The following is a 44,164-nucleotide window of genomic DNA, read 5'->3' as shown; positions in this document are numbered from 1 at the left end:
GGGGATCTGGGCTTCGAGGAAAAATGGGGGGGCTGAGTTTGTTAGAAAGGACGACTTCACGGATTTTCAGGCGGAGTGGCGGGGCTTTGATGCGGCGGCGGGGATGAACTTTGATCCAAGGCGTGTGAGCCAGTTCGGCGTGCATGGTCGTGGGGCGCGGGAGGTGGCGCAGGGATTCGAGCGCCTCTTACAGATGGCCTCGAAGCGGGGGTGGCCAACGGAGGCGGTGGATTTTTCCTCGAAGCGTGAAGGTGTGGGACATGCGATGTTGGCGGGTTTCAGTGATCGGCTGGGGGTGAAGGTCGGGGAGGCAACTTTGGCATGTCGGCTGGTGGGGAAACGTCGCGGGAAGCTCGATGATCAGAGTGCTGCAAAGCGGTCGGCTGCCTTTGTAGCGGCGGAGATCACCGAGGTGGACGGTCGCGAGGTGGTGACTTACTTGAAGCGAGCCACGGCGGTGGAGTTGGATTGGTTGAGAGAGACTTTTCCAGAGGACTTCAAGGAGGTTGATGGTGCGGCTTGGGACGAGGCACGGCGTCGGGTGGTGGCGCGTCGGGAGCTGCGTTTCCGGGATCTGGTGCTGGAGTCGAAGGACAGCGATCAGGGGGTGAATCTGGATGCGGCGGCGGAGGAGCTGGCAAGGCGGGTGTTAGATGGCGAGTTGGTTCTGAAGAAGTGGGACGCGGCGGTGGAGCAGTGGTGCGCGAGGTTGGCTTGCCTCAGCGAGTGGATGCCGGAGATGGAGATGCCGGGCTGGTCGGACGATGATAAGGCGGCGGCGGTGGCGCAGATTTGCCATGGCGCGACGAGCTACAAGGAGATTAAGGACGCGGCGGTTTGGCCGGTTTTGAAGGAGTGGCTGAGCATGCCGCAACAGGCGGTCTTGGAGAGCTATGCGCCGGAGAGGTTGGACCTGGTGAATGGTCGATCGGCGAAGGTGACTTACGAGTATGGCAAGGACCCGTGGATCGGCTTGCGCGTGAGGGATTTGTTTGGGGTTTGGGAAACGCCGAAGATTGCGGGTGGGAAAGTGCCGGTGCTGGTGCACGTGCAAGCACCGAATCAGCGGGCGTGGCAGATGACGAAGGATCTGGAGAGCTTTTGGCGAAGTGGCTACACGCAGATGCGAAAGGATCTGGCGGGAAGATACCCGAAGCATCCTTGGCCGGAGGATCCCAGGAAGGCCTGAAGCGGGGGGGCGACGGACTGAGCGAGGGAAGATTCACGAGGGTCTCTAGCACGTCGCTTTCCGTCGCGGGATTCAAGGCTACGACTTCCGGATCAAGATACTAAGGTCTTGATTGGGCGGCTTTTGAGTTTGGAGTCATCCAGAAAGGGTGGACCAGGAAAGGCGAACAGCCCCCTTCCGACGAGCTTGATTGGCAGCAGATACTAGTGAGGTGGTTCCCTTCCCGGAGCCAGAAAATCGAGCTGGCTGTTGTCCAACTGGTCGTAGATAGCGGTCGTGGATGGTGGCAGGCCAGTGATCATGCGGTCACGGGACGGGCCACAGAGTGCGGTCTGGCAGTGCGCATTGGTGAAAACGACGCCACACTCGGCGAGGCGATCGATGTTCGGAGTCTTCGTGCCTTGATGAGTTTGGTGACAGCCCAGCCAGTCGTTGAGGTCATCGACCGCGATAAAGAGGACGTTGGCCTTCTCGTTTGCAGCGAACAAGCTGAGTGAAGCGAGGAAGGTAACAAACAAGATTATCATTGTGGTCTGAGATAACAGCTTAGCTCCCGGGCTAGGAATCCCGAAGATCGGAGAGAGAAGTGATAGGAATAGATCTGCGAATTCGCCAAGATGGGGGTTCTTGGCTTGGCGCAAGGGCTTGTCTTGGCAACTCTGGTGCCTTGTGAGGAATGCAATCGTCTATCTACTGTGTGCCACTCTGGTATCTTGTGCTTCGCCCGCCAGTTGGGAGGGGCGCGTGGCTTTGGTAGAAGAGAAGCCCGCAGGGGCCGTCTACGCCGGTAGGGTTTCGGTGACGATCGATGGCGCGGGAACCTTGCTTCTCCGGCAAACGTACCGAAAGGCGGTGGATGGGGCAATGAACCAAGCGGCATCATTGGGGGCAACCCACGTGGTTCTGGATAAATGGTACCGCGAGCCCCGGTTCTGGGGTTCCGATCAGAGTGTCAAAGGGAACGCCTACCGGGTGGGAGCGCATTGAATTCCCCCGGCGCAGTCAGCCGAGGCCGAGCCGAAGTGAGCAAGCATCCAGGTTCTTCCAGGAAGCTTGCGATCCCGTCTTCTGAGCGAGGGTGCTTCGGGTCCAAGCTTGACCCCATAGTCTTCCGAGCGTTTCCTGCTGACTCCGTGGATCGCATCGATATTCCCAAGAAGGCCATTTACAGGCTTTCCATCTATCACCGCTGCTTGCAACGGTTGGTGGAGAATGAGCAACAGACCGTGAGTTCGACGGCGCTGGCGAAGGCTGCGGGAGTGAAACCGGCCCAGTTACGAAAGGATCTCGCCTACTTCGGGCAGTTCGGGACCCGGGGTCTCGGGTATCCTGTGGAGACACTGGCGACGATGATTCGAGATGTCCTTGGACGTGAGAAACTTCAGCCGGTGGTGCTCATTGGCGCGGGTAATTTGGGATCGGCCCTGCTGCGCTATCAAGGCTTTCAGAAGGAAGGCTTCGAGGTCGTGGCCGCTTTTGATGTGGATCCGGAGGGTGTGAGGGCCCGAGGAATCAACGTTCCGGTGTTCTCGGAGAAGGAACTGGAGACACGAATCGCCCAGGAACAGGTGAGGCTGGCCATACTCTGTGTTCCCGTGAATATCGCCCAGTCCTTGGCAAATCGTCTGGTTGGTGCCGGCGTGCAGGGAATTCTCAACTTTTCGCCGGTGATGCTGGATGTGCCTGCCGAGGTCGTCGTCAATAACGTCGACCTGGCGCTGGAACTGGAGCACCTCAGCTTTTTCGTCCGCTAGAGAAAACTCCGATGACGACTCCGGGAGAAAATCCCAAAGAAAGCGGCGAGGAGCCCGTTTCCAAGGGGAGTGCGCCGTCCGAGGGCGCGAAGGCCCAAAGCGAGGGTATGGCTGAGACGCGTGAGCAATTTATCGAGCAAGCATTGGCTGACTATGAGTCGCCTCTGGTGGGCTACGCTCAAAGTTTTGTTCATGATCTCGACCGGGCTCGGGACGTCGTTCAGGATACCTTTATTCGCCTATGTCGTCAGGACATTGAAAAGGTCCGTGGCGGTCTGAAGAGTTGGTTGTTCACCGTCTGCCGGAACCGCGCGCTCGATATTCTACGCAAGGAATCGCGAATGAGTCGCTTGGAGGACGATCAACATCAGCGAACGCTTTCAGACGAGGCCGCACCCGACAGTGCCGTGGATTTCAACGAGCGAATCGAGCAGGTGCTCGGTTATATGGATCGACTGCCGGAGAACCAGCGTGAGGTCATCCTGATGAAGTTTCGAGATGGAATGAGTTATAAGGAAATCAGTGAAGCGACAGGCCTGACCGGTGGGAATGTCGGCTTCCTGATCCACACTGGTATCAAGCGTCTGAGGCAACTGCTTCCGACAGATCTAATGGACGGAAAATGATGAAAGTAACACCCAATGACCCAAGGCTGAGTGCCTATTTGTTCGGTGAGTTGTCAGCGGACGAAGCGGCAGTGATCGAGCGGGCGGCCGCCGCTGATCCGGCGATCAGGATGAGCCTCCGCGACTTGGAGAAGATGACGGGCTTCCTGTTCAACACCTTCAATCAAGGGGCAGGGGCGGAGCTCCTTCCTGCGCAGCGTGAGGCCATCCGCAAAGCAGGGCGCGATGCCGCGGCCCTTGGACGGGTTGTGAAACTGGAGTCGCCTGCGCGGAGTTGGAAGCGCTGGCTCGGTGGTTTTGGAGCGGCCGCAGCGGTCGCGTTTGCAGCCCTTTTGATGAGCCGGGTGGAACCTCCCGGGAAATCCGCAGATTCCTCCGGATCAGGGATGGTGACGGATGAAATTGCGCTGCTGCCACTGCCGGGTCCGACGGTCGGAGAGGGGGCGACCCAGGTCGCGGGGATCAGTGGTCCGGCGACGGAACAGACCCGGAGTTTGGAGAGTCGGCCGGGCGAGTTTTTGAGAGATGTGGCACGCCACCTCGACCGCGGGCCCTTGCCTGACGCCCGGAAGCTTCCAGCCACCAGCAAGCTTGGGAGCTTCAGTCAAGTAGCGGGAACCAGGCTTCCCATCGTCATTGGTGACTCGAGTCTGCGGTGGGTGTCGGGGTGGGTACTCGAGAAGCAGGAGTTGCCTCCTCGAAATGCCGTGCGGGTCGAGGAACTCATCAATGCCTCATCTCTACCGGTCGGTGAGGCCATTGGAGGTCTCGGCTTCACCATGGAGACCATGAGGTCACCTTGGAATGCCGACGCCATTTTGCTGGCGATTCAGGTCAAGGCTGGTGATGAAGCGGTGCGTGATCTCAAGCTGGTCTGCCAGTCAGGAAGCAGGCACCGATTGCTGGGTTCCTTTGCGATTCACGATGATGGAATGCTCTCTTCGGTGCTACCTGCAGGTCGCAGCACGCTGGTGATGCTCGAGTTGCTGGAGAGCGGCGAATCGCTTGGCGAGATCGAGGTGATTCAGGGTTCTCAAGTCTTTCTCAGGAAAATTCCTGTTCCTTCGAATGAAGTCACGGCCGGCATGAGGCACGCCGTGCTGCTGGGAGCCTTCGGGATGTGGCTGAGAGATGAGGGCGTCGGGCAGGCACAGCTCACGGGTCTGTTGGAATCCTCGGCTGGTGACCATGATCCGGTACGTGCGGAAGCGCGGCGCATGGTGACGGAGGCCCTCCATCTTCGAGACTCGAAGCGTTGACGTTTTGGCGGGAGAGGGCTTCAGTCCTTGTGTGTCCCGAGTATCGATTCCCGAGTATGCGATGGCGCTCGCCCATGTGGCTTCCTTGCGTTCCGAGGATCCCTACCGCAAGGTGGGAGCCGCTGCGCTCGACTTTGACAACCGTGTGATCGGAACCGCCTATAATGGTCTGGCACCCGGTTTCGATCCTCCTGCGGGGTTCTGGGATGATCGCGAAGCTCGGCAAAAATTCATGCTCCACGCTGAGGTGAATCTCTGCAGCTTGTTCCGCAGAGGCGAGGTGAAGCTGGTGGCGTGCACGACGATGCCCTGCACTTCATGCATGCAGACCCTTTGTGCCTACGGCGTTAAAGAGATCTATTTTCGCGACACATACGACGCTTCTGATGCCCAACAGATCGCCCATCTCTACGGTGTCCACCTTGAGCAGGTGAACGAGTATCCGCTGAGAGAGGGTTCGTGATACCGGTGGAATTACTCTTCCTCAGGAAGATCTCCACCGAAGAAGCTCTTCATGTAACCATACTCCATCATGGTGTCCTGCCATGGGGAAATCGCGGCAGGGTTTTGGAAGATACGACCGGCCCGAGCCATGGCTGCCTCGGCGGTGACCTCGTCGCCATTTTCGTAGGCCAAGGCTGCTTCGGCGTAGTAGACGTAGGGTGAGTCGTCGAGGTGGTCGTAGAGCACCGCCATCTCCTCGGCTTCCTCCATTTTACCGAGCTTGATCTTGGTCAGCATCAGCTTGAACTCAACCAGACGGTCTAACATGAGGTTTCTGCTTTCGGCATCATCCGCTTTGCTTTGCTCAACCAGTTCAGAAAAAGCGGCCTCAGCCTGCTCCCACTGCTTGGAAACGAAATAGACCTCAGCGATGTTGAACTTGATGCTCGGAGTATCGGGCTGAAGCTCATCCGCCCGTTTGAAGTGTTTCATGGCACTTTCAAAGGAACGAAATTCGATTTGGCAGGCCCCCATGAGGTTTTCGACATCAGGAGAGTCCGCAAAGATCGCCCTTGCCTCTTCCAACTCCTCGATGCATTCGAAGATCCGCTTCTGTCCAAATAGTTCGCGGCTCTTGGCGAGATGACCGGAAAATTCCCTGCGACTTTCTTCGGGGAGATTGGAAAATTCCTTCTGCCAGGCCATCATCTCAGGAGCTGGTGCCTCGGTCTCGGTTTGGCCGAAGAGGGGACTAAGGCAGAAGCCGGCGGTGAGAAGGATCAGAAGATGGGGTTTCATGGGATGAGAAGTGGAGTGTTGGAGATGATTCTAGGCGGCGAATGGGTCGGCTGCAAGCCGTCGTTCAGGCTGTATAAAGGCGATGCTCGATGATGTAGGAGTAGACGGAGGGGGGGAGCCAGTCGCTTGGCGGGCGATCGGAATGGATCGACTCGCGAATCTTACTGGATGAGGCAGGGTGCTCGGCCTGGAGAGGATGGAGCCGCCATCCCTCCCGAGCTTGCGGTTCGCTCCCTCTCGTGAAGACAATGAACTCCACCCCTGCAGCAAGTGCGTCCGGCCTCCGCCATCGAGGCAGTGCCTCCCACTGATCGCAGCCCATCAGCCAGAAAATGCGGGCCTGCGGGAATTGACGCCGAGTCGCGGCGACCGTCAGATACGAGTAGGAAGGCTCGGGTGCCTTCAAATCAAAATCATCGATGACGGCCCATGGAAGATCGCGGATCGCGAGTTGAATCATGGCGAGTCGATGTTCGGGAGATGTCGGGGGCAGGTGAGTTTTGTGAGGCGACAAACGGCAGGGAAGGAAGCGGACTTGATCGAGATTCAAAGCATTTACCGCCTCATTCGCAATCAGCAGATGACCATTGTGAATGGGATCAAAAGTGCCACCGAAGAGAGCAATGGATTGAGGTGGATTCATTGGGGATACTTAGAAGGCAACAAATGGGTGCATTTAATTGAACGAGGAAGTGTCGCGATGATACGCCGATGAGGTCGATGAGGTCGATGTGTAAAGAAGTCCTACAGTATGGCCCGAAATCGTCCCAAATTTCCTCAAATTTGGGGACGGAAATCGAATTTCTGGAGCATCGGTTGTTGCCCGTTGGTTAAGATTCGTCATACTCGCCGCGCCTCGCTCCGGTGTGGCTTTGGGTGATCTGGGGGGAGAGCCCGAGGTCCCCGGGGCGGGGTCTCTAGCTAAAAGGGAGCGTGATTTTTGAGCCATGAGGGGCTTGGAATCAATTGTCTCTTGCCTGCGCCGGACTGTCTGCACAGTATCCGCCGCAATCCCAAGGCGGCTTGGCGGAATTGGTAGACGCGCTCGACTCAAAATCGAGTTCTTCGGAGTGTGGGTTCGAGTCCCACAGCCGCTATTTTGAATCTCTGAACGAGGCATGGAGGACACGAGGACGATCGGCATTATCGCGGGCAAGGGGGTCTATCCCGAAACATTCATCCGAGCGGCTCGCTCGAAGTCTCCCGGCATTCGCTTGGTCGTCGCTGCCGTGGAAGGAGATGCCGATCGCGATCTGGAAGAGCTGGCGGACGAGATCGCCTGGCTCCGAGTTGGCCAACTGGGAAAGGTCATCAAATTCTTCAAATCCCATGGGGCGACCGAGGCGATCATGGTGGGGCAAGTCGCACCAAAGAATCTCTTCGATATCCGCCCGGACCTTCGGACCTTGGTGCTCCTTGCCAAAATCAAGGAGCGGAATGCCGAGTCGCTTTTCGGCGCGGTTGCAGGAGAGTTGGAGAGGGAATCAATCCTCTTGCTCCCCGCGACAACGTTTTTGGAAGATCTTCTACCTTCCGCGGGGCCGGTGTTTGGCCCGCCATTGAAAAAGCGACAGCTCGAAGACGCCGCTTTTGGCTTCCGTATTGCCAAGGAAACGAGCCGACTTGATATCGGTCAGACGGTTGTGGTCCGGCATGGAACGGTGCTCGCCGTGGAAGCCTTCGAGGGAACGAATAACTGCGTTCGGCGCGGCGGAGAGCTCGGGCAGGGCAAGGAAATCATGCTGGTCAAGGTTTCGAAGCCGAATCAGGACTTCCGCTTCGATGTCCCGGTCATCGGTCCGCAGACCATTGAAGTCTGCGCCTCAGCCGGCGTTCAGGCGATCGTCGTAGAGGCGGGACGCACCCTCCTTTTGGAGCAGAACCGGATTCAGGCACTGTGTGAGGAACTCGAGGTCACGCTTCATGCTGTTGAGGCAGACTGAAATCACCTCAATCTTCAAGGTCGCGCCCCCTTACAGCGGAGCGGCGTCATCAATGGCCTCGAGGGTATCCTGATCCAGAGGCTCCAACTTGAGGACGTCGAGCGAGTCATCGAGTTGGGCGACATTACGGGCGCCGATGAGGGCGGAGGTGACTCCCGGTTGATCGAGAACCCAACGCAAGGCCAGGTGATGGAGCGGCATGCCGGCGTCTTTCGCGATACGATTCAAGGCCTGGAGTGTTTCCAACTGCTCATCGATCTGTTCTTTCTGGAGGAAACCTTCGGAGCGCGCCGCGCGGGATCCTTCAGGGATGCCATCAAGATACTTCGGCGTGAGCATGCCTTGGGCAAGGGGACTGTAGGGAATCGAGCCCACACCATTGGCCTCGAGCCATGGATGAATCTTCGCCTCGGGTTTGCGGTTCAAGATGGAATAGGATGGCTGATAGATAAGGCAGGGGACACCCATCCCCTGAAGCATGCGGACGGCTTGTTTGAGCCTCTTGTACGGGTAGTTGGAAAGCCCGACATAGAGCGCCTTGCCCTGCTGGACTGCCGTGGCCAGGGCCGACATGCTTTCCTCAAGCGGTGTCTCGGGATCTGGTCGGTGGTGGTAAAAAATGTCGACGTAGTCGAGCCGCAGACGGCGGAGAGATTGATCGAGCGAGGACAGCATCTGCTTGCGTGATCCCCATTCGCCATAGGGACCGTCCCACATCAGGTATCCGGATTTGGTCGAAATGATCAATTCGTCACGATGACAGGCGAAGTCTTCGGCGAGCAGACGTCCGACATTTTCTTCGGCACTTCCAGGAGGTGGACCGTAGTTGTTGGCGAGATCGAAATGAGTGACTCCCTGATCAAACGCACGCCTGAGAATGGCGCGGGCTTCGTTCTGGTCATCGACATGGCCGAAATTGTGCCAGCATCCAAGAGAGATGGCGGGGAGTTTCAGTCCGGACTCGCCGCATCGGCGATAGGGCATGCGGCCGTCGTAGCGTTGGCAATCTGGGGAAAACATGGTCGTTGAGTGTTGTTTTTTCCTGTTAGGGATTGCTCCGTGCGCGCAGGGCAGAGAGACGTTCAAGCATCGGAGGGTGGGAGTAATCGAGCAGCACCCGGATCGGGTGGGGCGTCAGGTTCGAAAGGTTCTTGGCCGACAGCTTCTTCAAAGCCGTGATCAGGTGTTCGGATGTTCCCATGGCATTGGCGGCGTAGGCATCGGCTTCGAATTCGTGACGACGGGACCAGGCATTGGAGAAGATCCCGAGGATCCGGCTCGCCGGGCTGAACAGAATAGCGAAGAGCACCAGGCCGACTTGGGGTGAAATGGTCTCTACACCGAATGCGTTGAAGAGCATTCGGGCAAAGGCACCGTTCTGATCAATGACCAGACCCAGCAGAAAGAAGAGGGCTGCGCTCTGAGCAATCGCCACTCCGAGCCGTTGAATGATGTGCTTGCATTTGAAGTGCCCGATCTCGTGAGCCAGCACGGCGACAAGTTCGTCGTCACTCTGCTCCTCGACCAAGGTATCATAGAGCGCGATCTTCTTGGTTTTTCCAAAACCGGTGAAGTAGGCATTGGCCTTGGTCGAGCGTTTGGAACCATCCATCACCGAGATCTCCGCCAGGGGAAACTCACACTTCGCCGCCATCTTTTCAATCGATTCACGCAGGGGCCCCTCCTTCATCGGCTCGAACTTGTTGAACAGCGGTAGGATGACCGCAGGCGCGAGCCACATCAGCAGCAGCTGAACTACCGTGAAAAGAACCCATGCCCAGAGCCAGGCGTGGGGGACGTTTCCAAAGATCCAGATCAGGCCAGCAGCGAGAGGCAGGCCGAGCAGTGCACTTAGAAGAAGCGACTTTACCTGGTCACTAACAAAAGTTCCCGGTGTGGTCTTGTTGAACCCGAATTTTTCCTCAATCACGAAGGTCGAATAGAGGGAAAGGGGCAGGCTGATCAGGTAGTGGCCGAGATAGAGCAGGGAGAGGAAATAGAGACCGGCAAGCAGCTCGTTGGAAGTCCACGAGCGGGTCAGAGCATCCAGCCATCCAAATCCGCCACCAAGCCAGAACCCCAGCAGGACGAAAAGGGAGACGACCGATTCAATGATGCCGAAACGGGCCGACTCGCGGGTGTATTGCTGGGACTTCGCATAGCGCTCGGCATCGAAGACGTCGGAAAACTCTTCGGGAAGCTCGGGCGACAGCGCTTTGAGATTCAGAAGAGTCGCGACGAAATCGAGATTCCACAGCAACAGCAGTGCGATGAGGATCGTAAGTCCGACGGCATTCCATTCCATGTCGAAGGAGAAGATGCACCGTCAGGCGGGCAGGGCAAGGATGGCTTCCGGGGATGCAGCAAAACGCTAGATGCGGGCAGAACGATGACGCCCTGCGAACAAGCGCCCCGTGTCACCGCACCCCAAGGGGTGAGGAGCCAGTCAATTGCGAAATGCAGACCCCAGACCCGGAAAGCGAGGCGTTGGCTTCGAAGATCTGTGTAATCCACGCCCAGAAGACAACGACGAGTCAAAAGCTTTTGACGTACAGTGCAACAGGATGAAGTGGAATTTGAATGTCAAATAGTTTTGACTGAACCTTATTTACTCACCGCAGGCCAGCAGCTCGCGTGACAGCATGCCAGCGGGGGCTTTTGCCGCAGCACGGAGCCTGACCGACTTCTACTGGAGGCGCCGAAAACACCCCACCGATTGCAAGATTTATCACCTGAACACTTCTTCTGCTACCGCAATCCACTTCTTCTGAAAGTCAGGAGTTCGCGATCAGGGCGTTTGGATGCGTTCAGAGAACCACGCGACAGGTAGCGGTGTCGGGTTTCCGCAATCTACCAACCGGAGTTCGTCGTTCTCGATCCACCAAATGGCGCGTTGGCGGAATTGGCGGGCAATGAGCAATGCCTCTTCGAGAGGGCAGTTGATTGCCCAACCGGGTTCCTCGTGGGACCGGTCCGGCGAAGTGCCTGTCACACGCACCGGTTCATGGCCAGCTGATCTCAAGGCGGACTCGAGAAGAGCATCGGCCGCGGTATTGGCCTCCGGGGACGTCACTTCGTCCATCGGATAGAAAGCTGTGAGAATCGCGAAGACTGGGGGCAAGGAGGAAGGTTCGCCCTCAATCTGGAAGCGGGTCTCGAAGTAGGCTCTTGGTAGACTTGTGGTCATTCTTCGAAGGCATCAAGCCGGTGCGCCGTTCGGAGTCGGCTTTTTGGCGGTCGACTGAATGCGCAAGTCGCGAAGCTGCTTTGGATCGACTTCGGCCGGGGAAAGCGACATCAGATCGCTTCCCTTGTTGTTCTTCGGGAAGGCGATGACCTCGCGGATGCTCTCTTCGCCGCAAATCAGCATCACGAGACGATCGAGTCCGAGGGCGAGGCCACCGTGAGGTGGGGCACCGAACTTGAAGGCATCGAGAATGTGGCTGAACTCCTCCTGCGCCTGTTCCTCGGAGATGCCAAGAGCAGTGAACATCGCGGACTGAAGCGGCGCTTCGTGAATCCGAATGGAGCCACCACCGAGTTCGTTGCCGTTGAGCACGACGTCATACGCCTGAGCGCGGAGATCGGTGGAAAGTTCGCCCTTGAGGAGCTTTTCTTCGTCCTCCTTGAGCGGACGGGTGAAAGGGTGGTGGACGGCGACGTAGCGGCCTTCTTCTTCATCAAAAGCAAGCAATGGGAACTCGGTGACCCAGAGGAAATCGAGCTCGGTGTTGCCTTCTAACAGATTCTGCATTTCCGCGCAGGCGAGTCGGACGCGGCCGAGGACATCACAAGCAGGTTCCCATTGATCGGCGGCGAAAAGAATGAGGTCACCCGCTTCGATGTTGAGTTTATTGCGCAGCGCTTCGACTTCGGTGTCGGTCATGCGCTTGACGAAAGGTGAACGCCAGGTATCGCGCTCTTCGCCACGCGCCTGAATGTAGGCGAGGCCCTTTGCACCGGCGGCTTGGGCGAGCTTGGTAAGCTTGTCGATCTGGCCGGTCGAGATGTCAGCGAAGCCTTTGGCGTTGATCGCCTTGACGATGCCGCCGGAGGCAACGGCACCGGAGAAGACACGGAATTCGCAGTCCTTGAGCTCTTCGGTGAGGTCGACGAAGTTGAGCCCGAAGCGACGGTCAGGTTTGTCCGAACCGTATTGGTCCATCGCATCTTTCCAAGTGATGCGCTCGAAGGAGGCGGGAATCTCGGTGTCGCGAGCTTCCTTGAAGATGCGGCCAAGCAGTCCTTCGACGAGGCCGATCACGTCGTCTTGATTGACGAACGAGGCTTCGATGTCGATCTGGGTGAATTCCGGTTGACGATCGGCGCGGAGGTCTTCGTCGCGGAAGCACTTGGCGATCTGGAAATACTTCTCGATGCCGCCGACCATGAGCAGTTGTTTGTACTGTTGCGGTGCCTGTGGCAGGGCGTAAAAGTGACCGCTTTGGAGGCGTGATGGGACGAGGAAGTCGCGTGCGCCTTCTGGCGTGGACTTGGAGAGGATCGGCGTTTCGATTTCGCAGAAGCCCTGTTCGTCGAGAAAATCTCGGGCCGACTTGGTGACACGATGGCGCGTGCGCAAGTTGCGGGTCATCCGCGGGCGGCGGATGTCGAGGTAGCGGTATTTCATCCGCAGGTCCTCGTTGGAGAGTTCCTTGTCGAGTTGGAAGGGGAGCACCTCGGCCTTGTTGACGATGGTGACGCTGGCAACGACGATTTCGACCTGGCCGGTTTCGAGGTTGTCGTTGGTGGTGTCGACGCCTTCGGCCTTGAGGCGTTCGCGGACGATGCCCTTGACCTGAATGACGTCCTCGCTGCGGAGCTTGTGGGAGATCTCAGCGGCCTCGGCGCTTTCCTCCGGACGGAAGACGCACTGGGTGATGCCCTCGCGGTCGCGGAGGTCGACAAAGATGACTCCGCCCTGGTCGCGGACGGTATTGATCCAGCCGATCAGCGTGGCCTTTTGGCCGATGTGTGACGGGCGGATTTCGTTGCAGTGGTGAGTGCGCATGGCTTTCTTGAAAAAGGGGACCAGGATGGATGGTCAGTTGGTGGAAGATTGTTTCAACCGCAGATGAACGGGATGAACGCAGATGGAAAAGATGGGATCAGGATTGATGGCCGGGAGCTTCAGGCTTGGTGAGGGTCACTCTTCGAAACTGCAGCTTGGCGTGTTTGAAGTTAATAATGAGTCCAACCTGTAGGCCAGTGGCACGAAGGTAGTTGAGCATTCGTCCGATTTCGTGATCGGTGATCCGCTCAATGGTTTTGGCATCCACGACGACTTTTCCAAAGGCTATGAGATCTGGAATGTATTCACCAACAGGTTCGTTCCTATAAGTTAGAGGATAGCGTGGCTGTTGGGCGTATTCAATGTCACGATAGCGAAACTCGACCACAAGAGCATTCTCGTAAGGCTTTTCATGGAAGCCGTGTCCCATGTCGTTCAGGACAGCAAAGGCGCAGCCAATAATGGCTTCGGTTTCCTTTGTATGTAGTCCATCTGCGTTCATCCCGTTAATCTGTGGTTAGAAAAATCAGGCAAGCAAAGGTCCATCAGGTTGTTGGAGGCGGTCGGTGAGCCAGTCGGCGAGGCCGAGGACATGGCAGGTTTCCTCAGTGCGGGAGGCGAGGACCTTGAGCTGGAGTTCGGGGAGCTCGGAGCCGACGACCAGGGCGAAGCGTGCGCCGGATTGCTCGGCGCGCTTGAGTTGCTTGCCGAGCTTGGCCTGTCCGAAAGGAAGGTCGCAGGCGATGCCGGCTTCGCGGAGTTCGGAGAGGATCGCGAGGGCGTCGGGGCGTTTGGTTTCATCGGCGATGACGAGGAAGACATCACAGGCGGCCCCGGAACGTTGAAGCCAGACTTCCATCTGCATCAGGGCGTCGGTGGTTTCCTCGATGAGATTGCGGATGACGTAGTCGCCCATCGCGAAGCCGGTGGCGGGCATGTCGCAGGCTCCATCGGAGATGGTTGCGATCAAGGTGTCGTAGCGGCCTCCACCTGCGACGGCGCGCATGGACTTCTTCGAGTCGAAGACTTCGAAGACGATGCCCGTGTAGTAGGCGAGTCCGCGGACGATCGAGAGATCGAGTTCGAGGAAGGGTGCCATGCCCCGGGCTTCGAGATCTTCGTAGATCGCTTCGTAGGCGAAGGAGGCGTTTTCCGGATTCTCGATGAAGCTGGTGACATCTTCCGTGGTGAGTCCGAAAGTGATGAGCTTCTGTTCGGTGACGTCGGGCTTTTCCCGTTCAAGCTTGTCGATGATCTGGAGAAACTCGGGGATGCGATCTTCTTCGATGTCACGCTCGGAGGCGAAGTCGATCCATGCCTGGCGGTCGGACACGCGAACGACGAAGTCGCCTTCTTCGAAGCCGAAGGCGCGCATGGTGTCGATCGAGAGTGCGATCAACTCGGCATCGGCGGCCGGGCCGGGTTCGCCGAGGATGTCGACATTGAACTGATGAAATTCGCGGCCGCGACCTTTCTGAGGCTTTTCGTAGCGGAAGCACTGGCCGATTTCGAACCACTTGAGGGGTTTCGGGAAATCGCGCTGATGTTGGGCGACGATCCGGGCGAGCGAGGCGGTGACTTCCGGGCGGAGGCAGACGTCGCGGCCGCCCTGGTCCTCGAATCGGAAGAGCTGGGAGGAGAGTTCACCTCCCGATTTCTTCAAGTAAAGTGCGGTGTCTTCGAGGACGGGGGTTTCGTATTCGACGAAGCCGTAGGTCCGGGCGACCGAGCGCCAGGTTTCGAAGAGGTAATTGCGCACGGCGCATTCGCGCGGCGTGAAGTCGCGAAATCCGGGAAGAGCTTGGAATTTAGGGCCTGCCATGGTCCGGGGCGGGTGGTTTGACCCGAGCGGGCGGGGAGGATGCACGGAGGGGGGCGGAGTTCAAGGCGGGATTCAAAGCTTGAGATCAGTGCCGGTGGGGTTAGGTTTCTGGTCGTGAATCGGAAAAAAACAGCAGTCAGGCGGCCGGGACGGAAGTTCCAGCGGTGAAGGTGCTGCGTCCGATTCGATTGACGCCTTCCTCGACCGACTACGCGACCGCTGCCGAACTCACGGCACGGGTGCTGAAGCTGACCGGACCCGCCGCATTGAAGCGCAAGCCGTCGAAGCGCTTGCTTGCGCTCGCGAATTGGGATGCCTGATCGATTCGTCAAAGTGACAAAGCCTCTGGGGTTTGGTCTTATGCCAGCGATTCGGCTCATCGAGGCGAAATTGGCTGACCCGACGGAGACCGCTCCCTCGAGAAAGGCTCTGGAATTCTTCCCCGCGACACCCATCGAGTATCTTGAACGCTGGCAGGCATCCAACGAGCTATTCGGCGACGATGTTCATTTGGCCTCCGTGGTGAAGTGGAAGGATGGTGCCGTGTCATTTGTGGTCACCCAGCCGCAGTATCATGGAGAGCCTGCCGAGGAGCGGGAGATTGTCCGGCATTTTGGCGAGGCTGGATGGGAACAACTCAAGGACCCGTCGGGACATCTGGTGCTCTATAACTACGCTTTTGGAAGGATCGCCGTCGATGCCGCGCCGAGGAATTGCTATATCAATGAGGGCGGCTTGCAGCCCTTTGATGTGATCCTTTGTTGGCCGAATCGAGAGCTGGCAGAGTATCTGGGAATTTGAGAGGGGCATGGTGGTGAATATGGAGACGGACTTTGAAAGTCCGGTGTGCGGTGGGTTGAGTTACAAATATGGAAAAGTGGACATGCGGAAGGTTGGTGGTCTTCAGATGAGGCGAAAGGAGTTGCAAACTCCTTCTCCATATTGGGAGCCTTCAATCAACGTTGATCACTCGGATCTCTCCAGTTCCGGCGACATGGGCGCCGGGCGGGATTCTGATAGGATCAGTCGCGATGGTGAAGACGTCGGATTCATCCATTTTGAAGACAACTTCACTGTTGTCGGCTTTCCAGTGAATGGAGCCGTTTTCGCCGAACTGGTCGTTCGATGGAGACGAGTTATCACTCCACTTGGGAAGGCTTTTGACCGAGATTTCCCATGCTCGGTTTTCGCCGCTCCTTTGGTCCACGATTTCAAATCGGTAACAAAATTCGTCTGAACGAAAAATCCACCTCCGGTGCCAGGTGCTGGCTTCGACTTTGAAAGCCCCGCCAGTTGATTGTGAGGCCATGACATTTCCGACGGGCTTGGGGCGCTGGATATACATGACGAAACCGAAAACGATCAAAAGAACTGCCAAGACACCGAGAGTGAGCCCATTCAGTCGCCTGCGAAAACCTGCGAGGATTGGTTCGCCCTTGGTCACTCCAAAATAGAGAGATTGCGAAAACTTGTAGCCTAGGATCAGACCTGTCGCCAGGATCGGAGTAGCAAAGAGAATTGCATGGCTCCTATCGAAAACTTGATTCAAGGATAGGAATGTGAGGGCTAGAAAACTGACCACAAATGGCAGGAGGAATACTGCAAGGATGGGAAAAAACAGGGCGGCAAAGGCGGCGAAGCGCATGCCGTAGAGTTTGCCCTCCGATCGCCGGATGCGACCGGCGGCGACCCAACCCATGATGACACCGGGGATGGTGATCAGGATCATGAGGAAAATGAGGATCGCAAAAAATGAGAGGCCGTTGGGGTTCATGCTATCAGGTAGTTGGGGATTCTGGTATTACCTGATGTTTCCAATGATGATCAGCAGGATGATGCCGATTGGAAGGAAGAGCTGGAGTGCGAAGGCGGCGACCGCGAGAACTGAAAGCTGGGGCCTTGGCTCGGAGGAGGTCGGGGATGGTTGACTCGGTAGTTGGGTTGAGTCTTTCTCCATGACCCAAACGATGATGGCGCCAATTCCAATAAGGAGTCCTCCAGGCCACCAATTGGGAGTTACGCAAGCGGCGATGGCACCGGCTATAGCCCACTTGCGGGAAGTGCCGAGATACATATGGCGGCCGCCAGCAATACAGAGGGTGGAGACGGTGAGGTTGAAGAGGATGCTGAAAGCGATGACGATTCCGATCATCCATCCCGGAGATCCTTGAAACGGCGTCATACCCGGATCTGAAAAGTAGGGTGCAAGGAACCGGTTCATTTCCAAGCTCGCGGTTCTTCGAGCGAAGGGAAGAATAAACAAGGTGTATAGCGTTGCGAAGCCATTCAGGGCACCGCCAGCGATGATGATGATACCGAGAATTTGGGCGAAGCGGGGATCTATGGCGGGCGATGGCTTGATGATCGGTCCTTTCGTCGCTTGATCGGATGCGGCCTTTTGCGGAGTGACATTTTCGACGACCGTTCGAAACTCATTTGCAGTTCGGTAGCGTCGTTCGGGTTCCTTGCTGAGGGCGCGCAGGACGATGTCGTCGATTCGGATGTCGAGTTGGACTTTTTGGGAAGGGAGGTCGAGTGGGCTTTCGGGGCGCTCGCCGGTGAGCATTTCGTAAAGGACCGCGCCGAGGGCGTAGATGTCGGCGCGGTGATCGACTTGGGAATGCGCACCTTGTTCGGGTGCCATGTAAGGAGGGGTGCCGGATTTTTCGTTGGTGTCCCCGACGAGTGAGGCGATGCCGAAGTCGGCGATCTTGACCCGTCCATCGCGGTCGATGAGGAGGTTTTCCGGCTTGATGTCGCGGTGGACGATGCCCTTGTCGTGGGCGTATTGAAGGGCTTCGCAAATCGGGGGGATGATGGTCAGCGCTTGGGCGGATTCCATTTTTTCTTCACGGAGCAGATCGCGGAGGTTCACGCCATCGACGAACTCCATGACGATGTAGAAGAGGCCGTCGGTTTCACCGTGGTCGAAGACGGTGACGATGTTGGGATGGTTGAGTTGGGCGAGAGTGTGGGCTTCGCGGGTGAAACGTTCGGCGAACTTTTCGTCGTGGATCTTTTCCGGGGCGAGGATCTTGATCGCGACCCAGCGGTTGAGCGATTTCTGGCGAGCCTTGTAGACCACGCCCATGCCGCCCCGGCCGAGGCATTCAGTGATTTCGAATTGCGGGAACTTGTCGGCGATCTCCTCGGGAGATGGAGGGGGCGATGAAGCGGCGGTCGCATCGCTCTCGACGGTGCGCGAGGCCATGGCCTGGGCCATCAAGCAGGCGGGGCAAATCTGATGCTGGCTGTCGGTGGGAACCGGCTTGCCGCATTCAGCGCAGGTGGGTGGGTTGGAGGAAGTCATTCTAAGTTGCCCTTACGCGTCTGAAGAATCGCGTTACAGGGATTATTCAGAAAGTGCGGCGAAAAGGGAACTCATCTCCTCGTCGACGGATTCGCTGTCGCTCAGGGTCCGGCTGATCTCGTCTCTGAGGTGCTGGCGGTAGCGCTTTCGCAGGCGATGGACGGCGACTCGGGCGGCTCCTTCGGTCATCCCGAATGCCTCGGCGATCTCTGCATAGGCCAGCTTGCCGCTGCTGATGCTGAGGAAAGGTTTCCAGCGATCGAAATCTTGGCCGTGATCTGATTTGGACAAGTCATCGAGGACTTTGTCGAGCAGGGCCATCGCCCAGTCGCGGTCGAACAAGCGATCGGGAGTGGCGGGGTCAGCAGGTTCGATGCTGAGTCCGGTCTCGCCGTCTTTCCAATCAATCGAGAGGTGGGGCGAGAAGCCGCCGCGCTTCAGACGATGGTCGTGCTGCCACTGCTTGGCCATGTGGTTCTTGAGACTGCCTAACAGAAAGCTTCTGAAGCTCCCGCGATCTTTGTCGGCGAGGCGCAGGCCGTCGGTGCTGAGGAGTTGGGTGAAGAAGCCTTGAATGAGATCCTCGGCATCCTGTTGGGATTTTCCGGAACGGCGAACGTAGCGGTAGAGCGGCTGCCAGTAGGTTTCGAAGAGTTGGCTCAGGGCTTCGGTGGCCTCGGTGTCGCCCCCCTTTGCGGCATCTCTGACCAAGGTCCACCGGGTGGTGAAGAAGAGGGTTTGCTTGTTGGGTGGGGAAGGCATGCGGTCTTTCGCGGTCACTCTTGATCCTCGAGCCAGTCGCCCAATATCTTGGGAAGCAATTCGTTCGAACGGATGTCGTTGACCTCGATGATTCTCCACTCCTTGCTGTCTGGCCGTATTCCGAGGATCATGAAAATGCTGTGATCGTCGCCCTTGGGTGGGGCGACGCGGCAGATGGCATAGCCGCCCATGCGGTGCCATTCGAGGACGGTGGTGAGGAGACCGAGGTCCTCTTTGTAGGCTGTTTTCATCTCCTGAAAGTCCGTGAGCATCTGGCTCCGCCTCTGTTTGGTGAGTTCGGATTCGAGGAAGCGGAGAGAGTGGGCGGTTTCAGGGTCCATGGCTTTGATGGCGCGAAGGAAGGCCTGAGCAACATCCTTGTACTGCGTGGTGTCGCGTGGTGCCCTTTCCAATCGGCGGAGTTCTTCCTGTACCAGGATCTCTTGTTCGTGAATGGCTTGAGTCTGTGCGCGTTGTTGATGTTTTTGCACCGATGAGGCCTTGTTTTGGTAAAAAAGGAACATGCCGAGGAAGGTGATGAGGCCGAGGGCCGAACCGACCAGCAGCAGGACCAGGATGAGGAGCCTCCAGCGGGTGAAGAGGCCGAAGATCAAGCCGAGTCCGAGGGCGACGGCTCCAAAGACGAGAACCAGTTCGTCCTGATGGGTAAACGGGAGCATGGCGACGGTGCCGAGGATCCCCAGTAGGATGAGGCCCAAGGCGAGTCGACCGAAAGTCCGGTCCCGCTCCTTCTGGCGTTGAGACGCTTCTGCGGTGGACGCTCTGTGGGGGATGAATCGATGGAGAAAAGCGGCAAGCATCCATGCAAGGAGCGGGGAAAGGAGCAAGCCAATCGGAACGGATAGAATGAGGCCAAGCCGCAGCTTCGGTTCGATATGATACGTACGGCCGATGCTTGCCCGCTCTATGACCCAAACCGAAAGACCGATGGACTTGCTTCGTTCCGCATAGGCGGAGGCGATGGTATTGGCGATCTCGGGGGCAAATTGCCGTTCCCTGGAGCGGACGGTGATATCAAGGAGATCGGTGCCCCTGCGTTGGTGGACGGAGGTGTTTTCGCCGAGGCGGGTGATGGTTTCCGCTTCGTTCAGCATCCAGCGTTGCGAGAGATCCAACTCCTCACTAACTTTCTGGAATGTCGCCTGCGAGGTGATGCCGGCGATGTAGGTCGGGAACCGGTTGGTGCTGAGTTGGGCGGCCGGTTCGGATTCCTGGATGAGAATGAGGGTGCTCGCTTCGAAATCCCGGGGCATCAGGTAGGCGAAGAGTAGGAAAGCGGCAGCGGCTGCAAGAGGAGTCAGGATACCGAAAATGAGGAAGATCCACCACCAGCGGCGGAAGAGGCCCTTCTTGACCGGGGCCTGCGGGGTGGCTTGTGGGGGCGTTTGGGCTTGGGAGGTCTCCTGGGTTGGCGCGGTTGTGGATGGCGGGGCCAGTTGATCCACGACGGTTTCCACGACGGACTGGAACTCGCCGGCGGTTCGGTAGCGGCGTTCGGGTTCCTTGCTCAGGGCACGGAGGACGATGTCGTCGATTCGGATGTCGAGTTGGACTTTCTGGGAGGGGAGATCGAGCGGTGAGGCGGGTCGATCGCCGGTGAGCATTTCGTAGAGGACGGCACCGAGGGCGTAGATGTCGGCGCGGTGGTCGACGTTTCCATGGTTGCCCTGCTCGGGTGCCATGTAGGGTGGGGTGCCGGATTTTTCATCGGTGTCTCCGACGAGCGAGGCGATGCCGAAGTCGGCGATCTTGACCCGTCCATCGCGGTCGATGAGGAGGTTTTCCGGTTTGATGTCGCGGTGGACGATGCCCTTGTCGTGAGCGTATTGGAGGGCTTCGCAAATTGGTGGGATGATGGTCAGCGCCTGAGCGGATTCCATTTTTCCTTCACGGATTAGATCACGGAGATTCACGCCGTCGACGAACTCCATGACGATGTAGAAGAGGCCGTCGGTTTCGCCGTAGTCGTGGACGGTGACGATGTTCGGGTGGTTGAGCAGGGCGAGGGTTTGAGCTTCGCGGGTGAAACGTTCGGCGAACTTCTCGTCGTGAATCTTTTCCGGGGCGAGGATCTTGATCGCGACCCAGCGGTTGAGGGATTTCTGGCGGGCCTTGTAAACCACGCCCATGCCGCCACGGCCGAGGCATTCGGTGATTTCGAATTGCGGGAATTTGTCGGCGATTTCCTCGGGTGTGGGAGGGGGGCTCGCGGGTTCGGTGGGCGCATCGACGGTGCGGGACGCGAAGGCCTGCTTCAGAAGGCAGGAGGGGCAGAGCTGCTGTGGGGAGTCCACAGGGAGAAGGGTGCCGCAGTCGGGGCAGGTGAGTGGATCGTTGGTGGTCACGCTATGCTCTAGGACGTCGGTGGGAGATTGTTTCGGGTTTTTTCGGGGATGATAAGCGAGCTAAAGCTCGCGATCCAATTTTAGGCTGATAAGGCGGCGAAGAGGGCTTTCATTTCGTCTTCGACGGAATCGGGGGAGGCGAGGGTGCGGGTGATTTCGGCGGTGAGGAGGGTGCGGTAGCGCTTGCGGAGGCGATGGACGGCGACACGCAGGGCGCCTTCGGTGACGCCGAGCTCGCTGGCGATCTGGGCGTAGGGGATTTTCCGGGAGTCGGCGGTGAGACAGGACTTGAGACGCTCGAACTGCTCGATGGAGCCCTCGGCACGGGAGGCGGCTTCGAGGTCGTCGAGGACTTTGGCGAGGAGGGCGAGGGCCCATTCGCGGTCGAAGTGGTGATCGGGGCTCCGTTCGTCGGGCGGATCGAGGCGCAGGCCGGTTTCGGCGCTTTGCCAATCGAAGGAGAGGACGGTCTGGCCACCGCCGCGCTTTTGGCGGGTGGCGTGACGCCATTCGTTGGTCATCCAGTGGTTGAAGCAGGCGAGGAGGAACGCGCGGAAGCGGCCCTTGTCGCGGTCGGCGCTGTCGAGTGAGCGGGCCTCGATGAGGTGAAGCATGAAGCCTTGGACGAGGTCCTCGGCGTCCTCCTTGGATTTTCCTTTGCGGCGGGCGTAGCGGTAGAGGGGTTGCCAGTAGGTGCGGACGAGTTCGCCCAAGGCATCGACGGCTGCCGTTTCCGCACCGCGGGCCGCGTCGATGACGAGCGTCCAGCGGGTGGTGGCGAAGAGGGTGGGTGGAGGATCGGACGGAGGCATGGGCTCTTCTCGGTGCTACCACAAAAGGGGAGGCATGTTACATGGGTTTGGCGAGGTTGTTAGAGGCTCTTTCGTGGCGGGAGGAGAGCGTTGGAAAACAACAGACCGGCGGTAAGGGAGATGAGTGCCATCAGTGCCTTTCCGCCACTTTCGTAGGGAAGCATGATTTCACCGGAAACCCATTGGTTGAGTAGCGAGTAGATTTTACTGCCGGGAACCAGCAGGATGATACCGTAGATCATGAGAATGGATCCGGGGCCACGGGTGATTCGGGCAAAGAGGTTGCTGAAAAGGCCGACGGCAAGGGCTCCGACGAAGACACCGACCGGGATGCCAAAATAGCTCTGTGCAATGCTGGCTGAAACAAAGGCCATGATCGCCGCGAGCAGGCCCCATGGCATCTTTTTCCAAGGGATGTCGAAGGCGATTCCGAGGCCAAGGGAAAGGACGACGACTGCGACCCAGGTTCTCCATTCTGGAAGATCGGGCAGTGACCAGGCGAGGTTGGGTGAGCTTTGAAGCAGGAACGAACTGATCGCGACACCGCTGATGGCGCCGAAGAAGAGCTTGAGCAAGGTCATCGCGCCATCGACGAGACGCGAGCTTCCGGAAATCAGGTGACCGGTGGAGATCTCGGTGAGGGCCACGGTGAAGGCGAGGCCGGGAATGAAAATGATGATGGATGAGAGAATGACGAATGGCGGATTGATCGGAACTCCCAATGAAGCGATCGCTCCGGCGGTCAGTCCGGCGATCAATGCTGCCAGGATCGGTGTCACTGGTTTCCAGCGTGGGGTGAGTGAACTCCAGTGAACGCCTGCGAAGAGGAGAAGCGAGGCGATGGCTGCGGCGATGCCATCGAGTGGATTCGGCGAAAGGAGTGCGGCAAATCCCGCTCCGGTGAGCGCCATGGCGAAGGCGTTCATCGCAGGAGAAAATGTTGGCGGCGCTGCGGTCAGTTCCTTGAGCTTCTCGATGCCCGTCGCGAAGTCCATCTTGTCATCTTCGATGGCTTCGACCATGCGATCGATTTCCCAAAGCTTGCCGAGTTTGTAGCTGGCGGGTTCGGTCCGCTCGATGTGGACGAATTGGTCGAGTTCGTCTTCTTCCCAGAAGGCGCAGGTGAAGGTGGTGGGACTGATCAGGAAGCTGCCGTGCAGACCAAGCATCCTGGTGACGTTGGTAAGGTGGAGTTCGATGCGTTCGCTTGAGGCACCGCAGTCATGAAGCGCCCGGCCGAGCTTAACGACGAAGCGGGTTCTTTTTCTGAATTCCTCGGGTGCGAATGCCACGGTGGAGAGCCTTGGTCGCTGGCTTTTTGGAAAGCAAGATTCAATCCGATGACTTCAGGATGTCGGATATCAGTCGGTGCTTGAAGATCAGCTCGGGATGGCGGGTAGTGGGGCCGGATGATTCGGTCGCTGAGGGTGGTGGATTTTCGATGCTTTGAGTCGCTGGCCCTGTCGGTGCCGGAGGGCGGCGGCGTGTTTACGGGGAGCAACGCGCAGGGGAAGACATCGATCCTTGAAGCGGTGTGTCTCTTGGTGCGACTGCATTCGCCGAGGTCGCATCGGATGTCGACGATGTCCCGGGTGGCCGGGCCGGGTGGTTTCGGGATCGCCGGCGAGGCGTGGGGGATGGAGCGAAGGATTCGCTGGGCAAGGCGGACGGGAATGGACTTTGCGGTCGATGCCGAGGAGCGGCCGAGTCATGGCGACTATCTCGCCGATGGCGGTTTACTGGTTTGGATGGGGAATGAAGATCTGGAGTTGGTGCGCGGATCGGGCGAGGTGCGGCGGCGTTATTTGGATTTCATGGGGTCGCAGTTTGAAGCGGGATACCGTCGGGCGCTATCGAGGTACCGCCGGGCAGTGAAGGCGAAGAACTTATTGCTGAAGGATTCAAGGAACCGGGACGCGGAAATTGAATCTTATGAAGCGGTGATGCTGGAGTCGGCCAAGGTTCTAACAGCGACACGAGCGAGATTGGTTTCACTGTTGGTGCCCGCGGCGGCGGAGTTCCAGCGCGAGATTGCCGGGCGGGAGGAGAAGGTGGTGTTGGAGTATCGGCCAGCGGGTGGCGAAGATCTTGTCGCTGCCCTTGAACAGGCACGGGATAAGGAACGTCGACAGCGGCAGAGTCTGGTCGGGCCCCATCGGGATGATCTGGTTCTGTCCTTGAATGGTCTGGCGGCGGGGGATTTCGCCAGCGAAGGCCAGCAGCGGACTTTGGCGCTGGCCTTGAAGTTGGCTCAAGGTCGGGTGCTGGCGGAGTGTCGCGGGCAGCAACCGGTGTGGCTGATCGATGATATTTTCGGAGAGCTTGATGTGAACCGTCGAAACGCGGTGCTGCGAGTGTTGCCGGAGGATGCCCAAAAGTGGATCACCACGACCCACCTCGATTGGCTGGATGCGGCCAAAGGACTGGGGAGAATGGGGAAGTTCGAAGTATCTGGCGGAGTTTGCCGGGAGGAGTGACTTTCAGGGGAAGTGGCGAGCCATCAGGATTCATGCCTCGGTTCACTGTTCACGCGAGACGTACCCGATCGAGACGCAGCGTGCGGGTCGAGCCGCGAAGCATGCAGTGGCCGCTGGCGATGATCGGTCCACCTGGGGTGTGGCGGTAGAGTTCGGTCGGCCGAAAACGGCGCAGAATCCCAGGTGAGGATCCGCCGTGATAGTAGAGTGAGAGCGTTTCGTGGTCGCGAATGGCGTCCAGAAAACGCGAGCTAGTCGGGTCGGAGGACTCCTGCACTGGATAGGTCGGAGCGAGGGGGAGGCGCTTGATTACCAGTGCAGGAGCGATCTGGGGAGTGAGGCAAAGTCCGCCGAGGAGGCGGCCGAAGGAGCGGCGGGTTACTTTCATGGGGGAACCATATCGAGGGGGGTGGGACATCGGTGGGGGGTGCTTTTGATTGGCTTGGAAAGCTGGAGTTTGATTGGATCTTTCCATGGCAAAGGCAGACGAGCTGGGTGGAGGGCGAGAGCGACGAAAGCCGACGAAATTCACCCGTCGGCCGATGGAGCGGATTCACAAGATCCACACGGCGATCAAGGACGGGCGTTTTCCCAACTGTTCGACGCTTGCCAAGGAATTGGAGGTGACGACCAAGACCGTGCAGCGCGACATCAATTTCATGCGTGATAGTCTCAAGGTGCCGCTTTGTTATGACGACAAGGCTCATGGTTATTTTTATGAGGACTCGGTGAAAGACTTTCCCGAGTTTGAAGTCGGTGCCGAGGAGATGGCGGCCTTGTTTCTTGCGCGGTCGGCTTTGGACTCCATTCGGGGAACGGAGCTGGCGGACAAGCTTCGGGATGCGTTTGGAAAGCTGACGCGTTCGATGAGCGAGCGGGTGGCGCTGAACTGGAGTGATCTTGACGAAGCGTTCTCCCGCAAGGTGCCCGAAATGAAGGGGCGCGATGTGAAGCTCTTCGGTCAGATGGCAGAGGCGGTTGTGCAGCAGTTGGAGATTGTTTTTCACTACCGCAAGCTTGGCGCCGACAAGGCGGTGGCTCGCCGGGTTCAGCCGCTTCATCTGGGTGAGGTCGATGGTGGCTACTACCTGATTGGAATGGACAAGGAACGGGAGGCGTTGAGGACATTTGCGCTGCCACGGATGAGTCGCCTCACGGTATCCGAGATCCGATTTGAGAGGCCCGAGGGTTTCGATGGGCGGGAGCACTTGCGGCGGAGCTTCGGGGTCTGGTCCGTTGATGGTGACCATAAGCCATTCCTGGTCAGGGTCCGATTGAAGGGCTATGCGGCTCGACTGGCGCAGGAACGCCGCTGGCATCCGACGCAGGAAGTCATCGTGTTGAATGGCAAGGGGACCAAGGTGGATGTCTGCTTCGAGGCGGGAGCGCTCGAAGAAGTGCTACGGTGGGTACTGAGTTTTGGCAGCAAGGCGAAAGTCATCGAGCCATCGGAACTTAAGAGCATGGTCGCGGAGGAATTGGCGCTGATGTCGAAATGACCCCAGAGTTGATCGGAGGCGGCGGCTGGGTGGGTAGGGAGTCGGCTTGAGCTGAGGGGTAGATCGTTCGTGTCGGGGATTGCACGGACCGAAGCGGGTCGTTAGAAGTCGGGAGTGGCAGCGCAAAGTGATGTCAGGGCGGTTCTTCAATACGTTCCCCAGTTCAAGGGGAAGACCTTTGTCGTGCTTATTGAAGCCGGTCTCCTGCCGGAGCCGGCGGTGGCCGAAACCTTGCTGGATCTGGCGACGCTGGAGAATGTCGGAGTGAAGCTGGTGCTTGGAGTGCTGGGAGGTGACTTGGAGGACCTCTATGACTGGACACTGGAGTGCGAGATCAAGGCCGCACGGCTTTTGATGCCACTCGGTGATCCGGGGGCGGTGAAGGAAGCCAAGGCGATCCTGGCGCGAGGGCAGACGGTGGTGGCGGACGCCTCTTCAAATGATCCGCTGGATCCCCAGGTGGTTGATTTCGCGATTGGGATGGGAGCGGTGAAGTTGATTGCCCTGCTTGAGGAGGCCATCCTGATCGACGGAGAGGCGGTTCCCGCGGTGGCGGCGGTCAATGCCGTGAGTCTTGCCGACTCGGGAACCGTAACCGGTGGCAATCTGTTGAAGTCCGCAGCGGAAGCCTGTCGTCGCGGGGTGCCCCGGGTTCACGTGCTGAATGGCCGACGCCAGGGAGTCCTGGTGGATGAGCTGTTCTCCAACGAAGGGGTGGGAACGATGGTGCACGCGGATGCCTATCAGGAAATTCGTGAACTGCGGGAAGAGGATATCCCGGAGTTGTTAGGGATGATCGGGCGGTCTGTTAGGCGGACGAAACTCGTTCCTCGGAGCTATGAGGACATTCTCGCAAAAGTCGGTGACTACCACGTGATGACAATCGATGACAACGTCGTGGGCTGCGTGGCTTTGCATGAATATGGGGAACAGGAGACTGCAGAGGTCGCTTGCCTTTACGTGAAACTGTCCCACGAGTCGCGTGGCTACGGTGCGGACCTGGTTCGCTACGCCGAGAGGGTCGCCGTCTCGAAAATGATCCGTAGGGTTTTTGCCCTGACGAATCGGTCGGCGGAGTTTTTCCGTGATCGGATGGGCTACACTGAGAAGGGAAAGGAAGTGCTGCCGGATCAGCGCCGAAAGCAGCTTGAGGAGAGCGGAAGGGGATCACTGGTGTTTGAGAAGATTCTGCGTTGATGTCGTGATGCCGCTGACGCTCCCGCCGCGGGAACTCGTTTCTGGGTTGCGTTGAGCAGGGATCGGCCGAGTATCGGAACAAACAAAACCCATGAAACTGAAATTCTGCGGTGCCGCTGGCACAACGACTGGTTCCCAGCATTTGCTGGAGGTGAACGGAAAGAAGATCCTGCTTGATTGCGGACTCTATCAGGGCCGGCGCCAGGATGCCTATCAGGTCAACTGCTGTTTTCCCCACTTTGACCCGCAGGATATCGATGTGGTGGTGCTTTCCCATGCACATATTGATCACAGTGGCAACCTGCCGAATCTCACCAAAAGTGGTTTCGCCGGGAACATTCATGCGACCTTCGCAACGCGGGACCTGTGCACGATCATGCTGGCGGACAGCGCTCATATTCAGGAATACGATGTTCAATGGTTGAACAAGAAACTGGCGAAAGAGAGCAAGCCACCGGTTGAGCCGCTCTATCGGAAAGAAGATGCGGAGCGGTGTCTGAGGCAGTTTGTTTCAATGGGCTACGGGCGCCCGATGCTGATCTCCGACGGGGTCACTCTGACATTTTTCGACGCAGGCCACATTCTTGGCGCCGCGCAGGTGCTTTTGGAGATCGAGGACAGGGAGGATGGAGGGAAGAAAAAACGTTTTCTGTTCTCTGGTGATGTGGGGCGCGGTGATAATGAAATTTTACACGATCCGGTGGCAGTGGAGAACATCGATTTCGTCCTGATGGAATCGACTTATGGTGGTCGCGAACACGAGCTGCCGACCGGTGCTCTGGATGAGGTCGCGGAAGTTCTTGAGCGTTCCCTGAAGCGTGGCGGCAAGGTGCTGATTCCCGCCTTTGCGGTCGAGAGAACCCAGCAGATGCTTTATGTCTTGAATCGTTTGTTCGAGGAGGGTCGTTTGGAGAAGGTTCCGGTCTATGTGGATAGCCCGCTGGCGGTCGGCGCGACCGAGATTTTCCGGCTACATCCGGAATGCTTCAATGAGGAGGTCTACAGCTTTCTCTTCGAGGACAAGAAGGACCCCTTTGTATTCGAAGGGTTGCGGCTTGTTAGAGCTGTCAATGAGTCGAAGAAGCTCAATGAGAAGGATGAGAAGTGCATTATCATCTCGGCCTCAGGTATGTGTGAGGCGGGCCGGATTCGGCACCATTTGAAAAATGGGATCGGAAATCCGAGGAATACGGTTTTCTTCGTCGGTTACTGTGCTGACAACACGCTTGGTCGATTCATTCGCGATGGCAAGGAGGAGGTGAATATCTTTGGCAAGCCGTTCAAAGTGAAGGCAGCCGTTGAGATAGTGGATTCGTTTTCCGGGCATGCGGATCACTCCGAGTTGCTGGATTATTTTGAAGCGATGACCGGTCCGAAGAAGAAGGTCTGGCTGGTGCATGGGGAGTCATCACGGTCGGAGGCACTTTGCGATGCTTTGAGGGAGATCCATGACGGGGAGGTGGAGGTGGCTGAGTTGGGGAAAACGGTGGAGTTTTGAGGGGCCGTGCGGTTGGACAGCCTCCTTGCCCATCTATGGCGCTCGGAAGAGCGCCACTCCGGGCTTGCATGGGGGGCGGGATTTGCCTAATCCCTTCGCCCCGCCATATGGCAAAAGCGCGGTTAGCTCAGTGGTAGAGCACATCGTTCACACCGATGGGGTCACTGGTTCGAACCCAGTACCGCGCACCATTGCTTCGGGTAGCAAGGCTTTCAGGAGCGGGTGGTCGCTCAAATGGCTAGGCCTTGTCCGACGATTATTGAGGCGAGGTAAGGGATGCCTTCTCAGGTGCCGCAAAAGGTGGCGGGGACGATTTGGTCGGGTTCAGGGGTTTGTTCGAACGCTTCGGCGCCAGCTTGCTCGGTGAAGGGTTTCTGAAGGATGGCGTGGAGTTGGTGGAAGGGTTCGAAGTCGTTCTTTTTTCCCGCTACGATGACTTCTTCGATGCGATGGTTGCGGGGGATGAAGATCGGGTTGCTGCGCTGCATCAGGTCGATGTCGATGTCGCCGGAGCCGCGCCACTTGCTCAGCCAGGCTTTGACAGGTTCGGGGTCCTTGAACTGGGTGAGCAGGTTTTCCTCAGGGCCGCTGAGATGGCGGAAGACGAGGGTGAAGTCGGTTTGTTGTTCGGCCATGAGGATGAGGAGCGATTCGATGAGGGCGGGCTCACATCGACCAGGGAGTCCGAGCTTGTTAGAGAACCTTTGCTGGTAGCTGTTTTCAAAGAGTGGGCCGAATTTGTCGAGGGCACCCTTGGCAATCTCGACGGCGGTATCGGTGTTTTCGTGAAGAAGCGGGAGCAGGGCTTCGGCGAGACGGGTGAGATTCCAACGGCCGATGGAAGCTTGGTTGTGGTAGGCGTAGCGGCCGTTCTGATCGATGTATGAGAATTTTTTGGCAGGATCGAATCGGTCCATGAAGGCGCAGGGACCGTAATCGATGGTTTCGCCGGAGAGGCTCATGTTGTCGGTATTCATGACGCCGTGGATGAATCCGAGGGACATCCAGTGGGCGATGAGGGAGGCTTGTCTGGCGATGACGTTTTCGAGGAGTTCGAGGGCGGTCTTTGATTCGGGATAGTGACGGGCGAGGGTGTAGTTGACGAGCGCTTCGAGGCTCTCGTGGTCCTGGCGCGCGGCGAAGTACTGGACGGTGCCGATGCGGAGGTGGGAACTGGCGACGCGGGTAAAGATGCCGCCGGGTTCGATTTCCTCGCGGACGACATTTTCGCCACTGAGGACGGCGGCGAGGGCGCGGGTCGTGGGGACGCCGAGGGCGGCCATGGCTTCGGAAACGAGGTACTCGCGGAGCACGGGTCCGAGCGCGGAGCGGCCATCACCGCGGCGCGAGAAGGGGGTGAGTCCGGAGCCTTTGAGCTGGATGTCCTTGCCGGCGACTTCGCCGAGGAGGATCGCGCGGCCGTCGCCGAGCTGGGGGGAGAAGCCGCCGAACTGGTGGCCGGAGTAGGCCATGGCGAGGGGTTCGGCTCCGGTGGGGACTTCGTTGCCTGAGAGGATTTCCAGAGTGAGCTCGGCGGGATCGATGCCCATTTGTGAGGCGAGCTGGCTGTTGAGCGCGATCAGTTGCGGGGCTCGAACCGGAGTGGGATCGACTTTCTCGAAGAAGGTCCCAGGGAGCCTGGCGTAGGTGTTTTGGAAAGGGATCGGCATCAGTTTGGAGCGGAGGCTAAGGACGCTGCGGATGATGTCAAAGAAGCGTCGATGGGAAGTTCGGCGTGTGGACAGCGTCAGCAGGCTGCACGCAGTCCACGGCCTGCGGCTTCCCCATCAAAGGGTCGCAGCGATCTCCTTGGCTGCGCCGAGGAAGGAGGGATGGCGTGGCGTCCAGCCGCTTTGGCGGAGTTTGGAATTGTCGACCTGTTTGTGGGTCCAGCCACGTTTGCGATTGAGGTCGCGGGGGGCGGAGGGTGGCATGGGTTTGGCGAACATTTCCGCGAGGCCGGCGTAGGTGTCGAGCTGGCTGGTGGGATGCGAGTCACTGACGTTCCAGATACCTGGTCCGCAGTAGCCGAGGGCAGCTTGAAGGACGGCGCGTGCGGCGTCGTCGCGGTGGATCTGATTGAGGATGCGCTGACCGTCTTCTTCGAGGGTGGCGTCGCCAGCGAGGAACTTCCTGAGGATCACGCTACGATGGGGACCGTAGATGCCGGATAGCCGGAAGACGATGCCTTCGTGGTTGAGCACGACCTTTTCGGCGGCGCGGAGTATCCTGCCGGTTTCGCGGTCGGGTTCGGCGGGGCTTTCCTCGGTGACAGCGGCGCCATCGGTCTGGGGGTAGACGGAGGTGGAGGAGGTGAAGAGCATCGGGACGCCGTGGAAGACGTCGATGAGGTGGCTGCAGCCATCGAGATAGACCGCGCGGTAGGCCTCTTCGCCGCCGCGGCCCGAAGCGGCGCAGTGGACGATGAAGTCGGGAGCGGTCACGGATTTTTCGAGAGCTGCCACGGAGTCCTGCGAGGAAAGATCGCAGGCCTGATCGGCGCCTTCGCCCGACTTTGAAAGGGTGGTGACTTTCCAGCCTGCGTCGAGGAACTCGCGGGAGATGGCTTGGCCGAGGTAGCCGTGGCCGCAAAGGAGAAGATGCATGAAGTGCCGAGTGATCAGTTAGCAGTGCTCAGTGAAAGTCAAAAATGCATGGGATGACGCCAGCAAGGTCATTTAGGGATCTCGTTGAGCGTGTAGTAGGCGGTCGGATGCCAGAGCTGCTCGCCGGTGGAGGATCTGACGCTTTTGGCATCGAGTTGGTGGACGTGACCTTGAACCATTCCTTCGATGGTCAGACGGACCCGGGTCTTGTCGGGAGAGACGACGGCGGCCGTGACTTTCGGGGTCGTCTTGTCGACTTCGGGCGAACCGTAGCCGCTCTGATAGATGTAGGTCCAGGAGGCCATCGAGTAGGAGTCGGGATCGCTGGCGGTGTCTGGATCGACTGGCTCGGTAAAGGTGAGCTCGAAGCCATCGGGTCGTGCGGTGATGGTGTGGATTTCAAAGGGAACGGTGCCGGTCCAGCGGACGCGTTCGAAGGTGAATGTCTTGGATCCGCGCGATGCCCAGCCCCGGTTGGTGCCACCGGCGAAGAGGGTGCCGTCGTCGGCAAGTCGAATCGGAACGAGGCCGGATTCGAAGTCTTCGAGGAAGAGGAAGACGGCGCCTTGATAGATGCCGTTGACTTGTTCGAGGCAGACGCGCTGGACCTGGGAGTGGGTCTGCTCCCCGACGAAAACCTGGCCGGCGAAGGGGCCGAATTTGCCCTTCGTCTGATCGGTGATGATTCCGGTGGGCGACTGCCCCACCTTGCCGTGGGGGAAGACGACGGCTGGCGGGATCAGTTCGGGAAACTTCTTCCGCTCGGTCAGGATCCTTGAGCCGCTTTCCGGATTGGGTGGTTCGGGGAGGTCGGCAAGTTTGTGGTATTTGTTTCCGGTCGGGTTGCCTTGGAATGATCCGGGCTTGAGCCACTTGAGGGACGATGATCCATTCCAGAGTCCTTGGTTGTCCGTATAGAAGGCGTCCCCTTGCGCGTTGAAGCCGATGCCACCTGGCGAACGGATGCCTGAGCAGGTGGGGATGGTTTTTCCCTCCGGAGTGATGCGCATGCTCCATCCACGCCAGTCGGCTTTGGCGTTTGCGGAACCCGTCAGGCACAGGACGTTCCAGACGTTGCCATCCTTGTCGGGGTCGGAGCCGAAGTTGTATTCGTGGTAATCGCCACTGAGGCCCCAGCCTGAGCTGATGGTTTCGAACTGGTCGCCCCGGCCATCGCCATCGGTATCGGTGATGCGGGTGAACTCAGGGCGCTGATGAACCCACAGCGAGTCATCCTTCCAGAACATGCCGAGCGGTTCGTGGAGGTTTTCGGCGAACTTGCTCCAGGTCACTCTGGAGAGGTCATCGGCATAGGCGCCTTCGCAGATCCAGAGGTCGCCCCGGCGGGTGGTGACGGCAACTTTTTGATCGGGCATGAGGGCGATGGAGCCGATTTCCATGACTTCGTTCTCAGGAAGCGGGATCTCTTCGCGGAGGTAGTAGTCGGATTGCTGCCCGGCTTGAGCGGAGCTGGCGATGGCAATGAGGAGGAAACCGCGAATGGACGCGAACGGACGCGAATATTTCATGCGGAAATGGGCTCCGGGTTGAGATGCATTGCCTGGTGATTTGAGCTTCATTTCCAGGTGTAGGTGAGGGTGGTGGGCGCGCCGGGAGTGAGTTTGAGATAGGTCTTCCCGTCACGGGTCTCGATGGTGGCATGCTCGGTGGTGAGCGTCATCGATGGGCCGAATTGATAGATTTGGTCGTCGATGAGTTGGATCGCCTGCTGATCTGAGATGAGAATTTCGATGGGCTGGCCTTGTCCTGAAGCGCTGAGGACGCGGATCAGTTCGTCATCGCCGGCTTGGAAGTGGTCGCTTACTGTTAGATCCGCGATGGTGACAAGGAATGTGGGGTTTCCCTGCGGATCGAGGCGGTATCCCCGGAAGCTGGCGGCCTGGGGAAAGGCCGGGCTCTTGCTTGTATTGACGAGTTGGTTTCCTGCGGGTTTTTGGGCACCTTGGCCACGATTGATCCAATGGCGCGCCCCGTCCATGAACTTCCCGGTCCAGAGGAGTTCGGGGGCGAGATGATCGGCGCTGTAGGCGAAATTGATGCCGCCGGGTAGGCCGATCCCGATGGCGCGAGGTGTGGTGCCGGCGATGAAGTTGCGGTAGATGGTGGCGCGGTCTTTGGTCGGAGCGATCGGGATCGAGACCTCTTCCGGCGTCTTTTTGCTGAGTGAAACATCGGAAAGTTCGTTCCATGCGTCGCTTGCCGCTTCCTTCCAGGAAATGGCGATCCCTTCTTCGCCGGTAAATTCGTAGTATTCGATCCGGATCGGGTGAGGTCCTTTCTTCAGGCGGAGTTTGGCTGCCTGAGTGCGACCGCCACCGATCGGCCCGGTGCCGTGGACTTCCAGCATGATTTTGCCGTCGAGGAGCAGGCGTCCGCCATCGTCGCAGGCGAAGCGAAAGATGTAGTCGCTGGTCTTGGGTGCGATGAAGTCGGCTTCCCAGACGATGCCGAAATGGTCTTTCCGCTCGGTCTTGCGGAGGCTGATGATGCCGTCGTGTTCTTCCTCGACGGCCACCGGTTCAAGCTTCGAGAAGTCGGGCAGTTTTTTCCAAGTGCCGTGGTAGTGGGTGGAGATCAGGTTTTTGAGAACGCTCTGGGCTTTGGGTAGGGGATGCAGCTTGAGGAGTTCCTTTTGGGTCCACATTTCACTGCGCTCGGCGGTAGCGGTGCGGATCGCTTTGACTTGTTCAGGGGTCACTTTGGCAGCGTCGTTCCCCCACGAACTGCGAACGAAGCTGAGAATCGCGGCGATCTGATCGTCCGGCAGCACGGTGCCTTGGGGAGGCATCACCAAATTGTAAGGCTTGCCGGCGACATCGATCGGACCCTGGAGGCCATGAAGCACGATCTTGATGGCGCGGTCGGGTGGACCAGCGACCCACTCACTTCCTGCTAGAGGCGGGAACAGACCACCGGTTGCGCCTTTTCCATCGGTCGCATGGCAGGCGGAACAGTAGGTCGCGTAGAGCTGGCCACCGTCCTGGGCGTGGATCCCGCCCGCGAGGCAAGTTACGAAAAACAAGGTCGCTCGCAAAAGGCGAAAGGGAGGCTGCGTGGGTTTCATACGATGGGCAGTGGCGATCCATGACGCCGAATAATGTCATTTGGTCTGACGAAATACGTCGATCATCTGGCTCGTTCTTTCCGATAATAGTCTTCAAGGCCCGCCGCCACGGCCACGGCATACTCTTGGAAGATCGATGAGCGCTTCTTTCCTGCCACCTCCCGAAGGCCTTCGTAGTCTCCTGCCTGAATGCGGGCGTGATCCTCGACCGAGTTCATGACGTAGGGTTCGAGAAACACCACCGGGCAGCGATAGAGCCTATTGGCGAGGAGGTTGCGCGCCCAAAGGTAGGGGTTGCCGGCGATGTTGACGGCGCGCGACGAGTTCGATTCGTAGAGATAGGGGGGGAGTTGGGTTTGCTCGACGAAGGCGCTGGCGATGCTTTCAGCGAGGGCGGCTTCCTCCGGATGGATGCGCTCGACGATCTTGCGCAAAATTTCGAGGCGTTGATCTGCGAGTTCGACTTCTCCTCGTGTGTAGGCACCATTGAGAAGGAGGTGGAAATGGTTGCCTGGCACGAGTCGAGGGACCGTCGGGTCGCCCCACGACTCGGCATTGAAGTGGAGGCAAAGGACGAGATCGGGCTTGAGCTCTTGGTTGACCTTGTCGGCGCGGGCGCGAATCTCGGCGGTGCGGTAAAAAAGGCGCTCTGCCAGTCGTTGCGGCGATTCGGGATTGCTGGCACGTGCCTCATCCAGCAATGACTCCGGGCGATAAGCGGTGACTGGTTCGTTTTCCGTACGCAGCAGGGAAACCTCAGCGCCCAACTTCTCCAGCTTGGGCTTGAGTAACTCGGCAACCTGCAGCGTCATGTTGCCTTCTCTAACAGGTTCGCCGTCACCCACCTGAAACCAGCGTTCTTCGACCTTCGCCCAGCGACCTCCAATGTGGCCGGGATCGATGGCGATCCTCAATCCCTTGAGGGGTTGGTCGGCTGGAGCAGGTTCCAATTCGGAGGCGGGGCGCCAATAGCGCGGCCCGATCATCGCTTCGCGAGTATTGGCAAAACGGAGCCGGTAGGGATTGTCAGGATCGCCGGTCTTCACCTCGACCGAGTCCTCGCCGACGATGAACCAGTCGCGCCAATCAGCTGAAACGGTGAAAACCGAATCCATCATGGTGATGAACTCCTCACGGCTGACGGTTTCCTGCCATGGGTCGAGATCGGACCAATCGGGCAGCGGTGCGAGGTCCGAGAGTCTCGGTGCCGGGGCCAAGGGAGCTTGCTCAGTCTGAGGGGGTGGGTCTTCTATTGTCTGAGGCTGGCTTCGCCACAAGTAGAAGGCTGCCAAACCCACGAGAAGGGCGATCGATAGCGGAATGGTGGTGCGTGGGTTCATCGCTGAGAATTTTGCTTGGCGGCGCGGACGCTGGCGGTTGCGATGGTGAAGCGAACTACTATGGAATCTTTGCGTATCATGTTTCTCGGAGACGTCGTCGGTGAACCGGGACGTAAGGCGGTGATTGGGCAGTTGGCGAGCCTACGCAAGGAACTCAAGCTGGATTTCATCATCGTCAATGGCGAGAACGCCGCCGGCGGGCGTGGCATTACGCCGAAGATCACGATCGATCTGCTGCGGGCAGGTGCCGCAGTGGTGACGACGGGGGATCACGTCTGGGACCAGCAGGATATCGTCGACTATTTTCCAACTGAACCTCGTTTGCTTCGTCCGATCAACTATCCGGAGGGAACGCCCGGAGAAGGCTGGGTGGTGCTCGAAACCGCGAAGGGAAAGATCGCGGTCATGCAGGCGCAGGGTCGCTCCTTCATCCAACCACCATTGGAGAACCCATTTATCATCGTCGAAGCGCAGATTGAAAAGCTGCGGAGCGAGGGCATCCGGATGATCTTTCTGGATTTCCACGCCGAAACTACCAGTGAGAAGATTGCGATGGGCTGGGCTCTTGATGGCAAGGCCTCCATGGTGGTTGGAACCCATACCCACGTTCAGACTGCTGATGAGAGGATCCTGCCGCAGGGAACGGGCTGCCTCACGGATGCCGGGATGTGTGGGCCGGAGCACTCGGTGCTTGGTCGAACACCCGAGTCGGTGGTTTGGCGTTTTCGGACAGGGATGCCGACCCGCTTTCCCGTCGCCAGGGGAGTCGTCCGTCTTTGCGGGGTGGTGGCGGATCTCGACCCGGAAAGCGGACGCTGCCTGTCGATCGAGCGAGTGAATCGGTTGATCGAGCCGCAGGACGGGGCGGAAGGGGGCTCCGAAGGGGTTTCCTGAGTCCGCGCAACCCCTGATTTCCCTAGGAAAATCAAGGGCTGTCGAGAAATCTTCTTTCCTTTCAGATTTTTTTTGACAGGGTGGGCGGCTTTGTTAAGTTCCGCCCGCTTTTCCCGGGGGCTTTCCGAGATTTCGCATCGATTTTCCGATTCTCGGCAGGTGGTGTGTTTCTCCAACGGTTCTCGGGAATGGTGTCTATAGCCGTCTCGCTTGTGTAGCTCAGGGGTAGAGCACACCCTTGGTAAGGGTGAGGTCGGGGGTTCAATTCCCCCCACAAGCTCCAGCGGAAATAGTCACCGAAGCGAACCAGTCCAAAGCGAACAATCAATCAATCATGGCCAAAGAAGCATTCCAGCGGAACAAACCCCACGTAAACGTCGGCACAATCGGCCACGTTGACCACGGCAAGACCACTCTCACAGCAGCAATCACCAACACCCTCGCAGAGACGGGTGGTGCGGTGGCCAAAGCATACGCAGACATCGACGCCGCTCCCGAGGAGCGTGAGCGCGGTATCACCATTTCGACCGCACACGTCGAGTATGAGACCGCCAATCGTCACTACGCCCACGTCGACTGCCCGGGTCACGCCGACTACGTGAAGAACATGATCACCGGCGCCGCTCAAATGGACGGTGGTATCCTCGTTGTTTCGGCAGCGGACGGACCCATGCCTCAGACTCGTGAGCACATCCTGCTTGCCCGTCAGGTGGGTGTTCCCGCTCTCGTGGTGTTCATGAACAAGGTCGACATGGTCGACGACGAAGAGCTCCTCGAGCTCGTCGAAATGGAAATTCGTGACCTCCTTTCCACCTACGAATTCCCAGGTGATGACATTCCGATCGTTCGCGGTTCCGCTCTCAAGGCCCTTGAAGGCGATGCGGATCAAAAGGCGAACATCCTCAAGCTCATGGAAGCAGTGGATACCTACATCCCCGAGCCCGAGCGTCCGGTTGACAAGCCATTCCTCATGCCTGTGGAAGATGTGTTCTCGATCGAAGGTCGTGGCACCGTCTGCACCGGTCGTGTTGAGCGCGGAATCGTCAAGAAGATGGAGGAAGTTGAAATCGTTGGTATCCGCGACACGCAGAAGACCACCGTCACCGACATCGAAATGTTCCGCAAGCTGCTCGACGAAGGTCGTGCCGGCGACAATGTGGGTCTCCTCATCCGTGGTCTCAAGAAGGACGACGTCGAGCGTGGCCAGGTCATCGTCAAGCCGGGTTCCGTCAAGGCGCACACCAAGTTCAAGGGCGAGATCTACGTTCTCTCCAAGGATGAAGGTGGTCGTCACACCCCGTTCTTCTCGAACTACCGCCCGCAGTTCTACTTCCGCACGACCGATGTGACCGGATCCATCAAACTTCCCGACGGTGTCGAGATGGTGATGCCCGGTGACAACGTCAATCTGGAAGTCGAACTCATCAACCCGATCGCGATGGAGCAGACCATGCGCTTCGCGATTCGCGAAGGTGGTCGCACCGTCGGTGCCGGTCGTGTGGGTGAAATTCTTGACTAATCCTCATTCGGGGGTTGACTCTGGCGCTCTGCCGCCCGATTCGAATCCCGAAGGTTTTCGGGGCACTCTGGTAATTTTACCGGAGTGCCCCGCCATCGCCTCATCGTAGCAACAATCAAACGGAAGTAGCTCAATTGGTAGAGTAGCGGTTTCCAAAACCGTTGGTTGTGGGTTCGAGTCCCTCCTTCCGTGCCATCTCTCCCAGTCGTCGACGTCCCTTTTTCCCAACCATGTTTACAAAAGTCTCCCGCTTCATCGGTGAAGTGAAGGGCGAACTCCGCAAGGCCAACTGGCCGTGGGAGTCCGACCCAAAGATCAAGGGCATCAAGAAATACAAGGAACTCGTTGATTCGACGGTTGTTGTGCTGATTGCAACCGTTCTGCTCGCAGGATTCGTGTCCTTCTGGGATTTCTTCCTCGTTCAGATCGTCTTTTTCCTTACCAAAATCGGGAGCTGAACACCGATTTCTCAAACCTTCTCAATTCCATGCCCGTCATTCCGCCGCCAGAAAAACAATGGTATGTGGTCCACGTCCTCTCCGGTCAGGAGAACAAGGTTCGTGACCGCATTTACCGCAATGCCGAGGCCGAAGATCTGAGCAAGTACATCTTCGAGGTCCTCGTTCCGATGGAAATGGTCTCCGAGATCCGTGGTGGCAAGAAAACCGAGACCAAGAAGAAATTCTTCCCCGGTTACATCATCATCAACATGAATCTCCTCACGGAAGACAACCAGCTTCAAGAAGAAGCGTGGTATTTCATCAAGGAGATGGATGGCGTCATTGGCTTCGCCGGCACCAAGGATCGTCCGATCCCGATGCGGCAGAAAGAGGTCGACGCGATGCTTTCACAGATCGCCGAGCGCGAGGACAGCGTCCGTCCGGCCATCAGTTTCGAAGTTGGAGATATCGTCAAAGTCGCCGACGGCCCGTTTCAGAGCCAGGACGGCGTGGTCGAGGAGATCGACCCCGAAAAGGGCAAGCTCCGGGTTTCCGTCACCATTTTTGGCCGCTCCACTCCGGTTGAACTCGAATATTGGCAGGTTGAGCGAGGCTGAAGCCGATTGCCCTGCATTTCACCATTTTCACAACATCATCTTAATCACTCAAAACCATGGCCAAGGAAGTAACTAACGTCATCAAGCTCCAGATCCAAGCGGGCGCCGCCAATCCATCGCCACCCGTTGGTCCTGCGCTCGGTCAGGCCGGCGTCAATATCATGGGCTTCTGCAAGGAGTTCAACGCCGCCACTCAAAGCCAGGCAGGAGAAGTGCTTCCCTGCGTGATCTCAGTCTACAAGGACAAGAGCTTTACCTTCATCACCAAGAAGCCACCAGCTGCGAACCTCCTCAAAAAGGCGGCAGGCATTGCTTCCGGCTCAGGCGAACCGAACAAGAAAAAGATCGGCACGATCTCCAAGGCCAAGCTCATGGAAGTGGTCGAAATCAAGATGCCCGACCTCAACACCAGCGATCCCGAGGCCGCCGCGCGCATCCTCGCCGGCACCGCCCGTCAGATGGGGCTGGAGATCGAAGGCATGTAAATCAATTTCCGACATCCGCTCCGGCGGCTGTCGATCGAAAACCGCAGGAGGGTTCTGCTCAAGCTGAGTCCGTCCGCACTGCAAACTAACACAATGGCTAAAAACAGAAGCAAACGCTACAAGAAGGCTGTCGAACTCGTCGAGGCAGGCAAGTCCTATGGGCTGGAGGAGGCTTTTGGTACCCTGAAGAAATTCCCGGCACCGAAGTTCGATCCCACCGTCACCGTATCCTTCCACCTCGGTGTGGATCCACGCAAGAGCGACCAAATGGTCCGCGGTTCCGTCTCGCTGCCACACGGCACGGGTAAGAATGTCCGCGTTGCGGTCTTCGCCGCTGGAGCTGCTGCCGAAGCTGCCACCGCAGCAGGTGCCGAGCACGTCGGATACGAAGACCTGATCAAGAAGGTCCAGGGTGGATTCACCGACTTTGATGTCGCCATCGCAACTCCGGAAGCGATGACCGAAGTTCGTAAAATCGCACGTGTTCTCGGTCCCCGTGGCCTGATGCCCAACCCGAAGACCGGCACTGTGACCGACGATACTGCAAAGGCAGTGGGCGAGGTGAAGGCAGGTCGTGTCGACTACAAGCTCGACAAGAACGGCAATGTCTCCGGTTCGATCGGCAAGGCTTCCTTCAAGGACGAAGCTCTTGCGGAAAACGCCTCCGCCTTTATCGACAGCGTCAAGCGCGCCAAACCTGCCTCGGCCAAGGGCAACTACATTCGCAGTGTGACTGTCGCTGCGTCCATGTGCCCGGGTCTTCCCCTGGAGTCTTCCCTTTTCACCATCGCTTAAACCACCTGATCCGACATGAATCCTGATAAGAAAATCATCATTGATGACTTGCTCGAGCGGGTGAACGGTTCGCCGTTCCTGCTGGTGGTCGAATACACCGGCATGACGGTTCCCGAGTTCTCCGAACTCCGCACCCGCCTTTCTGCCAGTGGAGCCGAATGCCACGTTGCCAAGAACACCTACATGAAGAAAGCCCTCGCCGAAGCGGGATTGCCCGACACGGGTGACCAGCTCACCGGGCAGACCGCTTTCGTGACGGGTGCCGAAGACGTCGCTGGAGCCGCCAAGGTCCTCAAATCCTTTGAAAAGGAGTTCAAGAAGCCTAGCATCAAGCTCGGCATCCTCGATGGAGCGATCCTCGATGAAGCGCAGGTCAAGGCCATCGCCGAACTTCCTTCCCGCGAAGTCATGCTGGCCATGCTTCTGGGCACGATCAACGCGCCTGCAAGCCAACTGGTCCGCACCCTCAACGAACCTGGATCCTCGCTCGCGCGGGTGCTTCAGGCGAAATTCAACCCCGCAGGCTGAATCAAACAAATCTGAACGGATAGTGGCGGCTCTCCCGCTGTCACTTGAACACACAATGGTTCCTCTTCGGTCCCTGAAGCTTCAGGGCTGAAATATCCGGCGGCTGCCGGGTGCGAAGACACCGCAACGGAGAAATAAAATGGCTGATATTGCAAAAATTGCTGAAGAACTGGGCAAGCTTACCGTCTTGGAAGCTGCTGAACTGGTAAAACAACTGGAAGAAGAGTGGGGCGTTTCCGCCGCTGCTCCTGTCGCTGCTGCTGCTGCTGGCCCTGCCGCACCTGCAGAAGCTGCTGAAGAAAAAACCGAATTCGACGTCGTTCTGACGGAGGGTGGAGCAAACAAAATCGCCTCGATTAAGGCGGTGCGTGAGGTCTCCCCTGGACTCGGACTTGCTGATGCCAAGAAGTTGGTTGAAAGCGCTCCAGCCACCATCCTCGAAGGCGCTCCCAAGGAGGCCGCAGAGGCTGCCAAGAAGAAGCTCGAAGAGGCCGGCGCCAAAGTCGAACTCAAGTAAGCCCAAGTGGTTTTCAGATTTCGGGAGCGTTTCAATCCGAAGCGCTCCCGGAGTCGCCACCGGCACCGGCGGAAGCCGCCGAGACTTGTCTCGACCGTTTCCGCCGATCCCGGAATTTCCATCCATCTCCTGTTAATTCGTTTTCGCCCGGCCGTTCCACGACCGGGCTCAACCCGCACTCCGCATCCGCACCACACCAGACACCATGGCCGACCGTCTCCAATTCGGGAAAATCGAGGAAGTCATTGAGGCTCCCAACCTCATCGAAGTTCAAAGCCGTTCCTACGAGGATTTCCTTCAGAAGGAAGTCTCCGCCGGCGACCGCAGCGACTCCGGCCTTCAGGCCGTTTTCCGCGAAGTCTTCCCAATCAAAAGCTACGATGAAGCAATCGAACTCGACTTCGTTGCCTACGACATCGAAGAGCCGAAAATCACTTCGCTCGGCTCCCTCCGCAATGGCGAGAGTTTCTCTGCCGCTCTCTACGTCACCTTCAAACTGAAGGACGAGACGGGTGTGAAAAAGGAGCGCGTCTACATGGGCGAGCTTCCCATGATGACCCGTCGCGGTACTTTCATCATCAATGGTGCCGAGCGCGTCATCGTCTCCCAGCTCCACCGTTCACCCGGTATCTGCTTCGAGACCTCCCAGCACCTCAACGGCAAGACCCTGCACTCGTTCCGGATCATTCCCGATCGCGGATCATGGCTTGAAGTGCAGTTCGACACGAACGATTTGCTTTATGTCTACCTCGACCGCCGTCGTCGCCGGCGCAAGTTCCTCGCCACGACCTTCCTGCGTGCGATGGGCTACCCGACGGACCGCGATATCGTCACTCATTTCTACACTGTCGAGAAGCTCAAGCTCTCGGAGAAGGCGGATGAGACGGAACTCGGACACAAGGTGCCTTTCGAAGACGTACTCGACGGCGAGCTTGTCGTCTCCAAGGCCTACGAGCCTTTGACCCTTGGTATCGTCAAGCAACTCATCGCCCTTGGCCACAAAAGCATCGAAGTCATCGACGGCCGTGAGGACGAAATCCTTCTCAAGTCGCTCCGCAAGGACCCGGCTCACGACGAAGACAGCGCCCTCAAGGACATCTACCGCAAGCTGCGCCCAGGTGATCCTCCGACCGCTGCCAACGCCCGCGCCCTCCTCAAGCGTCTCTTCTTCGATCCGAAGAAGTACGATCTGACCCGCGTCGGCCGCTACAAGATCAACAGCAAGCTCGAAAGCAAGGTCGATGCCGACCAGCGCATCATGGTTCCCGAGGACTTCCTCGGTGCGGTGAAGTATCTTCTCCGCCTGAAGAAAGGTGAGGGGGTCATCGATGACATTGACCACCTTGGTTCACGCCGCGTGCGTGCCGTCGGTGAGTTGCTCGCCAACCAGTGCCGCGTCGGCCTCGCCCGCACCGAGCGCTTGGTCAAAGAGCGCATGACTTTGTTCGACGTGAACATCGAAGGCATGACGCCGCAGAAGCTCATCAACCCGAAGGCGCTGAGTGCCGTGGTGCGTGACTTCTTCGGTCGTTCGCAGCTTTCGCAGTTCATGGACCAGACCAACCCGCTTGCCGAGTTGACGCACAAACGTCGTCTTTCGGCCCTCGGCCCGGGTGGTCTGAACCGCGACCGTGCCGGCTTCGAAGTTCGGGACGTACATCCTTCGCACTACGGACGCATCTGTCCGATTGAAACTCCGGAAGGACCGAACATCGGTCTGATCAACTCGATGTGCACCTACGCGCGCATCAACGAGTTCGGCTTCATCGAAACGCCATACCGTCAGGTCAAGAGCGGCAAGGTCAGCAACGAGATCGAATATCTCACCGCCGACCAGGAGGAAAAATTCCTCATCGCACAGGCGAACAATCCGATCGACAAGTCCGGCAAATTCCTCAACGAAAAGGTCACGGCCCGTGAAGCGGGTGGTGAGTTTATCGAAGTGGGTCCGGCCGACGTCGACTACATGGACGTTTCTCCGAAGCAGCTCGTTTCCGTGGCTGCGGGTCTGATTCCATTCCTTGAGCACGATGACGCCAACCGTGCGCTCATGGGATCGAACATGCAGCGCCAGGGTGTGCCGCTACTCGTTTCCGAGTCGCCGTTCGTCGGCACCGGCCTCGAAGGCAAGACGGCTCGCGACTCGCGCTCTGTCGTGGTCTCCGAAGGTGACGGCATCGTCGCCGCTGCCACTGCTGAAGTCATCATCACCACTCCCGACGGCAGCATGCCGGTGGCGGACGAGAAGTTCCTTTCCGACCCCGAGTCGGTGAAGACCAACATTGACAAGGGCATTCTGACCTACCCTCTGCGGAAGTTCATGCGTTCCAATGCGGGCACCTGCATCAACCAGAAGCCGATCGTCAAGAAGGGCGACAAGATCAAGAAAGGTGACGTTCTTGCCGATGGCCCGAACACCCAGGACGGCGAACTCGCGCTTGGGCGCAACGTGCTCGTCGCATTCATGCCATGGAACGGCTACAACTTCGAGGATGCCATCGTCATCTCCGAGCGGGTGGTGAAAGAGGATGTCTACACCTCGATCCACATCTCCGAATTCGAAGTCGCCGC

Annotated in this window: 42 protein-coding genes and 4 tRNA genes; 25 read left to right on the top strand and 21 right to left on the bottom strand. The window is 58.3% G+C overall.

Annotation, left to right across the window (positions count from 1 at the left end; genetic code table 11):
* The coding region (locus WBG04_RS10980; protein WP_424314475.1) for an ATP-dependent helicase C-terminal domain-containing protein at positions 1-1,189 on the top strand (1,189 nt) is incomplete at its 5' end.
* A gap of 203 nt (positions 1,190-1,392) precedes the next feature.
* Here WBG04_RS10980 and WBG04_RS10975 read toward each other — a convergent pair.
* Positions 1,393-1,716: a sulfatase-like hydrolase/transferase gene (locus tag WBG04_RS10975; protein WP_424314474.1), complete on the bottom strand. Its 324-nt coding sequence runs from the start codon at positions 1,714-1,716 to the stop codon at positions 1,393-1,395.
* 606 nt (positions 1,717-2,322) lie between these two features.
* On the opposite strand from WBG04_RS10975, the gene WBG04_RS10970 reads away from it, so the two are divergent.
* Genes WBG04_RS10970 through WBG04_RS10955 form a run of 4 tightly spaced genes read left to right on the top strand, consistent with a single transcriptional unit; the run spans position 2,323 to position 5,291 of the window.
* Positions 2,323-2,943: a redox-sensing transcriptional repressor Rex gene (locus WBG04_RS10970; RefSeq protein ID WP_424314473.1), complete on the top strand. Its 621-nt coding sequence runs from the start codon at positions 2,323-2,325 to the stop codon at positions 2,941-2,943.
* 11 nt (positions 2,944-2,954) lie between these two features.
* The gene (locus tag WBG04_RS10965) at positions 2,955-3,569 is read left to right on the top strand and encodes an RNA polymerase sigma factor (RefSeq protein ID WP_424314472.1); all 615 of its coding nucleotides are present in this window, start codon (positions 2,955-2,957) and stop codon (positions 3,567-3,569) included.
* Entirely contained in the window at positions 3,566-4,828 is a 1,263-nt protein-coding gene (locus tag WBG04_RS10960) for a hypothetical protein (protein ID WP_424314471.1), read from the top strand. The genes WBG04_RS10965 and WBG04_RS10960 overlap by 4 nt, the downstream gene beginning before the upstream one ends.
* A gap of 31 nt (positions 4,829-4,859) precedes the next feature.
* A complete protein-coding gene (locus tag WBG04_RS10955; protein ID WP_424314470.1) occupies positions 4,860-5,291 on the top strand; it encodes a deoxycytidylate deaminase in 432 nt (143 codons plus the stop codon).
* An 11-nt stretch (positions 5,292-5,302) separates the two neighbouring features.
* Here the strand turns inward: WBG04_RS10955 and WBG04_RS10950 are convergent, their stop codons facing one another.
* Together WBG04_RS10950 and nadD are read right to left on the bottom strand one after the other, a co-directional pair.
* On the bottom strand, positions 5,303-6,070 hold the full coding sequence (locus WBG04_RS10950) for a tetratricopeptide repeat protein (RefSeq protein WP_424314469.1): 768 nt from the start codon (positions 6,068-6,070) through the stop codon (positions 5,303-5,305).
* 64 nt (positions 6,071-6,134) lie between these two features.
* Positions 6,135-6,713: a nicotinate (nicotinamide) nucleotide adenylyltransferase gene (nadD, locus tag WBG04_RS10945; protein WP_424314468.1), complete on the bottom strand. Its 579-nt coding sequence runs from the start codon at positions 6,711-6,713 to the stop codon at positions 6,135-6,137.
* Positions 6,714-7,087: 374 nt separating this feature from the next.
* On the opposite strand from nadD, the gene WBG04_RS10940 reads away from it, so the two are divergent.
* Together WBG04_RS10940 and WBG04_RS10935 are read left to right on the top strand one after the other, a co-directional pair.
* Positions 7,088-7,167: transfer RNA gene (locus WBG04_RS10940), tRNA-Leu, on the top strand.
* Between the two features lie 21 nt (positions 7,168-7,188).
* Entirely contained in the window at positions 7,189-8,013 is an 825-nt protein-coding gene (locus WBG04_RS10935; RefSeq protein WP_424314467.1) for an LpxI family protein, read from the top strand.
* Between the two features lie 30 nt (positions 8,014-8,043).
* Here WBG04_RS10935 and WBG04_RS10930 read toward each other — a convergent pair whose 3' ends face one another.
* From WBG04_RS10930 to hisS, 6 genes are all read right to left on the bottom strand, one after another.
* Positions 8,044-9,033 carry an aldo/keto reductase gene (locus WBG04_RS10930; protein ID WP_424314466.1) on the bottom strand — a complete coding sequence of 330 codons (990 nt, stop codon included), beginning with the start codon at positions 9,031-9,033 and terminating at the stop codon, positions 8,044-8,046.
* Between the two features lie 25 nt (positions 9,034-9,058).
* Positions 9,059-10,318 (bottom strand): M48 family metallopeptidase, encoded by a 1,260-nt coding sequence (locus WBG04_RS10925; protein ID WP_424314465.1) that lies wholly within the window; start codon positions 10,316-10,318, stop codon positions 9,059-9,061.
* A gap of 483 nt (positions 10,319-10,801) precedes the next feature.
* Positions 10,802-11,200, bottom strand: coding sequence for a DUF3293 domain-containing protein (locus tag WBG04_RS10920; RefSeq protein ID WP_424314464.1), 399 nt, complete (start codon positions 11,198-11,200; stop codon positions 10,802-10,804).
* Between the two features lie 12 nt (positions 11,201-11,212).
* Positions 11,213-13,024, bottom strand: a complete 1,812-nt coding sequence (gene aspS, locus WBG04_RS10915) for an aspartate--tRNA ligase (protein WP_424314463.1) — start codon at positions 13,022-13,024, stop codon at positions 11,213-11,215.
* A gap of 97 nt (positions 13,025-13,121) precedes the next feature.
* A complete protein-coding gene (locus tag WBG04_RS10910) occupies positions 13,122-13,526 on the bottom strand; it encodes a GxxExxY protein (RefSeq protein WP_424314462.1) in 405 nt (134 codons plus the stop codon).
* 24 nt (positions 13,527-13,550) lie between these two features.
* Entirely contained in the window at positions 13,551-14,846 is a 1,296-nt protein-coding gene (gene hisS, locus WBG04_RS10905) for a histidine--tRNA ligase (RefSeq protein WP_424314461.1), read from the bottom strand.
* A 164-nt stretch (positions 14,847-15,010) separates the two neighbouring features.
* Between hisS and WBG04_RS10900 the strand changes: the two genes are divergently transcribed.
* Together WBG04_RS10900 and WBG04_RS10895 are read left to right on the top strand one after the other, a co-directional pair.
* Positions 15,011-15,166, top strand: a complete 156-nt coding sequence (locus WBG04_RS10900) for a hypothetical protein (RefSeq protein ID WP_424314460.1) — start codon at positions 15,011-15,013, stop codon at positions 15,164-15,166.
* 40 nt (positions 15,167-15,206) lie between these two features.
* Positions 15,207-15,647, top strand: coding sequence for a hypothetical protein (locus tag WBG04_RS10895; protein WP_424314459.1), 441 nt, complete (start codon positions 15,207-15,209; stop codon positions 15,645-15,647).
* Positions 15,648-15,798: 151 nt separating this feature from the next.
* Here WBG04_RS10895 and WBG04_RS10890 read toward each other — a convergent pair whose 3' ends face one another.
* The 6 genes from WBG04_RS10890 to WBG04_RS10865 all read right to left on the bottom strand — a co-directional run bounded on the left by WBG04_RS10890 (position 15,799) and on the right by WBG04_RS10865 (position 23,388).
* Entirely contained in the window at positions 15,799-16,620 is an 822-nt protein-coding gene (locus WBG04_RS10890) for a hypothetical protein (protein ID WP_424314458.1), read from the bottom strand.
* Positions 16,621-16,647: 27 nt separating this feature from the next.
* Positions 16,648-18,156, bottom strand: a complete 1,509-nt coding sequence (locus WBG04_RS10885; protein ID WP_424314457.1) for a serine/threonine protein kinase — start codon at positions 18,154-18,156, stop codon at positions 16,648-16,650.
* A 42-nt stretch (positions 18,157-18,198) separates the two neighbouring features.
* On the bottom strand, positions 18,199-18,918 hold the full coding sequence (locus WBG04_RS10880) for an RNA polymerase sigma factor (protein WP_424314456.1): 720 nt from the start codon (positions 18,916-18,918) through the stop codon (positions 18,199-18,201).
* A 14-nt stretch (positions 18,919-18,932) separates the two neighbouring features.
* Positions 18,933-21,284 (bottom strand): protein kinase domain-containing protein, encoded by a 2,352-nt coding sequence (locus tag WBG04_RS10875; protein WP_424314455.1) that lies wholly within the window; start codon positions 21,282-21,284, stop codon positions 18,933-18,935.
* A gap of 80 nt (positions 21,285-21,364) precedes the next feature.
* Positions 21,365-22,096: an RNA polymerase sigma factor gene (locus WBG04_RS10870; protein WP_424314454.1), complete on the bottom strand. Its 732-nt coding sequence runs from the start codon at positions 22,094-22,096 to the stop codon at positions 21,365-21,367.
* Between the two features lie 59 nt (positions 22,097-22,155).
* On the bottom strand, positions 22,156-23,388 hold the full coding sequence (locus WBG04_RS10865) for a threonine/serine ThrE exporter family protein (RefSeq protein WP_424314453.1): 1,233 nt from the start codon (positions 23,386-23,388) through the stop codon (positions 22,156-22,158).
* A 117-nt stretch (positions 23,389-23,505) separates the two neighbouring features.
* Between WBG04_RS10865 and recF the strand changes: the two genes are divergently transcribed.
* Positions 23,506-24,573 carry a DNA replication/repair protein RecF gene (gene recF / locus WBG04_RS10860; protein WP_424314452.1) on the top strand — a complete coding sequence of 356 codons (1,068 nt, stop codon included), beginning with the start codon at positions 23,506-23,508 and terminating at the stop codon, positions 24,571-24,573.
* Positions 24,574-24,622: 49 nt separating this feature from the next.
* Here recF and WBG04_RS10855 read toward each other — a convergent pair whose 3' ends face one another.
* Entirely contained in the window at positions 24,623-24,961 is a 339-nt protein-coding gene (locus WBG04_RS10855; protein ID WP_424314451.1) for a hypothetical protein, read from the bottom strand.
* A gap of 85 nt (positions 24,962-25,046) precedes the next feature.
* On the opposite strand from WBG04_RS10855, the gene WBG04_RS10850 reads away from it, so the two are divergent.
* The 4 genes from WBG04_RS10850 to WBG04_RS10835 all read left to right on the top strand — a co-directional run bounded on the left by WBG04_RS10850 (position 25,047) and on the right by WBG04_RS10835 (position 28,958).
* Entirely contained in the window at positions 25,047-26,072 is a 1,026-nt protein-coding gene (locus WBG04_RS10850) for a helix-turn-helix transcriptional regulator (RefSeq protein WP_424314450.1), read from the top strand.
* Between the two features lie 114 nt (positions 26,073-26,186).
* Positions 26,187-27,269, top strand: coding sequence for a GNAT family N-acetyltransferase (locus tag WBG04_RS10845; protein ID WP_424314449.1), 1,083 nt, complete (start codon positions 26,187-26,189; stop codon positions 27,267-27,269).
* A gap of 91 nt (positions 27,270-27,360) precedes the next feature.
* On the top strand, positions 27,361-28,767 hold the full coding sequence (locus WBG04_RS10840) for an MBL fold metallo-hydrolase RNA specificity domain-containing protein (RefSeq protein ID WP_424314448.1): 1,407 nt from the start codon (positions 27,361-27,363) through the stop codon (positions 28,765-28,767).
* 116 nt (positions 28,768-28,883) lie between these two features.
* Positions 28,884-28,958: transfer RNA gene (locus WBG04_RS10835), tRNA-Val, on the top strand.
* 93 nt (positions 28,959-29,051) lie between these two features.
* On the opposite strand, the gene WBG04_RS10830 is transcribed toward WBG04_RS10835, so the two are convergent.
* The 5 genes from WBG04_RS10830 to WBG04_RS10810 form a co-directional block, all read right to left on the bottom strand.
* Complete coding sequence (locus WBG04_RS10830; RefSeq protein WP_424314447.1) at positions 29,052-30,437, bottom strand: protein adenylyltransferase SelO; 1,386 nt, start codon at positions 30,435-30,437, stop codon at positions 29,052-29,054.
* A gap of 117 nt (positions 30,438-30,554) precedes the next feature.
* Positions 30,555-31,373 (bottom strand): NAD-dependent epimerase/dehydratase family protein, encoded by an 819-nt coding sequence (locus tag WBG04_RS10825; protein WP_424314446.1) that lies wholly within the window; start codon positions 31,371-31,373, stop codon positions 30,555-30,557.
* Between the two features lie 68 nt (positions 31,374-31,441).
* A complete protein-coding gene (locus WBG04_RS10820) occupies positions 31,442-32,902 on the bottom strand; it encodes a DUF7133 domain-containing protein (RefSeq protein ID WP_424314445.1) in 1,461 nt (486 codons plus the stop codon).
* A 47-nt stretch (positions 32,903-32,949) separates the two neighbouring features.
* Positions 32,950-34,458, bottom strand: coding sequence for a c-type cytochrome (locus WBG04_RS10815; RefSeq protein ID WP_424314444.1), 1,509 nt, complete (start codon positions 34,456-34,458; stop codon positions 32,950-32,952).
* Positions 34,459-34,520: 62 nt separating this feature from the next.
* Positions 34,521-35,798, bottom strand: a complete 1,278-nt coding sequence (locus WBG04_RS10810) for an N-acetylmuramoyl-L-alanine amidase family protein (protein ID WP_424314443.1) — start codon at positions 35,796-35,798, stop codon at positions 34,521-34,523.
* Positions 35,799-35,876: 78 nt separating this feature from the next.
* Between WBG04_RS10810 and WBG04_RS10805 the strand changes: the two genes are divergently transcribed.
* The 11 genes from WBG04_RS10805 to rpoB all read left to right on the top strand — a co-directional run.
* Positions 35,877-36,692, top strand: coding sequence for a TIGR00282 family metallophosphoesterase (locus tag WBG04_RS10805; RefSeq protein WP_424314442.1), 816 nt, complete (start codon positions 35,877-35,879; stop codon positions 36,690-36,692).
* 208 nt (positions 36,693-36,900) lie between these two features.
* A tRNA-Thr gene (locus WBG04_RS10800) sits at positions 36,901-36,975 on the top strand.
* A gap of 51 nt (positions 36,976-37,026) precedes the next feature.
* The gene (tuf, locus tag WBG04_RS10795; RefSeq protein WP_424314441.1) at positions 37,027-38,211 is read left to right on the top strand and encodes an elongation factor Tu; all 1,185 of its coding nucleotides are present in this window, start codon (positions 37,027-37,029) and stop codon (positions 38,209-38,211) included.
* A 119-nt stretch (positions 38,212-38,330) separates the two neighbouring features.
* Positions 38,331-38,406, top strand: a tRNA-Trp gene (locus tag WBG04_RS10790).
* Positions 38,407-38,441: 35 nt separating this feature from the next.
* Positions 38,442-38,669 carry a preprotein translocase subunit SecE gene (locus WBG04_RS10785; protein ID WP_424314440.1) on the top strand — a complete coding sequence of 76 codons (228 nt, stop codon included), beginning with the start codon at positions 38,442-38,444 and terminating at the stop codon, positions 38,667-38,669.
* A 29-nt stretch (positions 38,670-38,698) separates the two neighbouring features.
* The gene (gene nusG, locus WBG04_RS10780; RefSeq protein WP_424314439.1) at positions 38,699-39,268 is read left to right on the top strand and encodes a transcription termination/antitermination protein NusG; all 570 of its coding nucleotides are present in this window, start codon (positions 38,699-38,701) and stop codon (positions 39,266-39,268) included.
* 56 nt (positions 39,269-39,324) lie between these two features.
* Entirely contained in the window at positions 39,325-39,753 is a 429-nt protein-coding gene (gene rplK, locus WBG04_RS10775; protein WP_424314438.1) for a 50S ribosomal protein L11, read from the top strand.
* A gap of 93 nt (positions 39,754-39,846) precedes the next feature.
* Positions 39,847-40,548, top strand: a complete 702-nt coding sequence (rplA, locus tag WBG04_RS10770; protein WP_424314437.1) for a 50S ribosomal protein L1 — start codon at positions 39,847-39,849, stop codon at positions 40,546-40,548.
* Positions 40,549-40,563: 15 nt separating this feature from the next.
* Positions 40,564-41,076, top strand: a complete 513-nt coding sequence (rplJ, locus tag WBG04_RS10765; RefSeq protein WP_424314436.1) for a 50S ribosomal protein L10 — start codon at positions 40,564-40,566, stop codon at positions 41,074-41,076.
* Positions 41,077-41,215: 139 nt separating this feature from the next.
* A complete protein-coding gene (gene rplL, locus WBG04_RS10760) occupies positions 41,216-41,593 on the top strand; it encodes a 50S ribosomal protein L7/L12 (protein ID WP_424314435.1) in 378 nt (125 codons plus the stop codon).
* A gap of 205 nt (positions 41,594-41,798) precedes the next feature.
* Positions 41,799-44,164 (top strand): DNA-directed RNA polymerase subunit beta (rpoB, locus tag WBG04_RS10755; RefSeq protein WP_424314434.1); only part of this gene is annotated, 2,366 nt, incomplete at its 3' end.

It is taken from the genome of Haloferula sp. (genome assembly GCF_049672945.1).
In the GTDB taxonomy this organism is placed as follows: Bacteria; Verrucomicrobiota; Verrucomicrobiia; order Verrucomicrobiales; family Akkermansiaceae; genus Haloferula.
The sequence above is the reverse complement of the archived record's forward strand: the minus strand, read 5'-3'. Positions and strand labels throughout refer to the sequence as shown.

Bases quoted from the DNA above. Each gene is read 5' to 3' on its own strand.
- WBG04_RS10815 (WP_424314444.1), bottom strand. From the start codon at position 34,458: ATGAAACCCACGCAGCCTCCCTTTCGCCTTTTGCGAGCGACCTTGTTT.
- WBG04_RS10870 (WP_424314454.1), bottom strand. From the start codon at position 22,096: ATGCCTCCGTCCGATCCTCCACCCACCCTCTTCGCCACCACCCGCTGG.
- tuf (WP_424314441.1), top strand. From the start codon at position 37,027: ATGGCCAAAGAAGCATTCCAGCGGAACAAACCCCACGTAAACGTCGGC.
- WBG04_RS10935 (WP_424314467.1), top strand. From the start codon at position 7,189: ATGGAGGACACGAGGACGATCGGCATTATCGCGGGCAAGGGGGTCTAT.
- WBG04_RS10855 (WP_424314451.1), bottom strand. From the start codon at position 24,961: ATGAAAGTAACCCGCCGCTCCTTCGGCCGCCTCCTCGGCGGACTTTGC.
- WBG04_RS10785 (WP_424314440.1), top strand. From the start codon at position 38,442: ATGTTTACAAAAGTCTCCCGCTTCATCGGTGAAGTGAAGGGCGAACTC.
- WBG04_RS10880 (WP_424314456.1), bottom strand. From the start codon at position 18,918: ATGCCTTCCCCACCCAACAAGCAAACCCTCTTCTTCACCACCCGGTGG.
- rplJ (WP_424314436.1), top strand. From the start codon at position 40,564: ATGAATCCTGATAAGAAAATCATCATTGATGACTTGCTCGAGCGGGTG.
- WBG04_RS10960 (WP_424314471.1), top strand. From the start codon at position 3,566: ATGATGAAAGTAACACCCAATGACCCAAGGCTGAGTGCCTATTTGTTC.
- WBG04_RS10920 (WP_424314464.1), bottom strand. From the start codon at position 11,200: ATGACCACAAGTCTACCAAGAGCCTACTTCGAGACCCGCTTCCAGATT.
- WBG04_RS10885 (WP_424314457.1), bottom strand. From the start codon at position 18,156: ATGACTTCCTCCAACCCACCCACCTGCGCTGAATGCGGCAAGCCGGTT.
- hisS (WP_424314461.1), bottom strand. From the start codon at position 14,846: ATGGCAGGCCCTAAATTCCAAGCTCTTCCCGGATTTCGCGACTTCACG.
- WBG04_RS10830 (WP_424314447.1), bottom strand. From the start codon at position 30,437: ATGCCGATCCCTTTCCAAAACACCTACGCCAGGCTCCCTGGGACCTTC.
- WBG04_RS10965 (WP_424314472.1), top strand. From the start codon at position 2,955: ATGACGACTCCGGGAGAAAATCCCAAAGAAAGCGGCGAGGAGCCCGTT.
- WBG04_RS10910 (WP_424314462.1), bottom strand. From the start codon at position 13,526: ATGAACGCAGATGGACTACATACAAAGGAAACCGAAGCCATTATTGGC.
- WBG04_RS10825 (WP_424314446.1), bottom strand. From the start codon at position 31,373: ATGCATCTTCTCCTTTGCGGCCACGGCTACCTCGGCCAAGCCATCTCC.
- WBG04_RS10975 (WP_424314474.1), bottom strand. From the start codon at position 1,716: ATGATAATCTTGTTTGTTACCTTCCTCGCTTCACTCAGCTTGTTCGCT.
- nusG (WP_424314439.1), top strand. From the start codon at position 38,699: ATGCCCGTCATTCCGCCGCCAGAAAAACAATGGTATGTGGTCCACGTC.
- WBG04_RS10895 (WP_424314459.1), top strand. From the start codon at position 15,207: ATGCCAGCGATTCGGCTCATCGAGGCGAAATTGGCTGACCCGACGGAG.
- WBG04_RS10950 (WP_424314469.1), bottom strand. From the start codon at position 6,070: ATGAAACCCCATCTTCTGATCCTTCTCACCGCCGGCTTCTGCCTTAGT.
- WBG04_RS10820 (WP_424314445.1), bottom strand. From the start codon at position 32,902: ATGAAATATTCGCGTCCGTTCGCGTCCATTCGCGGTTTCCTCCTCATT.
- WBG04_RS10805 (WP_424314442.1), top strand. From the start codon at position 35,877: ATGTTTCTCGGAGACGTCGTCGGTGAACCGGGACGTAAGGCGGTGATT.
- WBG04_RS10810 (WP_424314443.1), bottom strand. From the start codon at position 35,798: ATGAACCCACGCACCACCATTCCGCTATCGATCGCCCTTCTCGTGGGT.
- WBG04_RS10840 (WP_424314448.1), top strand. From the start codon at position 27,361: ATGAAACTGAAATTCTGCGGTGCCGCTGGCACAACGACTGGTTCCCAG.
- recF (WP_424314452.1), top strand. From the start codon at position 23,506: ATGATTCGGTCGCTGAGGGTGGTGGATTTTCGATGCTTTGAGTCGCTG.
- rplK (WP_424314438.1), top strand. From the start codon at position 39,325: ATGGCCAAGGAAGTAACTAACGTCATCAAGCTCCAGATCCAAGCGGGC.
- WBG04_RS10930 (WP_424314466.1), bottom strand. From the start codon at position 9,033: ATGTTTTCCCCAGATTGCCAACGCTACGACGGCCGCATGCCCTATCGC.
- nadD (WP_424314468.1), bottom strand. From the start codon at position 6,713: ATGAATCCACCTCAATCCATTGCTCTCTTCGGTGGCACTTTTGATCCC.
- aspS (WP_424314463.1), bottom strand. From the start codon at position 13,024: ATGCGCACTCACCACTGCAACGAAATCCGCCCGTCACACATCGGCCAA.
- rplA (WP_424314437.1), top strand. From the start codon at position 39,847: ATGGCTAAAAACAGAAGCAAACGCTACAAGAAGGCTGTCGAACTCGTC.
- WBG04_RS10890 (WP_424314458.1), bottom strand. From the start codon at position 16,620: ATGAACCCCAACGGCCTCTCATTTTTTGCGATCCTCATTTTCCTCATG.
- WBG04_RS10925 (WP_424314465.1), bottom strand. From the start codon at position 10,318: ATGGAATGGAATGCCGTCGGACTTACGATCCTCATCGCACTGCTGTTG.
- rplL (WP_424314435.1), top strand. From the start codon at position 41,216: ATGGCTGATATTGCAAAAATTGCTGAAGAACTGGGCAAGCTTACCGTC.
- WBG04_RS10850 (WP_424314450.1), top strand. From the start codon at position 25,047: ATGGCAAAGGCAGACGAGCTGGGTGGAGGGCGAGAGCGACGAAAGCCG.